Below are 40,470 nucleotides of genomic sequence, written 5' to 3'. Positions count from 1 at the left end.
CGGTTCCAGATGTACCCTTGTGGGGTTGAAGCAACGCCTATATCTCGGTTTGTGCCAAAACAGGCGGGGTTCCAGATGTACCCTTGTGGGGTTGAAGCGTCTGCCAGAGGTGCGGCCTCACCGCCCAGCAGGTCCGAGTTCCAGATGTACCCTTGTGGGGTTGAAGCTAAGACATTAGTTAAGTACGTGTAGGAAAGTAAATGTTCCAGATGTACCCTTGTGGGGCTGAAGCGGCATCGACGTGATTTTCACCCTCCAAGAGTCCGCGGAGTTCCAGATGTACGGTGGCCTGCGCGACCTCGTCTTTGATTAGGGAGACGATGCATGGTTGCCCCGGCCTTGGATTCTCCCTGTGGCCGCGACTTGGAGACTGAACTGGTCCGGCTGCCGACCGAACACCACGAACTCCGGTGAGTCATCCAAGGAGTCCATAGTTTCAGCAGTTGCTATTTGGATTGTCGAGAGCCACCCATCGAGGTCCGGCCATGCGTCCTGTAACTCGTCGATATCGACTGGGTGCTGGAGCGCCGCTGAAACTGTTTGGATTGTCTCGCTATCTGGCGTGAGTTCATCTAGTAGTTCGAGAACAACCCCTCCGACAGATGCCACCCGAACGTCATCGCGGCGCGTATCGCGGCGAGTGAACCACGGCCGGACGTCGGACTCTCCACTTCCCCGAAACGGAAGCGCAAGCCGAACCCCGGCGCTGGTTTCCCGGACGAGGTCGAGTGCAACGAGACGGTCGCGGTGGTCGTACCACGTTGTTCGGTCGACGCCTGCGCGGTCAGTTAACTCGGTCACGGACAGCGGGTTCTCGGCAGTCAGGAGCGTCGTGACAAGGGCTTGGACGCCCGGTGTTTCCCACGGGAGAATCCGGGCGTCACCGACGACTGCGAGACCGTACCGGATTTCGTCGAGTCGGATATCGCGTCGGCGACTCTCGGGGTCGAGTCCACAGATTGCGGCCGCGGCATCGAACGGCGTGGCAGTAAAGAGTCGCAGAACTGAGACTGCACTCCGCGTCGGCGAGAGGTTTTTCGCCGCACACATCCGTTCGACCGCCGCTGCGAATGCCGTCCGGTCAAGGTCGTCCGTCGCGACAACCGGCACTCGCACTTGGATTTCGGGCGCATCCTCGTGGAGTTCCTGTGGCATCCGGAGACGGTTGCGGAGGTCCTCGGCGAGTGCGAGTTCTCTGTCGCCGAGGTTGCCGACGATGCAGACCGACCCAATCAGTTCGCCGAATGGGTCGTCGTAGTCGACGGACGGGACAATTGCGGCGTCACGTTTCTTGTCGCGGGTTTCGAATAGTTGGCGGTAGATGGCAGCGTGACCGTATTTCGACTGGATAGCGATGCCGGTCGCGAGCGATTGGACGAGTGTTTCGCGCCGGTCGTCTCGGAGGATGTCGTTTCGGCCGGAGTTCTGAGTGGGGAGCCGGACCTGCCGGACGACCTCAACGTCAACGAGGTCGAGCAGATGAACCATCGTACCAGCGAGACCGAGGGCTTCGCGGGTGATTGTCGAACGGAACTCGGCTTCGGAGCCTTCGAAGTCGCCGTGGGCGAGGTCTCGTGTCAACTCGCAGAGGTGTTCTTCCGCGGTTTGGAGTTCATCGAGGTAGTCTGCGCCGTCCTCTACCGCGTCGGGGAGATGTGCGAGACACCGCGAATCACGGAGAATGTGGCGGTGGTCCGTAAGGAACGTTGAGAAGGTGTCGTCTTCGTCGAGGCGGTCGCCATCATCGAGGACGGCGGCGAACGTCCGCGGACTTGCTAACGCTCGGGCAATACACACCCAGTATTGGAGTGGCCCGTCGAATTCTGCACCGACAGTGAGGCGGTCCTGCTGGTAGTCGTAGTACCATCGGGGACTGCCGCGGTCGGCTTGTGGATTAAGAGGGTAGTCCACGATGGCAACGCCGTTTTCGGGGGTTGAGGCGGCAGATGCAGTGGCGTTCCAACGGGGGAGCGGTTGGACGGTGTGGAGATGGGGAAGGCGGGTGCGGTCGGCGGCTTCCTCCCTCCCCCCGTCGTGTGCACGCGGGGTTACACGGCTATCGTCGGACGAATCCAACACGCCGCTAACGGACGCTTCGAGGGTTTGCTGGCGGGCGAGTTGCTCGTCCACCCAGTCGAGATACGTGCGGCCCGCGGGCAGGAGTTCCACGTGTTTGTTGGTTCGTGGACCGAAGGTATCAACGAGGCAAAGGTCGCGGAGATGGCCAACGAGTTGGCGGCGGCGACTATCCGAGACGGTCAGCTTGCTATCCAGCGCAGAATAGCTAAGCGTCTCGCTATCTTGGTCCGCTAGCCAGCGTAGGACTTGTTCTTCCGGACTGTCCCGGCTGAGGGCTTGCTGTGCCGTCTCGATGGTTTCGGTCCGGTGGCTACCAGCGGATGTGATGTCTTCTCGGCTAACGGGGAGGCGCGTGCCTTGGTCGTCGTGTAGGTTGCGGAGTGTGAGTCGGGGACCGACAAGAACGAGGTCGGTGCCAGCGGACAGGGCGGTGAGGTAGTCCGCGACAGTCCGGCGCTGGCTTGCCCGTAATTCCCAGAACTCGTCGGTGACTGTCGCCGCGATAGTTGGTGTCTCGGTGCTGAGTGCGAGTAGTCGGGGGATGATATGAGCGTCGTCGGTACTGGACCTGCCGGTCGCGACGTGCTGGAGTCGGTCGATGATGGTGAGTGCGGCGCGCTCACTGCCCTTGTGGAGTTGGGTGGCGAGCGCGGCAAGGTCGGTCTCGGAGAGGTTGAGGTCGTTCGCTTCGAGGACGGTCCGGAGTTCGTGGGATGGGTAGTCGGCGGCAAGGTCCTCGAGGACGGTGAGGATAGCCTGCTGAATACAGTCGTTGTCGATGACGACTCGCGAAAGCCGGGAGATTGGTTTATCTACTGTGACTGGGACGGCGTCAACCGGCGGCGTCTCGTGTTTGACCTGTATCGACCCGTCGGTTCCACGGTCCAACTCTGTGTCCACATCGGGGTCCTCGGAGAGAGCACGCTCAACTTCGGCAGCGTACCGGTCGTGATACTCGGCGAAAGCATCTATGGCTTCGTCGGCGTACAGGTCGTGATATCCGTCGAAAACATCCGTGGCTTCGTCGGCGTACAGGTTGTGGTACTCGGCAAAAATTTCTGTGGCGTCGTCGGCGAGCAGGTTGTAATACTCGGCTAAGACATTCTCTGCTTTGTCGGAGAGGAAGTCGGTGCGCCACTCGACGAGGTCGAATCCTGATTCGACTTCTTGTTCTTGCTCGGCGTACGGGCCGTGGGTGTCCTTGAAGTCACGGTAGGCGTCGTAGTGGTCGGCGGCTCGTGCAACCAGTTGTGCGCGGGCTTCCGCGGCAACCGCGCGCTCATCGCCTTCGTACTTGCTGTCTAACGTCGCCGTCTCGTGAGTCGTGCCGCAGTGCGGGCAGTCGGCGGTGGCCTGCCCGCGGATATCTTCGGCGAGCCAGTAGTCGGTGCAGGTGCTACAGCCGACGACATGGTAGGTCATCGACCCACCTCCCTACAGCTCTCAGAGCCAGTCACGCCGTCCGCTGACGTGTGCGCGGAGAGACGCGGTCGGTCTGGATGGACGCCGGACTCTTGGACTGTCGGGATGGCGCGTGGACGGCCGATGGACGTAGAGTGGACTCTGCGCGTGGGGGTGAGCTTGTCGCTGGGCATGGGGTGTGCGAGTGACGGCCTACGTGTTGCTGGACGTCGTGCCGTCCTCGATACCCCCGAGAAGTCGCCGTGGCGTGGCCCACAGCGCTCTACTCGCAACCATCAGGTCTCACCTCGCGTTCGTGGGCGAACGTCGGAGCTTGGGAGCGCACACTCAGGGACGTCCATGTCGAGCGACTCGGCAGTCCGCAGGACCAACTCACTCAAAATGGCCTTCCCGTCCTCGGTCAACTCCACGGTGAACCCGCGAGCGTCGTTCGGATGGTCGTCCTTCGTGGCGAGACCACTATCGACGAGTTCGTTCAGACGGGGATAGAACTGGCCGCCTTCAGTATTCGTCTGGCCGAGCGCTTCGAGTTCTCGTTTGACGTCAGCCCCGACGGGAGTTTCTTTCTCTTCCGTGTGGTTCGCCCGGTGGACAGCCCAGAGGAGGTCGCGCTTGTAACTCGTCAGGTCGCTCGCAATCCGTCTCCGACGGCTCAACATCACTGGCCACCTCCGGTGTCCGCGTTGGCTCGGCGGATGCGGTGACAGAACTGGCAGGGCGCGTACCGCTTGTTTTGGGCTTCGATACGGGTGAGTTGCTCGAGTCCGTTGTCGGTGGTCGCCGGACAGAGCGGTTGGTTGTTCGTGTCGGTTTCGTGGTAGGCGTAACTCGTCGCTCGACGGGCCTGCTGGATGAGGACGGTCTCGGAGTCCGGGAAGGGGTCTTGTTCGGTGCGCCGGTCGAGTTCCTCTCGCGACGGGTCAGCGACTGTATCCGGGTCGGGACAGGTGTGCGAGGAAAGCTGGACAGTGGGCGTGCCACAGTCCTCGCAGACATCGAACGTCTCCGGAATAGCCTCGTCTAGGTCCGGACCGAACTCAATGGCTTGCGTCATGCGAGGTCACCTCCGGTTAGGCCGACCGCGCTGGCGCAGCGCTGGGCGTGTTCGACGAGAAGCTGTCGGGCGTGGTCGGTCGTCGCGTACTCGTTGGTGCGGTCGTCCTTCCGGCCTTTCGTGATGAGGTTGCGCTCGACGAGTCGGTCGAGATTCTGATAGAGCCGACTATGGTTGAGGTCCTCACCGTACTCGCTGTCGAGACGCGCTTTGATAGTGAGACCTTTCGGCGGCTCACCGTCTTCGAGCGCGCAGACAGCGTACAACAGGTCGCGCTCGAACGCCCGCAGGTCGGTGAGCGAGACTGTGTCGGCCGTCATGCCGCCACACCTCCCTGACTGCCGGTGAGTGCGATTGACGGACTATCCGCTACTCGTGCGGGGGATTCAAGTCCCGCGTCGGTGAATGCGAACATGCTTCCGTACCCTAGATACGGGAGCGAACCGCGGACCCCGATGCTAGGCCCATCGGGTCCGCATCGTTTCTGCGATGCGTCAAACCGAGAGCGTCGAATCCGCGTCTCGTTCCCGTTGGTTTCCAGTTCATAACTGACACAACTTAAATCTGGCCTTGCACCTGCAATGCTAGCAACGCCTATGCAATGTTGTAGCGCGAAATCACTTAATGTAAAGTTAAGCGCCCAGAATCGCAGATTATGGCACTTGAGAAGGACGGCCCGACTGATGCACATCGGGCTGTTCTTGATTTGCTGGCATTGGACACCCCCGATAGCTCTCGGTCTGATTTGATGCGTCTCTCTCCGAAATGTCTCACCCGAAGCGCTGGCTATCAAAACAGCAATTACATCGGTCAGGTCTGTCGAGAGTTGGAGGATGCAGAGTTGGTCGAGCGCGAGGACCCCGGCTACTATTCGATTAATTGGCGTGGCCGGGCGTACCTTGAGGGCGAGTTGACGCTCGACTGATTGGGAAGCGATACGCTCTTGCGGTGGGATTAGGGAGTGTTGCATGGTGCTGTGGCGATAGCTGTTGCTGGTCGGTGCAGGACTACTCGCGGAGCCTGTGTCACCAAGGGTCCGCGAACTCAGCCGCGATGCTAGACCCATCGCGTTCGTCTTCCTGCGAACCGTTACATCAGAAATGAAACCGCTTGGTATTTTTAACCGTTCTGACTCTGTAATTTTGGCTTGTTTAGAATCCAGAGGTGTCTTGGATTGAGACAAGACTTCTTATAGATACCATTATTACGGCAGTATAAGTTGTATTCAAAAACCGATATATATAATAACCATCAAATCAGCTACCTACTTCACGGGATTTTCTTGGCCAAGTCGGTCGTCGGAGAAATCCCCTAGAATTTATATACCGAATGCTGTCATACACAATGAAATGAATGACGGTTCTGAAGGCGAAATAAAAGAACGCACTGTTGATGACTTGATTCGCTCGTTCAGGTTCTGTAACGGTAATTATGCCTTTTTAATCGGGGCAGGAATGTAGAAGCGTGCTGGCATCGATACCGCATATGACCTAATCGATAATTGGCAAACTGAATGCTACGAGCATGCGGACCCCGACATGGATAAAGACAATTGGATTGAATTGATGGAAAAGGATGTTCCCAAGGGCGGTGAATACGGATTCTGGTTTCAAGAACGTTATCCGATATATGAAGAACGTAGACGTTTCATTCGCAACCTTGTCGCAGAAAGCGAACCAAAGCGTGAGCATATCATTCTCGCGGCTCTGATGGAAGGCGATGATGCATACGTCCCACACACCCTTACGCCGAATTTTGACGACCTCCTCTATGATGCGTTTTACCGATATTTCGATGACAGACCACTCCTTATCGACCACAATGCTATCGTTCCTCAGTTTCAATTGACGGGGAATCGAGCGTCCATTATCCAACTTCACGGAGACTATCTTTATGATAACTTACAGAACCTCAATACAGAGGCACTAAAGGCGAACATGGAGGATGCTCTGAAGCGCACACTACGTGAATACGGACTTATCGTCGTCGGATATAGTGGGCGCGACGAGTCAATTATGAGTGTTATCAACGACGATGATTTCGAGATTTCTGGCCACGGAGTGTACTGGTGTACACTTGATGCGGACGATTTGTCACCGAAGGCGGCGGAGTTACTCAATAAACCGAATACGTATGTGGTCGAAATTGAAGGGGCAGAATCGTTATTTGACCGGTTCTTTGAACAGATGAAGGACGAAATTGACCCTGCGCTACCAGAACCTAGTGAAATCAGGTCACGTGCTGAATCACGGGCGAGAGAGTTGCCCGGAAAAGTTAGCGAATCGAATGAAGCTGACGAATCTGGGAAAGAAGAAACGACGGAGGAGCAACCCAAAGAAGTCGAAGAAGCATTAACTGAAGAGGTGAGCGAATCAGTTGCTGAAGAAGTCGAAGAGGTGGTGGCTGAAGAAGACGAAGAAATTGGGGCTAAAGAAATCAAAGAAGTGTTGCCTGTAGAATCCGTAGATGAGGAAACACTAAGCGACGACGAAATTCCTGCCGAACTCCGGAGCGTGGGCCTGAGAATGAAAGCGGACAATCTTCACTACGAGGGAGACTACGAACAGGCTGTCGATTTGTACACTCAAGCAATTGAACTTGATCCGGCCGACCAGTTTTCCTACCTCAATCGTGGCAGCGTACGTATTAGGTTAGGGGAATATGATGGAGCTGCTACCGATTTAAAAAAGGCTCTTGAATACTTCGAGGAATCGGGCGACATTGAAAACGAAGCAACGAGTCGCAGCAACCTTGGAGTCGTCGCCAGCAACCGTGGTGAGTTGGATGCTGCTAAGGAGTACTATAAGGAGAGTCTTGCTCTTGATCGAGAGATGGGCAACCACGACGGCGAAGCGAGGGTTCTCAATAATCTCGGTCAGCTTGCCCGTAAACGTGGTGAGTTGGATGTCGCTGAGGAGTACTACGAAAAGAGTCTCGATATTATACACGAGGTGGGCAACCACGACGGCGAAGCGAGGGTTCTCAATAACCTCGGTCAGCTTGCCCACGAACGTGGTGAGTTAGATGCCGCTGAGGAGTACTACGAGGAGAGTCTTGCTCTTGAGCGAGAGGTAGGCGATCGCCACGGCAAAGCGAAGGTTCTCGATAACCTCGGTCAGCTTGCCTGCGAACGTGGTGAGTTGGATGTTGCTGAAGAGTACTACGAGGAGAGTCTCGATATTATGCAAGAGGTGGGCGACCGCCACGGCGAAGCGAGGGTTCTCAATAACTTCGGTCAGCTTGCCCGCGAGCGTGGTGAGCTGGATACTGCCGCGGAGCAGCACGAGAAAGCGTTTGAGATGTCATCTGATATTGGAGCGATGTTAACGGCAATCGATGCAGTCGAGAACTGTATCGATGTTTACGAGGAAAAAGATGCGACCGACGAAGCGATTGAATGGTGTGGTCAAGCGATCGATGTAGCCGAGAAACTTGATAACGAGGAGGAAATTGAACGATTCAAATCTCGTCGTGAAGAACTTGCAGAGCCACGGGAGGACGGATAGTAATGGGCTACTTCTCACTAACATCATCCCTTAGATGCAGGATTAACTTCATACCCCTTAGTTGAGAACCTTGATGAGACTTATGGGAGAGAACAACACCCGTGCTACTTGCGCATTGATTCGATGGCGATTATCTGATACATCTGAGGTGGCGACAACCTCGTAGAGTCAAGCGTCGAAACGTATAGATAGGCCGTCACGGCGACACTCTCAAGCACCCCTGACCTCCAGTACACGCATCTATCCGACAACGACTCTACCCGCGGACGCGCTAGCAATAGTCGGAGGCTTCTACATATTGCGGCCTTCGGACCGAAATAGAGCCAACACGGTACTCCCATAAGCTAACCCATTAAAGGAATCTCTGTAGGAGAACCCAAGGTTTAGTCGTAAATAGTGACCAGAAACAGATATGACTGGCGACGCTGGACCGCTCACGAAGACCTACGGCCATCCAGCACGACTTAGAATCGTCGAGACCGCGCTAGCCCATCCCGACCAAGCGTTCAACGTCCGCGAACTTGCCACTGAGTCCGACCTTGACGAGTCAACCGTCCATCAACACAAAGACTTCCTCGTAGACCTCGGCATCCTCGACCGCGTTTCGCTCGGCCGTATCGACGGCTACCAGCTAGCCGATTCGGAGCTTGCTCGGGTCGGTCAAGAATGGCGAGACCTCCATCACGACCGACTCAACGCTCTCGAAAACGATACCGAAACCGCCATCGAGGACTTCTACGGCGTCGCGAATCATAAATAGATTCGGGGGGATTCGGTGAGGGGTTTCACTAACTGCTGTCAAATTCCATATTTCATGCATTAATAGTATTACAGTAGACGAGTATACTTCGCCTGCAATGCAATCGAAACTAGCCACCCTCGGACGGAACCACCCAAAGGTAACTAGTACCGTATTCACAGCGTTCCTTCTAGTAGGGCAATTCCTGCTGACCACCGATATCAGCCCACTAGCGGATACGCACCCCGGCCCCTAAATCAAATCAGCCGCTGAAATTTCGTCGCTCCAGTACCGCTCTTTGTCGTAATCAACAGGTATAATGTCCCCTTCCAGTATTTTGTCGAGTTCTGCCGCAGGGAGGTCGAACGTATCAAGTTTGCCGCTTACTAAATAACGAGTCTCTGAGTCGATACGTAATTTAATAGCAGAACCAAGTCCATGGCTCGGTGATACGAACGTAGAAATCTCTGATTTGAATATACCATCCTCAGCTTCCAAGATACGGAGATAAAGTGGAACCCCGCTTTGTGAGTGGCAGAGTGAGAGTGTGGCGTTGCCGATGGTGAGCCAGTTGGTGCCGGAGAGGAGGTGGGTTTGGAGGACGGTGGTGCTGGTGTGGAGGGTGTGGCCTGCGGCGAGGAGGCGGGCGAGTTGGGTGCCTGCGCGTGTGGCGACGGTGTCGGCGACGTCGGAGAGGGTGATGATTCCGCCGAGGCTTCCGGCCTCGACGAGCTGTCGGCCTTGTTCGTGGGAGTCGCACGCGTTTAAGAGGAATGCTTTCACCGAGACATTCGAAAGCACCTCTGTGTCAAGGTGGCCGTCTGGACAAACAATACCGTCGTCGGTGACGTGGCCGATGTAGTGGAGGAAGTCCGCATCCTGTTCGAGCAATGCCCGCAACTCCCCTGTTTCAACATTGGCGTGGACGGTGATGTCGAATTGGTGGCGTTCGTTCAACTGGTAGTACTCTGAGACTGTGCGTTCGGCCTGCATCGCGGGGTCGTTGCAGACGACGTGAATCTGGATTGGCGACGGGTCTGGGTCAACGTCGAGACTACGGTGGAGCGACCCAGACGTGAGTTTGTTCACGCCAACCGGCACCCCATCTCCAACCCATGCCCGGCCAACCGTGTCGAACGACACTGAGTCCGGCGTCACAAACCTACTCGACACCCCCTCCGACCCCGAACCTGAGTTGGAGTCGGTGCGTTGGAAGTCCGTAATCACGTCCGGTGTCGGCGTCGCTGACCTCGATCGGTCAGGAGTCGTCCGGACAACGGCTAACTCGGCAGCGAGAAACGGCATCGTGTCGAGACTCGACACAGACGGGTCGACATCGACAGTTAACGGCCACGCCGGAATCACATCCGCGACTGCGTCATACGGTACGTCGAGATACTGTTCAAGCCGCGCTGCCAGCGGCAACTCGTAGAGCCAGCCAACATCCACGTCCAGTCGCTCCTCTAGTCGGTGGCGTTCATGCAACGCTATCTGGTAGTAGCCCTCCGTCCGCACCACACAATCCAAGACGAACACCTGGCGGAGGACACGCCCAACCCGCCGCTCATACCCTACACCTCCCTTTAAATCATACGTGAACCCATTCTCTGTCACCAGTTGTGGGTGGGTGCCCGGCACGATCTCTGCGCCGAGATAATACGCCAGCGATACCGCCGGATACACGTACTTGTACTCGGGAGGCACCTCCACCTGAATCCCTGTCCCCGGCTGTTCGATGCTGTCCGGTACTGCAAACACGTCCCCCGTCTCAATCAATGGCGGGTGCCCACGCAACGTCGGAAACGACCGCTCCGGCGATGTCGTCTTCAACGCCGACCCCAACAACGACACCGCCCGCATCACATCCTCCGGACGCTCTGGCGTCGTAATCGTTCCCGCTGGCTGGTCATGCAACGACCGCACTCCAACCTGTACATCAACCACCCCGTCAAATCGAACCACCACCCGTGACTCCTCTCGCGTAACTACTAGCGGACACCCAACTCGCAGATACAGCTTTGTCGGCGCACTATTGATTTCGAGCGTCCGCGCCCCCTCAACCCGAAGCCGTCCGTCCGACGGGTCAAACGTCTCCGCCAACCCATCCTCGCCATGCAGGTAGATACTCGTCAACTCCGGCACCACCACCCGACTCGTCGAAATTTCGACTGCATTCCCAACCGGAAATCGGAACATGTCGGGTGAGACTGACACCGGCTTCACTGGCGATGCCGTCCACAGTTCAAACTGTGCGCTCTCAATCGGATCGACAACTCGAACGCCCGGCCTGTCGTCCAACGCCGTCACCGTCGGCTCCATACCTACAACGACACCCACTCTGTCGTAATCTCCTCATCGGGAAGATGCCACCGTTGCTCAACACACTCTTGCTGTGACCGTAACTCAATCTGTGCATCAAACAGTCCGACATCAAGCAGTTCGCTGGCGCGCGTGCTGTCACCCCGAAGCTGACAGTATAACGTCCCATTCACAAGACCGACGTACTTCGAGACTGCCTGCACAAACCGCCGTACATCACGCCCATCCGCCCAGTCACAAAACTGGTCGAGCGATTGCACCCCAACCCGAAGGTCGTTATCTCCTAACTCGAACTCGTCACTCAAGTCGGTAATCGCGTCGAGAACAGCCTCCCGTAGCGTTGCGAGGTCATCCGCACCACCAGCATGTCCTGCCGATGCAGTACTCCGCGCTTGCTCACCGGTCACCACGCGAACCGAGTCCATAGCTGGCGAGATATCACCAGGCAGCAGTTGGCCGGGAGTTGAAAGCTGATACGGCGACACCAACACCTGCTTGCACGTCTGATTTCCGAGCGACAGCGACAACTGTTCGGCAAACCCCTCTGAGTCCACTGTCCCGGTGACAAGAATACTGCACCCTGTTTGCTTCAATTCCTCAAGACGCTGTGCAAACACTCGCGCGGTTTCCTGACCACCCCCACGAAATAACTGGCAGCTACCACGAGTTACTTCCATATTACGGAATTCAAACTCTATAACTTAACCTTACATATTCTATTTATCGAATCCGCTCGAGGTTCTCTCCAACTCGCGTGCATCGCGCCGGTCCGCGAGGAGTCCGAGATGCAGTTGGGTGGTCCGGACGTCGAGCGTGGTGCTTTCGAGTTGGTGGACGGTGTAGCGTCTGAGGGTGATTATCTATTCGGTCGATGAGAATATAATTCAGAGAACGACGTTATTCCTACGGTGGGTATGAAGGGATAGATAGTTTACATGTATTAAATATTTCCAGTTATTTTAGTGGATGATTAAAAAACGATTATGTGGGTTGTTGACGTGTGACATGACCGTCGGTGACCATCATATGAGCAAAGATAATAAATTGGAGAAAAATGGTACAACGCGGCGGTCACTGCTTAAGACAGCTGTTATCGGGTCTGGCGGGGCAGTGTTCGGCCTACCAGCCCTCGCGAACAAAGCGAGTGCAGAAGTGAGAACAATCTCAAACGACCATCTGCAGCTATTTTTCCGCGACTCCAAGGCTGTCGGTGCCTTCACAATGCAGACCAGTGATGGCCGTGATCTCCTTTTCGGAACTGGAAACCCGGACACGTCGTACTTAACCATACAGATTGATGGACAGAACTACATCACGCATACTTCAGAGATGGCCTCCGAGATTGGCAACGCGAAAAGCATGGACAATTTGGTGGTTCAAGGGACCCCGAAAGTTTCTGACGACGGTAATTCAGTCACAACCAAATGGAAGATTGATTCTATGCTTGTTACTCAGACTATCACTCTCAAAGGGAAGGCTTCTGAATTCAAGGTAACTGTAAAAAACCAAGGGAGCCAGCCACGGACTGTCAATATTCGGTACCTCTTCGACTATCAGGTCAACGTACAAGATGGCTCTCCAATTCTCGTCAACAATCAGGTGATGACCAGCGAAACAAGATATGAGTCCCCAACATTCTCACAGTGGGAAACCTACGACAGTCGGCGAAACCCCGACCTTACTGGTCTCGCTACCGTGGACACTCAACCAGATATAGTCGATTTCGTTGAGTGGGAAGATGCAGTCACCCAACCGTACGAATACGAACACGCCGGAGATATGGAAACTGATGAGGGCAACAAGTTCTTCACGGAAGGAACGACCAACTCGCCTGAAAGCGACAGTGCTGGACTCCTATACTGGGAAATCGGTGGTGTCGATCCTAGTTCTTCGAGGTCGGTCGTTACTTACTACGGTACGGGCAGTCCATCCGTCACTGACCTCGGACCTATTAAGACCGCACTAGACAAGTACCAGACTGCGGTAGACAACCATCTCACTGACTTCGTTGACCTGAAAGCCAACGCATACGCCCAGGTCTATAAGAAGTTTGGTGAGGACTTCAGCGATAATCTAACGAACTACTACGGCCGGAGAGCCAACCCGTCTAGTAATCAAAATATCCCACCCACGAGTGAATTACCAGTCGACACTAGCGTCGAACGAAAACTTAATCAGGTCGTTGATGAGATTGAACCTGGTCGTGCCGAGATGCTGTACCTCTTCACCGACGAACTGTTCAGGGATGTAGACCGGAATACGTCGGTCGAGGCGATGGCGCAGGTCATCGCAGAACACTTTATGGGAACATCTCAGAATCAGCAATACCCCTTGAAGATACGGGGATCCACGCTTCAGGAATTACGCGACCAATTTAACTCGACGTTCGACGAGAAACAGCAGACGCTGCTCCAGCAACTGCGGAACGATACCCCATCTCAAGAGCGACTTGATGCTCTCAAGCGCGCAATAGATAAGAAGAAAAACGAGGTCGAACGGCTCTCGAAGGCCGACGAGCGCGATCTGACCCGACTAACCACGGCGGCAGTCGAAGAACGTGGGATGAAAACTCACGGATCGGTCATAACTAAGGGCGATGCCGCGCTTGTTGCGGGACTCGTCGCGTTTCCGTTTGATGGCCCGTTCGGCGAAATTGGAGTGAGTGTCGGACTAGGTGCGAAAGCGCTTCTCGCAGGTGCAGGCGCGTCGCTGTTCGGCGCATTTACCCTATCCGGAGCGGAATCGTCGGTCTGGAAGTCGATTACGAGTTCCGAATTATTCTGGTATCTAACGGCGACTGGGCGCGGATCGCCGAAGTGGCAAAAGGAACAGGTCCAGCAGGAGGCTCTCCAGCGCGTCCTCGAAAACCTCGTAAAATTAGTCGAAGATGGTGGGTCTGCGGCACTGGACGCCGTGACGAGGAAGGTGACCATCGCCGATTTAACGGTATCGGACATCGATTCTGAGAACGTAACCGTCGTCGACGACACACAAATGGCAAGGGGAACTGGAAAAGTGACGGTTGCTAATCCCAGTTCTGAGAACTCGGTGACGCCCATCTTCGTCATCGAAAGTAGTGGTGTGGCGCTCGTGGGTCTCAACGGCCTGACGTACGACGGTTACGGGCAGATACTATTTCCGTCGACCGACCAGATGCCGGAAATCGGCCCTGGTGAGACGGCGACCATCGAGTTCGAGTATCTGGTACCGCTCGACGTGTTCTCCGGCCAATACGAGGTCACGGTGACCGTCAAGGCGAACTCGCTCACGGTCCACGAGGCGAAAAGTACTGCGATTTTCAAGACTACGTCAGGCGTCTCCAGTCAAGCGAGTTCGAGGATTGTGAATCAAGGCTCAGTCACAGAGGGGGAGTCACCCTCACAAACGCGCTCGCTCAGCGATGACACGAGCAGAGCGACCTACCACCTGTCGTATCCGGGAAGTAATCTCGATATACACCTCCAAGATCCGGCCGGTAATCACGTTGGTCTCAACTACCAGAGTGGTGAGGTGGAACACGAGATTCCGAACGTGACCTACTCTGGCCCTGATCGTGGCATTGGGTCCGAGACAATTAGCGTTGCGGACCCAGCGCCGGAATACATTGTGGAGATAGTCGCGCTCGAAACCGACGCTGACGGGAGCGACTACAGCGTGAACGAAATGACGGCTCCGTCCTTACCTGCGACACTCGAAATGTCGCCTGCGGAACTCCCGGTCAAAGTGTCGGCTGGCGATACCGAGAGCACGACGCTAACAATCGACGAGGCAACCGGGGCAGGTGACTTAGAGGGTGTCACACTCTCAGCTAGCGAATTCCAACACAAGGAGGCTGACGCAACCATATCTGCTTCAAACGTCACGTTCGAGCGAAACCAATTCGACGTTAAGGCGGGCAATTTCACGACCACGACGGTCACGGTTTCGGTTCCCGGGGACGTTCAGTCTGGAACATACATCGGGACGATTACAGGGAAGGCCCCCGAGTCCAAAGACGAAATTTCGGTCACGATTACGGTCGGGACGGACTATGAGATTATCGGACACCGGTTCTGTAGAAGTGTTAAGAATGAAAACCACCGGCGTGGGAGAGGACACTCACACTCACACGACTGTGTTGACGAAACTAACTCGTTCTCGTCTTCGGACGAATCAGCGTACCTTTGGACGAAGTACGGGAACGTCACGACCGAGGTGGTACACCGCGTAGAGTGGTACGCGCCCTCGGGCGAGCAGTATCACCGTTTCGAGTTCCGAATTCCGAATCCGGAGTCGGAGGGCCTCGAGAGGTGGGAGGACTACCCAGTCTGGAGCTGGATAGATATCGCTGGCACGCAAGCCGCGACGATGCCCGGCACGTGGCAGGCCCAGGTTTACGCGAACGACACCCATATCGCCACTAGGGAGTTCACCATCGAATGAACGATTACTGGTCGGTTCTCGTTTCTCTGTTGGTCCTCGTATCGGTCGGTGCGGGAGCCGCGGCGACGACCGGTCCCGACGCTGCGGCCCCGACGCCGATTCGCTCATGTACCGTCATCGATACACCGGGAACTTACCATCTTTCGACCGACGTTGTGAACCGGACGACCGAAGTCTGCGTTCGAATCCAGGTGAGCGACGTAGTCTTGGACGGGGGCAATCACACGATTACTGGCGGCGACACCAATGGGACGGTCGGCGTGTACGTCGGTCCGCAGTCCAACTCGAACGTCACCGTTCAGAACCTGACCGTCTCCGATTGGGGGACGGGCATCCGCTACGAAAACGGCAGCGGAAAGACAATCGTGAACGTGACTACGCAGTCGAACGTCGACGTTGGTGTCGGACTCTTGTTCTCGGCCGACGTTACGGTCGTAAATAGCCTCGCCGTGAACAACACGTTCGGCATGGCAGTCGTCGACTCCGAGAACGCGACACTCGTGGACAACACGGTTACGAGGAATACAGAGAACGGCATCTCTCTTGTCAACGCTACCAGTAACACGTTGTCGGAGAACGAGGTAGTTGCGAACACCGACGACGGAATAGAACTCAACTCGGCAGACGGAAACTGGCTGCGAGGAAACACCGTATCCCAGAACAGCGTCGGTGTTTTCCTCCTCAATAGCACCTCCAATACCCTCACCGACAATCACGTGACCCATAACGAACACAGTGGCGTTCTCCTAATTGCCGCGGACGACAACGCATTACGGGCGAACGAGGCGAGCCGAAATGGCCGCGACGGTATCGCCGTTGAAGCTGAGAGCGGCGGGAACTCATTAATTGATAACGAAGTAAGCGGAAACACCGAGAGCGGTATCCGGGTCCGCCGGGCTACCGAGACCGCCGTCTCGGCGAACTTGGCTTCGAACAACTCGGTGGGCGTTTTACTCCGGCTAGCCGCCGACACTACAGTAAGGAACAACACCGCCACTGACAACGCCGCAGGTATCGCGCTGGCCGGTTCGGAAAGTAACCTAATCGCCGGAAACCGACTCGTACGTAATCTAGGAAGCACCTCGGCTGTCGGCCCTGTCCCCGGTACGTCAAGAGCGACACCCCCGAACAACCAGACTACAGAGCCGAATCGCTCGGCCGGCCTTATCGTCCTCAACAGTTCCGACAACCAGATACGCTCAAACCGAGCGACCAACAACGCCGTCGGCGTACGCCTCTCGTCGGCGCACAGGAACACCCTAGACAACAACACCGTCTCAAAAAACGGCGTCGGCATTCATCTTCGCGGGTCTCACCGAAACCGACTTGTCGACAACAAGGCCGTCGCCAATCGAGACGGAGTCGTAGTCTCCTTGTCACACGGAAACTTCCTCATTAACAACCTCGCGGCAACTAACGCCGAAAGCGGTGTCGACCTTTCGGGGAGACACAACGTCCTCTTTAAGACCACCGCCACGGCGAACCTTAGAACCGGAATCCGGGTCACTGGTCGGAACAACACGCTCTCCGAGGTCAACGCCAACGGAAACGGCGCCTTCGGCGTCTCTATCCGGGATAGCCATATTTCGGTGCTGTCGAACAGTACCGTGAACAGGAACGGCGACGATGGAATCCTCCTGTTCCGGTCGGAGAGCATCGTCATCTCGAACGTGACCGCCAGCCGAAACGGCGGGTCGGGTTTCCACCTGTCGGCCAGCCGTCGCAACCGAGTGCGGAACGTCACCGTCAGTCGCAACGACGACGCCGGCATCCGCCTTGCTACCAGTGACGCCAACAGGGTGGCGAACGTCTCGGCCGTGGGGAACGGCGACGGCGTCCGGCTGTTCCAATCGCAGGACAACACCTTCGTGGCGACCACCGTCTCGGACAGCGCCGGCTGGGACTTCGTCGGAACCGCCGGCTCCGTTAACAACAGCGTCCGGGGATTCGCGCTGGACTCCGCGACGGTCTCGTTCGACGGCCGGGACATCGCGCTCGGAACGGTTCACTCCCCGCCGGCCGTCCCCGACAACCGCGCGGTGCTCGGCCGGTTCGTCGCCGTGACGGGCATGAGTTCGGACTCGCGGCTCTCGCTGACCGTGAGCTACCCCCAAGCGGCGGTCGCCGAAGCGAACGTGACGGAGGACTCGATTCGCACGTGGCTATTCAAGGGTACTTGGACGATCGCCCCTAGCACGAACGAGGTCAACACCGAGCGGAACGTCGTGTCCGCGAACATCACGCCTGCCGGAGAAACCGTCGTTGTCGCTCTACTCGGTCGGACGAACGCCACGGCAGAGACGACTGCGACCGCCGCCCGAAGCGAACCGCCGCTCGACCAGGCAGGTCAACGGACACCCACACGACGTACCTCGCTGGGGAGGAGTCCGTAGCGTGGCGACCGACTGGCTCGTCCTGCTGGCGTTCGGCCTCTTCTTCGTCGCCGCCGGCCTCTGGAACCTGAAGTGGCCCTTCATCGTCACCGCCGGTAGGCCGAAGCCCACTCCGTCGGAGTTGGGTGTGCTCCGCCGCTTCGTCGGGCGCGCTGTCGCGCTCTTGATACTGCTCGTCGGGATTTGGCTCACGATAATCGCAGCCAGCACCGGTATGGGCGGGTAATCGGACGGTTTGGAGTCGGGGCCAGGTCACTCAGCGGTCGCTTCGGAGCGCGGTGTCCAGCGTTGCTATCGCGTCGCGCGCGTCTTGGACGAGGACGCCCCGGTTCTGAGGCGAGAGCTCTGAGTCCGGAGCCCCTTCGACAACCCGGACGAACACTTTCAACAGTCGCTTCGCCTCGTAAACGTGTGCGTCGACTTCGCGCTGCTCACCGTCGGTTCCGGCGACGGATACCGCCTGCTCTAGAGACTCCCGAACCGAGTCTAGTATCTTCGACAGCAGTTCCGGCCCGCCGTTCTCCCACTCGGCATCGCGTGACCCGTCCAGCGATGCGACCCTCGCTTCAAGGTCGCCGACCGCGGCGACCGCCCGTTCGAGATACTTCCCCTCTTCGAGCACCGACAGCGCCAGCCGGTGGGAGTCGGTCGCCCGCTCAGCCGACGCTCGAAGTTCGACCCCGAAGTCCCCCGCCTCGACGGCGGTGCCGGCGAGTGTGATGGACGTGACCGCGTCCGGGGTGAGTTTGTCCATCGAGCGGGGCGTCGGCTCGAGGTCGTACCCCTCGACAGAGAGCGTGACGTTGCGAACGGGGCGCGTGCCGATGTTATCGAGGGCGTACTCCACTGCGATTTCGTCCCCCTTCGAGACGGTCCGCTCGGTTAGTCCGCGGAGCGACAGCAGCGGCGGAAGCTCGACACTCTGCTTCCGCTTCCGGAGGCGCTCGGCCTCCTCGTCGACGGTCTTGTGGGCGTTGATGACCGAGTTCACCCGTTCGACCAGCTGTTCGGGCGAGACGTTGCCGCCGACGAAGCCGACGAAGCCGACGTTGAATCCGAGCCGCGCTTGCTGGGCTTCGGTCGCCGACACGACGAGCTGGCGCGCGCGAGCGTTGGCCCGGTCCGACGCGGGGGTCCGAGCGATGACGCTACGGGCGAGCGTCCGCATCGAACGCTCGAACTCTTCGCGGTCCCCGAACGCCGCTTCGACCGCGTCGAACTGTCCCATCGCGTCCGCGACTCGTCCGGCTTGGAGCGCTTCGCGGAACTCAACCAGTCGCTCGTCAGTCAATGGTGACCCCCTCCAACGGGGAGCCGACCACGGCACCGGTGCCGATGTGGTGGACCGTCTCGACGTACTTCAGCGTTCCCGCCCCCACCGCAATCTGAATCGCGTCGAGCGCCATTTGCAGGCTTGAGAGGACCGCGACAGCCTTGGTGAGCACAATAGCCGCTTTGAGTAGTAGAACCGGCCCAATCGGTGTGAGCAACAGCGCAGCGCCGACGAGTCCGAGAATCATGGCGAGCTGGTTCAGGTTCTTGGCTTTTTCCTCTATCTTCTCGGCTATCTGCTCGATTATGGCTATGAAACGCTCGGTGAAACTGACGATGTTTCCGATTCCGTCACCCGTTATGCTCACCACCCTGTCGCGCATCTGCGACTGCTGTTCCGACAGGTCGCCAAGATTATCGTTGAGCGTGCGGACGCGGCCGTCGATGGTCGGCGAGATACCGTCGACGTCGGCGAGTTCGACGCCCGCGCCGGCTCGTACGTCATTGATGTCGTCGAGAATTCCCATCTCCGGCAGGTCAAGGTCGGGCGTTCTGAGGTCGAAATCGATGTTGTCGGGCACCTCCAGCGAGGTGAGCGACTCGACCGTCCCTTCCAGCCACCATGGGACCAGTTCGTCCGGAAACGGAACTTCTACGTGGAGGTCCGGGATGGTCAACTCGTCCGGTGTCGGGACGTGGACAGGTGGTATCGGTTCGGGCGTGTCGAGGAAGTACACCGACCCGAACAACGCATCATTTATCTTCCCCTTTGCGAACTCGGTGCCGTCCTCCAGCGCGCTCGTGAGCCCGTTTCTCTCGGCGAGACCGTATGCCTCCTTTGTTCCCTTGTCCGTGAATTCCCTGACAAGTTCCTCCTTGTCGTTTTCACTGATGGAACTGAATGCATCGGCGTGTTCCTGCTTGAGTGTCGACACCTGCTGGAGGACGTCGTCTGCGGTCTCGGAGTCGATGATGCCTTTGCCGAGAAGCGAGTCGAGCGTCCCCTGCGAGACGCTCTGGAGGCGTTTCACGATTGAGTTGACACCTTTCTGGAGAAGGGAGGACGCCTTGTCTGTGACGTACTTCGTGGCGATAGAGACGCTGAGCGACCAGATGTTCGAGGTCGTTCTGTCTATCAGGCCGCCGCTTTCGGTTCCGGCCTCGGTCGCGGCTTCGGTCACATCTTCGGCGGCGACCATCCGTTCAAGCGCCTCCTGGAACTGCCGGAGTTCCGAACTCGACGCGGACCCGCATTCGCTGGTGACGCGGTCAAGGAACACCTCGGCCTCCCCGTCGACCCGATTCTCGACTCCGTCGTCGCCGGTCGAGGAGGCGACCATGTCGCGGATGGCCTCGATTCGGGTCCGTTTCTCGTCCACGAGTGACGAGAGCCTCCGGGCCCGCCCGCCGAAGGCGTACACGGTCCCCGAGTCTCTGCCGGCGGCGTCGGCCCCGGTGGCCCCAACCAGTGCCGCAGTAACGTCGTCGCTCACCCCCATTGTGTCACCGAAGTTCGCCCCCGCGCCAGCGTCGCTCGGAGTGAGTTTCGCCGTCTCGGTTTCCGGCCACCAACTCTCGGACCGCCGGAACGCGTAGGCCGCACCCGTCTCGCCCGCCTCGGTGGTGGCCTTCGGTGCGCCCACGAGCGCGGCCGTTCCGTCGGCTGACAACTCGATTGCTCCGCCGAAGCCATCCTCGGATTCGCCGTCACTCGGGATGAGCTTCGTTGCGCTCGACCAGTCACCGTCGGCTCGTTCGAAGGCGTAGGCCGCGCCGGTTTCGCCGAACTCCGTGTCTCCGAAGCTGGCTCCGACCAGTGCGGTCGTTCCGTCGTCGCTCACACCGACAGACCTCCCGAAGAGGTCGAGCCGGTCACCGTCGCCGGCGGTGAACGCGGCGGTTTGTGTCCAGTCGCCGTCTGCGCGCTCGAAGGCGTAGGCCGCGCCCGCGTCTCGCCGCTCGTCGGCGTCCACGCCGGGCGACCCCACGACCGCGGCGGTCCCGTCGGCGTTCAGGTCCACGGAGAAGCCGAAGAAGTTTCGCTCGGCGTGGCGGCTTACAGGGAGAGTCGCGGACTCTGTCTCCGGCCATCCGGCGTTCGAACGGTCGTAGACGTAGACGGCCCCCTCGTCGGTGGCGGTTGGGTCAGCCCGGGGTGCGCCCACGATGGCAGACGTGGCGTCACCGCTCACGCTCGCCGCGAAACCGAACGCATCGTCGATGGCTGGGTCGCTGGCCGAGAGCTTGGCAGTCTCAGTTGTCGGCCATCCGCTGTCCGTGCGCTCGAAGAGGTATGCGGCACCCGTCTGTCCCGCCGTGGTGTCGGCCTTAGTAGCTCCCACGAGTGCGGTCGTACCGTCGTCGTCTACGCCGATTGAACTCCCAAAGAAGTCCGAGGCGTGCCGGTCGCTGGCCGAGAGTTTGGCGGTCTCGTTTCGGGGCCATTCATCATCTGTACGGTCAAAAACATAGGCTGCGCCGGTCTCACCGGATTCAGTGTCGGCCTTGGTTGCCCCGATGATGGCAGTGGAGGCATCCCCACTTACACCGATTGAGCTGCTGAATGCCTCTCGCGAGGTGACATCGCTAGCGGTAAGTTTGGCAATCTGTCTCATCGCACCACCACAGGGTTGAAGCTCGCTCCACCGTTCCGTGGTCGGGGTGTCTGCCAACTCTTTGACGGTCGATGCCAACCCCTCTGGTATCCGTCCGGCGACGCCAGCAAGTCCCATTGTCTTCATCACTTCACGTCTCCGGAGACCGGCACCCCTCTGATTCCGCCCATCCTCGTCGTCACCCGTCGGGTGGGGGTCGTGAATCATACAGACCTCCAAAGGCATGCTAACATATAGCATTATTGTTGGCGTAGAATGGTCGAATGCAGTTGCAAGCATATCTCCCTGCTCACATTGACTATCAATGGCTTCTCCACAGGGAGCTCTAACCACATCAGGATTCGTGTCTGTACAACTGCGATGTGCCCTTTGACATCCAACCCCTGTCATATTAACGGTAGAAACGCTCTCAATCGCTCGAGAGTGTAACGAAGGCACAGTACCCGTAGACTGAAGGGTGACTGAATGTTCTCGCTAGGTAAGAACACCAGACCGATATGGAGGGTTATAACGCACCGACGACGTGCGAGGAGTAGGTCCCGGAGAAGTAGAAATACAGACCGCCGAGATGCTCTCCGCAATTTGGATAGTAAGTTCTGACCAACAGAACGAGAGCCTACTTCAATGGAAATCTTTCGAATATCACCTTTTGATGTTGCCAGCTCGGACTCCTCTGTGGCTCTATAAACCAATAGAGTTCTTCAAGTTACGTCGTAGAACTTGTTGAAAGCAGTCCAAATGAAACTTCTAGTTCGGCAACCGGACGACTGACTAGGAGATTGTTCGTTCCTACATTACGGAAGACACACGCACTGGCGAGATTAACATCGTCGTTGACTCGGAATGCTTTCACTTCCACGCATAGTAGAAGACAGTAAATACTATTTAAATGACGGTCTTTTACCGTCTGGTAAGACCGACGTGACTGTCACACCCGAACTGCGTTACGCTAACCACTGCAAGCTAGCGTTCGTCTAACTGCCATTGGTTAACGGCAGACAAACACTCCCGGTGCCGAATATATTTGGGTATCTCGGACAGGAATTAGCGTTCCATCGACCCTGCTCAGACCAACGACTCACAACACCTCGTTACAGACCTACCCCTGTAGGGGAGAAGCGTGTATTTTGTAACCTCGGTGTGGAGGTCGCGGTACGTCGTGGTTCCAGATGCATCCGTGTAGAGACGATCCCCTTGTAGATGGTGACTCAAGTTAATTAAGTAATAAAAATATGAGCAAAGTATGTCCGGTCGAGTAGAAATGAATCGTCGCACCCTACTCCAAGCCGTCGGAACGACCGGACTCACCTCTCTTGCAGGCTGTGCAGGAATGCTTTCCAATACGTCCGAATCAAACTCGACCACCACGCCGACCACACAGACACAAGGTGCTATCAAAGACACCTCTATCGACGGCACGAAACTCGTCGTCTCCCTATCCTCCGAGGCAGACGTCGAGAAAGTGAACGTCATTGGGCCGAACGGCTCACCATCGCTTGGGTCACAATCGATTCCGACCGGGTCAACCAAAGCCTCGTTCAACGTCTTACAGTCGGTCCCGCGTGGCACCCATCGAGCAGTCGCCGTCTCGTCTGGCGAAGTTGTCGGTGAAGCGTCGGTAGACCTCCATCCGAACGTGGAAATCGACCGAGTGGCGACGTGGCTTCAGACCGACGACGTCGAGTGGCCGACTGGAGAAAAATACTTTCAGGCATATTTAGAACTCTCCAACACGGGTACCACTCCACAGCAGATTACCTTCCTCGGGATGCCGGGAGTGCCGGGTTCGTGGCCGAAGCGCTCCGCCACGTCGTTCTCCGGCCTCCAGACGCTTGAGGGAGACCGACTGAAAAACGTCGTTCTTCACCCCGGTGAAACGAGACAGTTCTTTACAGTGGACGGACCGTTCCTCTTCGGAACTGAGTTCACCTGCGGTGATTCCACAGAACTGTCCGTCGTCCTGTCAACGAAGATTGGGGCGAACGTCAAAAATTCGTATCGTCTCGTCACAGAGGACCCCGACGACCCCCAGAAAGCCTGTCGGCAGTACGTAAAACCGCAGTAAGATGCCAGATATCGTTAGCGCGATTAAAAGCGCTATTCTGGGCATATTCAAGACGCTTCTCGAACCCATTATTGAGCTTCTCAAGGGTGTCGTCGAAACCGGTCTCGAAATTATCCTGTATACGCCCGTCCCAAAGCGGTGTGTCGAAGGAGCAAGCCAGTCGTATCCGGACTGTCCATCCGTTGTCGCACTCGTCCAGCAACCTGCAAATGCACCGTGGTCGAGCGTGTACGAGACTGCGTGGACAGAAGTCTTGCCGACCGCAGTTACTATTCTGTTCGTTCTCTATCTCGTCATTCGCGTCGTCGAGACCATCCCAGCGATTTCACGCAAGAAAACCCATCAGGCGCGGACCAGCATCTTTGGCGCGCTCGTCGTGCTTCCGTTCTCATGGCCGTTCGGCGCTGGCGTTCTCGCCTTCTTTGCCGGACTGACAAAGGCACTCGCGCCGACTCCCGATGAGTTTCTTCCCATCCTCACCACCCAGCTCACTGCGCTCATCGGTGCGGCGGCCACTCCCGGCGGGAACGTTCTGGCACTCGGTATCAGCGGTCTCGATGGAGCTATCATTATCGGAGCCGTGTTAGCCTATCTGTTCCGGATTCTCTTCTTGATATTTGTGATGCAGTACATCCACCTGTTCGCGGTTATCTACCTGCTTGACGTGCCTGTCCTGAAAGGAATCGCTACGAAAATCTTCGAGGTCTTCATCGCGATGGCGTTCCTTCCGCTCTTAGTCGCTGGCATGTTCGACTTCGCAACTACCCTCTTTTCATCTGAAGGAAGTCTTACGTTTCTTCCCCAAATCGGGGACTTCGTCAAAGCTATTATCTCGATGATTCTTCCCCTCGCCTCGCTTGGGCTGTACTATCTCTCGCTCAAGGGTGCGATGCTATCCGGTATGTCGAAGGCGCTCGGTACGGTCGAATCGGCGGCGAACGGGACAGCTGTTGGTGAACTCGGCGAAGCGTCCAGCGACGAGTACGGTGGGCTGGTCGAGGAGAAGGCCGCGCAGTTGGAGGAGCGCGTCCAGCAAGGCACACAAGCGACTGCGAGGACGGCCATGACGAAATCGAAGTATGCAGCGCAGAACCCGCGGAAAGCAGGCCGCCAGACGAAAACCGCGACGAAGAATGCCCCCGGAAAGGCCCGCAACATGACGAAATCAGGCGTCAAATCGGTGCAGGAGCAAGCGCTGTCCGCCTACGAGAACGTGCCGAAGTCAGCATCGCAAGCGATGAAACAACTTGGCGTGAAGAGCCGCGACCTCGACGATGTAGACCGCGAGGAAATCGGCGGATTCGGGGAGAGCGGTGCAGATTCGCAGAACCTCGCAAGCCAGATGACTACTCGTACTGAGAAGACCGCAGACTTGCCGATTACATCGACGCTTGGGTCGGTTCAGAAAGCCGGAAAGTCGATGGAGTCGCTCGTTGAGGACGTTCAGACGCCAACCGATGGAATCGACGCATCTGAGTCTTATGCTGACTCGGATGGACCTGAAGCGGTTGGGCCAGAACAAGACGCTGTCAGGGCAGATGAAGAAGCGTTCGCCCGGGTGGTCGCGGAGAGTAATCTGTCCCGTGATGGTGCGCAGGTTCTCTTGGAGAATATTAAAGACGAGTACGGTGAGGGTGTGATGAGGCAGACGGTGGATGAGGCGTCGTATATCCAGCTTGCCCGAGAGGCTGGCCGAGAACAGGCGCAAGCCCAGTCGTTAGCCGGGGACTGGACACAGAGCGCCGATTGATGCTGTGCGGTCTACGGCCCGGTTTCGCTAACCAATGTTTCGTTGCCTGTTCTTGTCTTCATTGGTTAGCTATATAGCGGTTGAACGGCGGAATCCAGGGTATTTAACCCAACCTAATAAACCGTAAAAAAGCCGGGGTGGGAGAATTCTATTGAAGCTATCCGTCTCCCCACGACGGAACCTCTTCCCTATCAGAAAACGCATAAGCCATGACCGGTGACCATTCAGACCTCCAGTGCCCGGACTGCAACAGTCCACTCGCATCACTCCCCCGGCTTGCCAGCCAGTACGACGACCACCGCCACGAACTCATCTACGCAAGCCGGTGTCCCAACGGCGGCTGTTCCACCGACCAAGTTGACCCTGCAGATGTCCGCTCCCAACTTGAAACCGCCAGCAGCGACGGTCCCGGACCACTGGCGATACTCTCACAGAGCGTTGCGACACTCCGCCAATCACTCAGGTTCAATTTCACCCCCGATAGAGAAATTGACCGCTCACGGGTCCTGATGGTGGCCATCACCGGAGTGTTGCTTACAGGTGTTTTCCTCGCAGTCATCGGCCTTCTCCCTCTCCCGCTTGGCAGCAGCTCTTCGGCAACGGCGAGTGCGTACGCGAATCTCACGAAGGTCTCTGACCCCACGCTCGATACGTACAACGAGACGGGAAACTGGACAATCTACGAGTACAACGGCCGATTCGTCGTTACGGGACAACTCAACGGCACCGTCGTCTACTTGAACCCCGATGGGAATGTGACACAGAGACCGTATTTTTACGACCTACGGCCGGATGCTCGCAAAGCGATTCTCGCATGGAACTCGAAACACGGTGAGAATCCAACGAAGTATCCAGAACCGGACCCACCACTCTCAAGTGAGCTAAACACTACACAGACGGCCAACTGGTCGATATTCAAGCACAACGAGAGCTATGTTGTCGGAGGCAAAATCAACGGCAGTGTCGTCTACCTCTCTCCGAACGGAACCTATCACACCGACCCCTTCTTCTATGAGAACAAGACGACTGCGAAGGACGCAATCATCATCTGGGAGGTACACCAAGACCAGTTCCCTGAGATTCTTCCGAGCGTCGAACCTGTCACGACCGATGAAGTCCGGTCGGACCTCGACGACTGGAAGTCGAACGAGTCGTCTGGTTCTTCCGGCGTCGACTCGCCAGATTGGAACTGGGACCACGACAACGACTCAGTAGACAAAACCGACCCATCCGAGAAACAGACAACCTATTCAGTTCGAGGCACGGTCACGAACAGTGAAGGCGACGCGGTCGAAGGCGCGACTGTCCACCTCCATAGCAATCTTCGAACAACGACGACCGGCCCGAATGGGTCGTACACGTTCCAGAACGTCACGCCGGGCAATCACACGCTCTACGTGGACCCGCCAGCGAACACGTCGCTCGCCGCGACCGAGCCGGTCAACCTCACGATGACCGAATCGGGAGACCTCCGAGTTCACGGGTCGCCAGACCACGTTTCGTTCTTTGCGGCAACTGACGGGACCGTCTCAGGGAATTCGCTCCACCTTCGGACTCGCCCCGAACAGCCGATTTCAGTTCGTGGGAAGGGTTCGGCAATGCAGACAGTCCTTCAATTCGCTCAGCCGTTGAACGCCGATAACACCACGGTCTCGCTTACCGGCCTTTACACAGAAAGCCAGCAGACAAGAACCGTTGAAGGAACGGAGGCAAACACGACCATCTCGATTACCGGCAATCAACAGCCATCTGACCCGACGCTTTTTCTTTCCGGTCGCACGAACTCGCGCCAATTCTCGGCAACGGGAACTTACACTGGGACGGACCCGACCGTGACGTTTCATGGGAACCAACAACCGGCGAACGTGTCGGTTCGTCTGAGCGGGAGTAGTTCGGGTTCGTCCGAGCGAGACCAGTTCCAGACCAATCATAGTTCCGCTGGGGATTCAGTGTACGAGTCGGTCAGTGTTGGAGGGAATCTCCGTCCAACGAACCAGCAGGCCACGATATCTGCAAAGAGGTGGTTCGCCCCAGAGACGGGAAAATATCGGAGCAACATCCTCTGCGAACGAACCTACGATGATTGGATAGGGTCGTACACGTACAACCAAGAGGAGGAAGAAAAGCGGAAGAATGTCTGGACCGCAGATTCCGACGGGACATATCGAATCACGGTCGATTATAAATTTGAAGCCTATGTTGGTTACTGTGGCTTCTACACGTTCCGAGGTAATACCCGTGGAAAAATCACCGCTAATGGAGTGAAGTACTGGAGGTACACATGGAATTCCACCGAACGAGACTGCGAAGCTATGGTCGCTGGACAACGACCAGTACATGAACGACTCCCAGTATCAGAATTTCACCGGGAAAAACCGTACTGCGATGGAAGCCCTTCTGAATGGGACCGACTACATCTGGACAGCTCCACCCACACTTCCAAGCCAGTGGAATCGCCGTGACTGGGCCGCCTACACCCAGAACTTTTCGACCGACCCCGAGCAGTCAATCCATCCGGAAGACGCCCATCTCCGCCGGAGTTCCCGCGGATGGATACAGGACGCACACGCCACCCTCTATCGGATTCAACCATCGACCCAACTCTACCAGACGCCGAACCAGACCGTCCACTACATCGCACCCGACGGCCGGGTTCTCGGACTCGTCGATTATCGCGTCCAGCCGCCAGCCGACGACACCGACGGTTCGGATGGCAAGAAGGTTTCTTGGTCACTCCGTGACCACGAGATTACGTCGGTCTGCGTCGTACAGGGACCGAGCAATCCGCGACAGGTAGGCGGCTGCCAGCGGTCGAGCGCCCGTATCGGAACCGCCAGCAACCCCCGCCACACGGTAAATATCAGCTACTCAGCTCGGACCTCTGCCCGGTCGGGAACGCCGGTGTCGCTCGTCGCTGTCATCGAAGCCGAATTGAACAAGACTGTCCTGACCAAGTACACCGAGAGAAGGGAGAAGTGCCGGAAAATCGATACCGGCAATGGGACTAAGACAGTCTGCGAGACAGTCACCGAGACGCGGTGGACCTCGAACTCGACCCACGTCACCGACCGAGTGACGGTCACCGACCAAGTGTCCGCAACCGTCTATCAACTCCGAACTGCCCTCCGTGAGACAGAGTTCCCCAACGGCCGTCGCGGCGTCATCATTCAATCGTCGGACCACTGGAATGGCATCCGATTTGGGTCCTCGGATTCAATCAATACGCAGTGGCAGTTCTTCTCGGTCCAGAATCCCGACTGGGAACGGTTAGGTACTGCAACGCAAAACAAGACCTCGTGGACGGATTCGCCGACGGTGCCCGCCCGGGTACAGGCGTTCCCGAGCCAGTTGGGTGTGACGACGAATACCAGTCGTGGAACAGACATCTACGAGGTTTCGACGTTTTCGGGGTCTCGACAGGCGAGTCCGGCTTTGGCTCTTCCCGAGAACGTGTCTGTACCAGTCGCGTCCGAGTCGTACAATTCGACTCAAACGCTCGCTGTGCGGTACTCGAATCTTAGTCAGTCGGCGACGGCGACTGGGGTGGTTCAGGGAATTAATGGAGAGGTTGTTCAGTCGGAAGACCCGGTCGAGGTTCGGAAGGCAAATCTCACGCTCTCGGTTACAGACTGGAACACGTCCTACGCGAACGTCCGGGTGAGACTCCGGGATAACCAGACCGGCGACCCAATCAACACGAGCGGCCGAGAGGGCTATGTTCAGCTCCGAGAGTATCAGATTGAGACGAACGAATCCGGTGAGGCGCTTGTGACGGTCCAGAACACGGGGTTAGTGACTGCGAGATATAGGCCTGCGGCGTGGTGGACGGGTGAGGTGAGTTATCTGTCTGACCGAGCGCGGGCGCTGCCACGGTCTGGGATTTTCAGCGCGGTCGGCTTTGGGCGAGTCGCGAACAATATTCTCGTTCTTGCGCTTCCGTTCTTGTTCGCCTTGTTTCTCTTGAATCAGGTACCGGGAGCAGAGACGTGGCCGCCGTGGCAACTACTCCGGTGAATTACGTGGATAGTTAGTTCCTCTTAATTAAATTACATAGATTTGGAATGTAGATGAATGTTTGAGAAGCGGTTCAATCATGTCTCCCCGAGATGAATTGGGTCAAGTTACAGTCCCAACATTCCGACAGCCATCCGTCGTCCCGATAGTTAAAATCAACACCCACGATTTCTATACCGTTCTCTTACCCGGAGGAATTGGCCTTCTCTTCTGGCTCTTCCTCGATTTGGGCTATCTCGGCCTCGGTCTTCCTCTCACCCTCCTCGTCATCGGAGGTCTCTACGTCGTCGCCGCCCCAAGCTACCTGGCCGCTGTCCAGTGGACGAAAACCCTCGTTCACTACGCCAAATCTCCCAACCACTACGACAGTGTCGAAGAGGCGGCGGCCGACGCCGACCATCGCGCGTTCGATACCAGCGAATCCACCCAAGACCTGACCGGTGTCGCCCGCTTCTACCCCCGAGACCACATCCTCGAACTGGAAGACGGCTCACTCGTCGCGTTCGTCGAACTCGACCCCCCGCATCGGGATTTCGCCGAGTTCGATGACTGGTACCAGACGATGGTTTCCATCGCCACATGGTTCAACAACCGTATCGACTTCGACTACGACATCCATGTGACGAACCGTCCGTTCCCAATTGAGCAACACCTCAAACATCTTGGCGACCGGCTTGACGACTCCGACGTCCTCGGGAACCCCCACCTGCGAGCCTTAATTGAAGAACGACTCTCCGAGCGGCCAGCGCAGTTCGAGGCCGCTGGCACACAGGTCTCGCATTTCTACCTTATCGTCCCGCTGGAGGAGACCGAGGTCACGACTTCGTCGGCGACCGACCAGACCGCCCTCGAAAAACTCGCCCACATTAACAAAATCGGTGTCGTCTTCGAGGTCCTCCGGTACTACGTGTCCGGGCAGCGGAGTCAGTCGGCCGACCAGCAACGCTCGGAGATGCTCCGCAAATTGAATCGCCGACTCGAACAGGTCCTCAGTCTGAATCGGGAACTCGAAGAGTACGAACTCAATCGGCTTTCGACCGCAGAAGCGTTCGCCCTCCAGCGCGGTTTCTGGCGACCGAGTGAAGTCGACGCCGCGAACGACGCGGTCCAGACCCGAAGCCAGCCAGCGGCCGACGGTCTCCGCATGGAGGAATCCAATGCATAGGGAAACCGTCCTCTTCGTCTCACTCCCGGCCGACATTTGGCATCGACTGTTCAGGTGGCTTCCCCAGACGCCGCCGGGATGCGAGACGGCGACGTGCCCAATACCGCTCAGTGGCGTCGGCTTCTACCTGCTCATCGCGGCCAGCGTTCTCGCTTTCTACCTCTACAGACAAGCCGACTCTACACCCGGAGACACATCGGTCGATTCCACCGACACGGCCGCAAACGACCCATCTCAGTCGGAGACCGACGGTCAACCGGCGACTGGGTCGAACGTGCCGACCGAGGGGGTGCCGCGGCAACTCAGCCAGTTCGAGGACGAGACTATCGAGACGGCTCCCGCAGGTGGCTTGCCCGCGCCCGAGAATCCAACCGACGAGGTCGAGCGCCTCCACCAGCAGGCAGTTGCACCCCTTGATATCGACGAGTCGTATCGGTCGGTCCAGACCGGCGACACCCACCGCCGGGTGTTTTTCGCCGAACCCGGCGATTTCAACGACGTGATTGCACCGGGCGCACTCCAGAACGTCTTCCAGAATCCCGACCTCAAGTTCGACCTCACCCTGCAAGTTCGCCCGAAAGACCGCCGGGACGCCAAGGGCGATGCGAAGATGCGGAAAGAGGGACTGGAAGCCGTCCAGAGCGGCGTCTTCGACACCGACGAAGACGAGGAAGCGACTAAGGAAACGTCCGAAGAAATCGAGCGCCTTCGCACCTATCGCGACGCTATCAGCAACGGCGAACGCCCGGCTGAAATCTCGCTCTGGGTGGCCGCCCGGGCCGAGGATGAAGAGGAACTCTCCCGGCAGGCTGACAATCTGAAAGACTCGTTCTGGCGCGAACCAGCAGATATTGGCCTCGAAACTGCGGTCGGCCGACAGGAACAGGCGTTACAGGCACTTGCACCGGACGGCCGCAATCCCCTCGATTTCCACGACCGATTCAGCACGCAAGTCCTCGGACGGGGTGTCGGCGCGCTGTTCGCCTCGCTCTCGCGGAGTACGCTCATCGAGGAGAACGGTATCGAGTGGGGGTCTCACGCCTTCAATAACAGTCCGATTCTCAAGCATCCGTTCAAGAGCGAGACCAACTACAACCATACGTGGATTGGTGACTCCGGCGCGGGCAAGAGCCTGAATACGAAACTGAACGCGCTTCGGACACGCGAGGCCACCGAAGACACGATGCTCATCTTCTTGGACCCGCTCGAAGGCCTGACCGGAGTTGCCAAAGCACTCGGGGCGAAGTGGATTACCGTCGGCGGGAGTCGCGGCCTGAACCCGCTGGAGATTCGCCAGCCGCCAGAACACAAACAGAAGCGGGTAACGGGAGAAGACAAGGACCCGCTTTCGGCGAAGATTGACGAAGTGATGGGGATGTTCGACACGTACGCGAACATCGAGAACGTCGAGTTTGACGATGAACGGTTCTTCCTCCAAGACGCAGTCCGGACCGCCTACGAGTGGAAAGACATCACGAGCGACCCATCTACCCATCACCGTGAGAGTCCAACCCTCCAGACCGTCTTCGAGGTCCTCGACGACATGGAGCAGAACCCCGGCGAGTACGCCGTAATGGCGCAGGACGCGGACAGAGATGACGTCGAGGAAGCCGCCCGCGACCTCGCGACCTTCCTGCGGCCGTTCCGAGAGGGCGGCCAGTACGAAAACCTCGCTCAGCGCTCGGAGTTCAACCTCCAAGACGAGGATATCATCTACCTCGATTTAAGCCAGCAGGAACAGGCCGGTGGCACCTCGCTTATGATGCAGTTGCTGTTCTCGATGGTGTACGAGCGGGCGAAAGAGACGCCGAAAAACGTCATCTTCGTGATTGACGAAGCCCAGAAGATTATGAAGAACAGTACGAGTCTCGCATGGCTCGGCCAGCGGATTCGACACGCTCGCCACTTCGATACGAGTGTCCGGTTCGTGACGCAGGACGTCAACGACTTTTTCCAGCACCCTCACTCGGAGGCTATCATCAATAACTCGGCGTTCACGGTCCTTCACAAAATCTCGGAGATTGACGAGTGGGCCGACCAACTCGGGTTGAACGACCAGATGGTGCAGTTCGTGAAGAACGCCAACACGGGCGACGGCGGGTACTCGAACGCGCTCTACCAGTTCAATGACCGATGGGTTCCGGCCAGAATCGAACCGCTCGAAGGCGAACTCGCAGTGGCTGACTTCGATGCCGACGAGGACTCGCTCGACGACCTCCCCGGCGCACAGGAAGCCCAACAGTCAGCGTTCGCCGAGGAACTTCAAAGGAAGCTCCGAGACGGCGACCACGAGGCCACCCACATCGTGGACGACGGTGAGCCGTTTCCGGGCGAGTTCCCCGGTGCAGACGGCCATCTAACCGACGAGCAGGAAGCGCTCCTTGACCTGCTCTCGGTCGAGGAAGCTTACGAGGTGTTGGAGCGTGCCGAAGACGCTGACCAACATCCGGACGAGGTGATTGCGAACGCGGTAATCGAGAAACTTCGCGAGATGGACCGCGTTCTCGATTTCGATATCGACGTCGACCCGAGCGACGTGCAGCGGACCTTCGGCACCCGCACAGAGGAACCACCCGCGTAGCAAGCGAGCGGTCTCGGCCGTCCCTCCTGCTCCGGGTTGGCAGTTTCTCGGTTCGATTCCGGGACCGGAGCCTCGACATGAATTCCAGCGATATCACGAACCGTCTGAAAGACGCCGTCTGGGACCGCGTTACTGGTGAGTCCTTCGAGACGACCGTCGTGGACGCCGACCTCGCAAATACGATTCAGGCCCGGCAACCCGACATCCCGCTGACCAAGATTGCGCCCCGCCCCGAGAACGACGGAATCGACGCGGCCCGCGACCTCGTGAACACCCTCTACACGGTTCGGACGGGCCAGTTCGACTATCAGAACCAGTCGCCGGTCCAGTCGTTCGAGGTGTGGTACGACGAATCGAAGGTCAAGTTCCTGTTCAAGCCCGCCGACGAGGTCTTGCGCGAGCGCTTCGAGAAGCAGGTACTGGACAAGCACCCCGGCAGTAAAATCGAAGAGTACCACACGCGGTTCCCCGAGGTCGAAGAAGGTGACTTCATCTCGGGGGCGACGATGGACCTTCGGAAGATGTTCTATTATCCGATTAAGACGCCCGTAGAGGGTGTCGAGACGTTCGAGGAAGACCCCTATGGTCCACTGACGAGCGAGATGGTCGTTCAAGAGGAGCGGACGAGCGACGGCCAGCAGGTCGCGAGCGACGACTGCCGGATGCTGGTGCAGGTGGTGTTCAAGCCAGCGAAGCGGACGTGGAGCCAGAAACTCCCGTTCGGAATAGACGTCGAGGACCGCGGTATGGAACTGAAGAACGGCCGACTGAAGGATAGTCTCGGCCGCCAACTCTCGGGCGAAGTCGAAGTGCAAGACGCCTCGCGAAAGATGAAGAACGCAGGCGAGCAAATTGCGAAACAGCGGGGACAACCCGGCTTCTACACTCGAATTCGTGTTCTCGCGATATCGCCATACCGAGAGGTTGCCGAGCGCCACGCCCGCGGTGTCGCGGAAGTATTCGAGACGTACTACAACGCAGTGACCGAACAGGGACTCGTCAGCCAACCCCTGCCCAAGGACGAACTACGTGCGACGGTCGAGAAAGCCGCCAGCCGGACATTAGCACTCGGCCTTCGCGAGAAGTTCGCTACGTCAGAGAAAACGATTCTCACTCCGCCGGAGTTGGCGGGTATCGCTCACATCCCGAATGATGATATCGAGACGCCGAACGTCGATTGGACCTATACCGAGTCGAGTCCGGGCGTCCCCGCAGACGCACCGCAGTTCGACGACCAGACCACCACGGAGTAAGTACTCATGATAGATTTCTCCACGATACTGCAGGACGACGACACTTCCGAGGAAAGCGCGCCAAACCAGCCCGAGGAGTCTCCGGAGGTACCGCTTAGTGATGGCCAACTGGCGGACGTATTCGACGAGGTTGCGAACGACGCCGACCGCCGCAACCTCACTGCCGGGCAGATAGCTGACCTCGAAACGGCGCTGGACGAGGTTGAACAGTACATTCCTCGGACTGATGACCGGCATCCGTTGAACACGAGTCGGTCGCCAGAGGACGACCAAGCCGAGCAGGTTGCTCGGTTGCGGGAGTTCGCTGCCCGGATTCGCACCAGCACAATCCACGACACGAGCCAACTCTTGGAAATTCAGAACGGGGTTGCCGATATCGAACAGGTGCTGGATAGCGAGGAGAGCGACGAGTGGCCGTATGCGTTCGAGGAACTGGGGGTGGACGAGTTTAAGGGCAAGGACGTCATCGCGAACGGCGTCCCATACGACGCCATCGACGAAGACGAGGACGACGAAGATGCGGACGACGTGGTAACGATTGGAGGGTACGACCCCGCGGTTTCCGGTTTATTCGACGACCCACCACAACTCGATATCGACCTAGAAGCCCTCTCGGACGAGAGCGGAGTTGAAGAGAAAGTGGACGGAGAGATTGAAACCTATGCGGGGCCGCGGGTCCGCGAGATGATTGAAGCGTCGCGCGAGAACCCCGAACAGCCGCTCTGGATTGGACAGGGTACGCGGAACGGCCGGGACGCAGGTATCGAGAAGGATATTCTGTTCCGGCATCAGGGTATCTTCGGCGTCACAGGCTACGGGAAATCGACGCTGTTGAAAAACGAGTTCCAGCAGTTGGTTAACGCGGGCTACGGAGCTTGTTTCATCGACCCGAAGGGCGACGACAGCGAGGAACTCATGGAGATTATCCCCGAGCATCGGACCGACGACGTAATCTGGATCGAACCGGGGTCCTCACGGGAGTACGTCTCAGGATTCAATTTCCTCGAACTCGGTCTGGACCCCGACGACCCAGCCTACGAGACGGCGGCCGAGAACTTAGTGAACGACCTCGTGTCGATGTTCGGGTCCGGCGATTACGCCCGGATGAAGCGTGTCTCGCAGTCGCTCATCCGGGCGATGAATCGGTCAGAACACGATTTCAACATCATCGACATGTACTATATCCTCGCGGACCAAGAGAGCCGCCAGCACTTCGCGGACCTCATGGCCGAGGAAGGCATCGACTTCGTCGACGTCTACCTCCAAGAGATTGCGGACATGGACGACGAGAAACTGGAACCCCTGCTGGGCCGGCTACAGGAGTGGGTCGAGAACCCGATTGCCCGCCGACTTATCGCGTTCCGCGACTCCGACATCAACATCCCGGAGGCCATCGAGGAGGACAAAATCATCATCGTGCGGATGGGGTCGGAGTCCGAGGAACTGAAGGGCATGATTGGGATGGCGGTCCTGCGACGAATCTGGGCCACGGTTCGCTCGCGGGCCGACATGGCCGAGCGAGAGCGTGACCCCTTCTATCTGTTCGTGGACGAGTTCGACAACGTTGCCAACGAGGACGGAACTATCGAGAAGATGCTGTCGGAGGCGCGGTCCTACCGGCTTTCGATTACGTTCTGTACCCAGTACCCGTCGATGCTCCCCGAGGACGTAACCAAGGCGATGTTCGTAAACTCGGACTCGCTTATCTCATTCAACCCCGGTCACATCGAGGAAGCGCAGGCAATCGCAGAAAACCTTAACGTTGATTCCCAAACCCTGCTCGGCACGCCAAACTACAAGGTGTGGATGCAACTCACACTGGAGAACAACGAACTCTCCCCAGCATTCCAAGTCTACACGTTCCCTCCGTACCCGCCGGTTCGACCCCGAGAGCAGGCGATGAATCTCGTTGAGGAATCACTACGGCGGTACGGCCACCGCCGGAAGACAAACCAAGAGGTGAAAAACGAGCTGATGTACCAGTTCGGGACCGGTGTTCTCGAACGGCAAGGAGTCGCGGGTAATGAGACAACGACCGGAAATATAGCACCCGAGTCGGACGGTGGCGGTTCGACCGATGAGCGGGATACGCTGTTCGAGTCGGTGTACGCGGTCCAAATCAAACAGGACGCGAAACGCGAGTTCGTCCCTGTAGACGACGTGAAGGACGAGTGGGAGCGTCGGGCAGGCGACCTCGGCTACCAGAGTCAGGTTGCGAACATCATCGAACAGGTGCCCGAGGAGTTTCTGGAACGCGAGCGCCGCGAGGACGGCCTATATCTCCGCGTGACCCCGGACGGGCTTGAGGAGGCAGGACTTACGCAGGACACCGGGAGTGGTGGGAGTGGCGGTGGGAACGACCACCGCTGGGTACTCACGAAGGCGTACGAAGCGTTCACGAAACTCGGGATGCACTGTACACTCCCAACACAGGAGGGTGACGAACAGCCCGACGGGGTCGCCGACTTGCCGCCAGCGCTGGACCCGAATCCCCGCGAGGGCGATACCTATCAGGACCAGCGCGAGCGCGAACGACGGCTACGCGAAGAGGAACCCTACCTGTGGGAGTTGACGCAGGGCCAGCACGTCTCTATCGAGGCCGAAACCACCACGATGGACAAGCCGAAGCAGACGCTCCACAACCTCCGGAAGGCTGTCGAAGCGGGCCGCCTGTGCGTGTTCGCCTTGAAAGACGGGAGCGATAGGGGCGATATCGCGTACTGGGCACGCCGCGGCGAACAGATTATCTATGGAGAGAACCCCGACGGCACGCTCGACTACAGCCAGTTGACCTTCGTCTCGGATGTCGATGCACGCGGTAATCGGACGTTCTTCAACACCGCCGCCTATCTCGCGGTCGAGGGTGAGACGGCAGTCAGGCCGAAGACTGACGCCGAGCAGGAAGGTCGGACGCGGGCCGCGACCTGCCAGGAGCGCAACGGCGCGGTCGTCCTCGAAGACCACGAAGGGAACGTACAGGCCGAACTTCCGTCGGTCGAGGACGTCGATGACCCGGAGAAGGCGGACGTGGCGGCCTACTACGAGGAGGACGACGGCGAGTACATCGTGCGCGCCGGGAGCGAGAAGTACACCTATGGGACTCGCGACGAGATGAAGGTGGAGTGGGCGTTCATCTACCGGCCGTTCATCCCCGAAATCGAGTTTGACCGCCTCCCCGAACCCGAAGACTTTGAGTTCGTAATCTTCCCGAACGACGACAACGACCAGTACGACGAACCCCTGCTGTACGAGCGGGGCGACCTCCGGCCGCTGTTCCCCGATGATTCCGAAGGCAATGTTTCCGGGGACGGAGACGCTGATTGGGGAAGTTCGGACTCGGACGAACGTGACGACCGACATGACCTACAGAAGAAGGTGGAACAAGACGACCTCGCGGGAATTGAGTGTCCGGACTGCGGGGAAGTGGGTGAGGGGAACTGGGAAGACGACCCGAAGACCGAGAATCTCCACTGCGTCTCCTGTGGGTATATGCCGCGGGGCTCAGTCCGGGAACACCTTCGAGCCGCGATGAACGCCCCCTCGGAGGATGCGTCCCCGGCAACCCCCGACGCCGTCGAAGCCGAAGGCGGTCAAGAGGATGTAGACGAGAGTGATGCGACCAGCGAGACGACTGAGCGGCCCGGGGTTGAGTGTTGTGAGTCACCGTCGCTGGCCGCCCAGTATGAGAAAGACAGCGAGACTCAGACTGGCTGGGTCTGCAGTAGTTGCTTTACCGAGTTCTCGCCAGATGGAGAACCGCGTGATGCCACTCCGGATACAGACGAAGACGAGAGGGACGGGGAAGTAACGACTGACGAGACGAATGCTGGTGTCTCGGATAACGTCGGAGTAGCTATTGACCAGTTTTAATTGGTAGTCTCGTTTTGCGGGAGGTGGTTGGCAGTTTCCCTCGATAGAGCGTCTTCGTAGGTGGGTCAGTATTCATGTCCTTTCTGATAACCAATGAAGCTAGTGATAGGGGGCGGATTCATTGGTTAGACTCTTGGAAATGCTGGCTCCGACACCGACGCTCTCCATTCGTTACTCAAATCGAGTAACCCATAGACAGGAGAACTCCCAGAGAAGGAATACCAACCGAATCGAGAATTACATCACTCAGTCTCTGGCCGATGCTCGTCAAGGTCAACGTCCATCGCTTCGAAAGCATTCATGAACGTGACCATCATCTCAAAAAGCTTGTTCACCCGCTCCGTTTTCTTCTCGTCGAACGCCCCGGTCGGACTTTCCTCGAACTCGCTCAGCGTCTGCTTGATGTCAACGAGTTCCTTTTCGAGTCGCTCGATGTCTTCCGGCGTAGCGAGTCCCTCAATGGAGAGGTCGCCACGAGTAACCTGTTCCAGAACCTGCTCGCCTGCCTCGGTAAGCTCTGCACTCTTAGGCCCGCGCTGTCCGTTGTTGTAGACCGGTGCTGAATGCACCGTAATCAGGTCCGTCATCTTTTCGCTCCGTTTGAGTCGATGCTGGACTTCTGACCGAACCAATCCAGAGAGTTCTCTAATTCGACCCGTGGTTGCGGGCGCTCCGATTTCTTCATTTCCGACGTCGTGAGTGGCGTTGAGAGTCCGAATCGTCCGAAGAAAGGTTACGTCTTTTCCACTGATGTTAGGTTTTGCAATCTCCGAATCAGTTTCCTCGGGATTCTCCGTGGACATTCTATCTCTGAAAGAGTATTTGTATACAGATTGCATTTTATTAAGGCCAGTTAGCTAAAGGTGTTGTTACTACGTATTCTGTCAACAAACACCGATTTCAAAACGCATGTTCCTTCCTTGTTGTGGGCACCAACATCGAGCAGACAACAGGTGTTACCACCGTGTCTCACCACTACCCCCGAGTAGAACTATAGGTGGTACACCACCCATAGCTCATCTATCCCCAAGCAAACAACATGTAGTAACACCCCTATTTCTTCCCCGAAGGGATAGCCGAGAACATGTGTTAACACCCCCTAAATCCCCGCTCCGTCTATTAATAGCGGGATATCCGCCAGTAGCGTGGTAAAGTGGATACCCCAACAGGTAGAGAAGCGGGAAGGCGAGCCGCGGTGAGTGTCTGTGGCAGTCCAACTGAGCGCGAGTTCTGGTAGTCTACCGGGAATACCATCTCGACAGGTCTCCAAGGACCTCACTGAGGAAGCCTCAGCGTGGTGCAGGGCCGACAGGCCACCGTAGCGTCTCACCGCGAGGAAGCAGTTCTCGTCGAGGACCGAGTTCTCCGCCGGCGGGACCAGCGGCGTCGAGGAGGCGTGAGAGGGTGGCGATGCCGAGGTGGGGTCTCCGCTGAAGAGGAGGGCAGCGACAGCTCCGACGTGGGTATCTCTATCTCGTGGTGGTGGATATCCCGAGAGGGGGCGCGCTGGCCTGCATCGCCGAAGGAGGTGCGTCTCTGAAGGGCCGAGCGAGCGCAAGGTTTCGACAATAGAGTGAGCGTTCCGAGGAGTCCATCAGCGGCGCGCTGTTCCGAGAGTTCCTTGCGAGTGTTCCGGCAGGGTTCTCGTCGAAGGTTCCGCCGTCACGCTCCGGTGGAGGGGTCCACCGTCGCGTTCTAGTGGAGGGTCCGGCCTGTCTCCTGCAGGCGTGAACTCCAGTAAGGCGACCTCGTAGGGTAGTCATTGCTGGCGCGAGGCCTCCTGTCAAGTGGTGCGTTCCCACTGCGGCGTCTCGCGCTGGCGTCCTCGACGACCAACACTTCTCTCCATCCGCTCTCGCGTCTTCTCGCTCGCCAACCAACACTACCCCCCTCGACGTCGGCCACCTACAGCGGCCGCGGCCGCCGCCGCGGCGGCGCGCGCGCGCGACCG

21 protein-coding genes are annotated in these 40,470 nt (G+C 57.8%); 12 read left to right on the top strand and 9 right to left on the bottom strand.

Annotation, left to right across the window (positions count from 1 at the left end; all coding sequences use genetic code 11):
- Window positions 1-309: 309 nt before the first annotated feature.
- The 4 genes from FXF75_RS21685 to FXF75_RS21670 all read right to left on the bottom strand — a co-directional run bounded on the left by FXF75_RS21685 (window position 310) and on the right by FXF75_RS21670 (window position 4,875).
- Window positions 310-3,501, bottom strand: a complete 3,192-nt coding sequence (locus tag FXF75_RS21685; RefSeq protein ID WP_163524153.1) for a DUF5817 domain-containing protein — start codon at window positions 3,499-3,501, stop codon at window positions 310-312.
- 275 nt (window positions 3,502-3,776) lie between these two features.
- Entirely contained in the window at window positions 3,777-4,160 is a 384-nt protein-coding gene (locus FXF75_RS21680; RefSeq protein ID WP_163524152.1) for a helix-turn-helix transcriptional regulator, read from the bottom strand.
- On the bottom strand, window positions 4,160-4,555 hold the full coding sequence (locus FXF75_RS21675) for a hypothetical protein (RefSeq protein WP_163524151.1): 396 nt from the start codon (window positions 4,553-4,555) through the stop codon (window positions 4,160-4,162). Before FXF75_RS21675 ends, FXF75_RS21680 begins: the two co-directional genes overlap by 1 nt.
- A complete protein-coding gene (locus tag FXF75_RS21670) occupies window positions 4,552-4,875 on the bottom strand; it encodes a helix-turn-helix transcriptional regulator (RefSeq protein WP_163524150.1) in 324 nt (107 codons plus the stop codon). The genes FXF75_RS21675 and FXF75_RS21670 overlap by 4 nt, the downstream gene beginning before the upstream one ends.
- A 1,218-nt stretch (window positions 4,876-6,093) precedes the next feature.
- Here FXF75_RS21670 and FXF75_RS21665 point away from each other — a divergent pair.
- Both FXF75_RS21665 and FXF75_RS21660 read left to right on the top strand, forming a co-directional pair.
- The gene (locus FXF75_RS21665; protein WP_163524149.1) at window positions 6,094-8,061 is read left to right on the top strand and encodes a tetratricopeptide repeat protein; all 1,968 of its coding nucleotides are present in this window, start codon (window positions 6,094-6,096) and stop codon (window positions 8,059-8,061) included.
- A gap of 412 nt (window positions 8,062-8,473) precedes the next feature.
- A complete protein-coding gene (locus FXF75_RS21660) occupies window positions 8,474-8,821 on the top strand; it encodes a winged helix-turn-helix domain-containing protein (protein ID WP_163524148.1) in 348 nt (115 codons plus the stop codon).
- 231 nt (window positions 8,822-9,052) lie between these two features.
- On the opposite strand, the gene FXF75_RS21655 is transcribed toward FXF75_RS21660, so the two are convergent.
- Together FXF75_RS21655 and FXF75_RS21650 are read right to left on the bottom strand one after the other, a co-directional pair.
- On the bottom strand, window positions 9,053-11,119 hold the full coding sequence (locus FXF75_RS21655; protein WP_163524147.1) for a hypothetical protein: 2,067 nt from the start codon (window positions 11,117-11,119) through the stop codon (window positions 9,053-9,055).
- A gap of 2 nt (window positions 11,120-11,121) precedes the next feature.
- Entirely contained in the window at window positions 11,122-11,796 is a 675-nt protein-coding gene (locus FXF75_RS21650) for a hypothetical protein (RefSeq protein WP_163524146.1), read from the bottom strand.
- 349 nt (window positions 11,797-12,145) lie between these two features.
- Here FXF75_RS21650 and FXF75_RS21645 point away from each other — a divergent pair, with 349 nt between their 5' ends.
- From FXF75_RS21645 to FXF75_RS21635, 3 genes are read left to right on the top strand one after another with little or no spacing between them, the layout of a single operon-like run.
- On the top strand, window positions 12,146-15,541 hold the full coding sequence (locus tag FXF75_RS21645; protein ID WP_163524145.1) for a hypothetical protein: 3,396 nt from the start codon (window positions 12,146-12,148) through the stop codon (window positions 15,539-15,541).
- Window positions 15,538-17,934 (top strand): nitrous oxide reductase family maturation protein NosD, encoded by a 2,397-nt coding sequence (locus tag FXF75_RS21640; protein ID WP_163524144.1) that lies wholly within the window; start codon window positions 15,538-15,540, stop codon window positions 17,932-17,934. The genes FXF75_RS21645 and FXF75_RS21640 overlap by 4 nt, the downstream gene beginning before the upstream one ends.
- Before the next feature lies 1 nt (window position 17,935).
- Window positions 17,936-18,160, top strand: a complete 225-nt coding sequence (locus FXF75_RS21635; RefSeq protein WP_163524143.1) for a hypothetical protein — start codon at window positions 17,936-17,938, stop codon at window positions 18,158-18,160.
- Between the two features lie 30 nt (window positions 18,161-18,190).
- Here the strand turns inward: FXF75_RS21635 and FXF75_RS21630 are convergent, their stop codons facing one another.
- A complete protein-coding gene (locus tag FXF75_RS21630) occupies window positions 18,191-19,225 on the bottom strand; it encodes a hypothetical protein (protein WP_163524142.1) in 1,035 nt (344 codons plus the stop codon).
- Entirely contained in the window at window positions 19,218-22,028 is a 2,811-nt protein-coding gene (locus FXF75_RS21625; RefSeq protein WP_163524141.1) for a hypothetical protein, read from the bottom strand. The genes FXF75_RS21630 and FXF75_RS21625 overlap by 8 nt, the downstream gene beginning before the upstream one ends.
- Window positions 22,029-23,082: 1,054 nt before the next feature.
- Between FXF75_RS21625 and FXF75_RS21620 the strand changes: the two genes are divergently transcribed.
- The 7 genes from FXF75_RS21620 (at window position 23,083) to FXF75_RS21590 (ending at window position 38,519) form a co-directional block, all read left to right on the top strand.
- The gene (locus FXF75_RS21620) at window positions 23,083-23,886 is read left to right on the top strand and encodes a hypothetical protein (RefSeq protein ID WP_163524140.1); all 804 of its coding nucleotides are present in this window, start codon (window positions 23,083-23,085) and stop codon (window positions 23,884-23,886) included.
- Between the two features lies 1 nt (window position 23,887).
- Window positions 23,888-25,636: a hypothetical protein gene (locus FXF75_RS21615; protein WP_163524139.1), complete on the top strand. Its 1,749-nt coding sequence runs from the start codon at window positions 23,888-23,890 to the stop codon at window positions 25,634-25,636.
- A 209-nt stretch (window positions 25,637-25,845) separates the two neighbouring features.
- The gene (locus tag FXF75_RS21610) at window positions 25,846-28,098 is read left to right on the top strand and encodes a carboxypeptidase-like regulatory domain-containing protein (protein ID WP_163524138.1); all 2,253 of its coding nucleotides are present in this window, start codon (window positions 25,846-25,848) and stop codon (window positions 28,096-28,098) included.
- A gap of 1,778 nt (window positions 28,099-29,876) precedes the next feature.
- A complete protein-coding gene (locus FXF75_RS21605) occupies window positions 29,877-30,815 on the top strand; it encodes a hypothetical protein (RefSeq protein WP_163524137.1) in 939 nt (312 codons plus the stop codon).
- Window positions 30,808-33,396, top strand: coding sequence for a VirB4 family type IV secretion system protein (locus FXF75_RS21600; RefSeq protein ID WP_163524136.1), 2,589 nt, complete (start codon window positions 30,808-30,810; stop codon window positions 33,394-33,396). The genes FXF75_RS21605 and FXF75_RS21600 overlap by 8 nt, the downstream gene beginning before the upstream one ends.
- A gap of 77 nt (window positions 33,397-33,473) precedes the next feature.
- Entirely contained in the window at window positions 33,474-34,649 is a 1,176-nt protein-coding gene (locus FXF75_RS21595) for a hypothetical protein (RefSeq protein ID WP_163524135.1), read from the top strand.
- A gap of 6 nt (window positions 34,650-34,655) precedes the next feature.
- Window positions 34,656-38,519, top strand: a complete 3,864-nt coding sequence (locus FXF75_RS21590) for a type IV secretory system conjugative DNA transfer family protein (protein WP_163524134.1) — start codon at window positions 34,656-34,658, stop codon at window positions 38,517-38,519.
- A gap of 242 nt (window positions 38,520-38,761) precedes the next feature.
- Here FXF75_RS21590 and FXF75_RS21585 read toward each other — a convergent pair whose 3' ends face one another.
- Window positions 38,762-39,322, bottom strand: a complete 561-nt coding sequence (locus FXF75_RS21585; protein ID WP_163524133.1) for a hypothetical protein — start codon at window positions 39,320-39,322, stop codon at window positions 38,762-38,764.
- Between the last annotated feature and the right edge of the window lie 1,148 nt (window positions 39,323-40,470).

It is taken from the genome of Halorussus sp. MSC15.2 (assembly GCF_010747475.1).
In the GTDB taxonomy this organism is placed as follows: domain Archaea; phylum Halobacteriota; class Halobacteria; order Halobacteriales; family Haladaptataceae; genus Halorussus.
Note: the sequence above shows the minus strand (reverse complement) of the source record. Positions and strands in the feature narration are given on the sequence as shown.

Coding starts and splice junctions, on each gene's coding strand:
- FXF75_RS21610 (WP_163524138.1), top strand. CDS start 25,846: ATGACCGGTGACCATTCAGACCTCCAGTGCCCGGACTGCAACAGTCCA.
- FXF75_RS21590 (WP_163524134.1), top strand. CDS start 34,656: ATGATAGATTTCTCCACGATACTGCAGGACGACGACACTTCCGAGGAA.
- FXF75_RS21650 (WP_163524146.1), bottom strand. CDS start 11,796: ATGGAAGTAACTCGTGGTAGCTGCCAGTTATTTCGTGGGGGTGGTCAG.
- FXF75_RS21625 (WP_163524141.1), bottom strand. CDS start 22,028: ATGATTCACGACCCCCACCCGACGGGTGACGACGAGGATGGGCGGAAT.
- FXF75_RS21660 (WP_163524148.1), top strand. CDS start 8,474: ATGACTGGCGACGCTGGACCGCTCACGAAGACCTACGGCCATCCAGCA.
- FXF75_RS21665 (WP_163524149.1), top strand. CDS start 6,094: ATGGATAAAGACAATTGGATTGAATTGATGGAAAAGGATGTTCCCAAG.
- FXF75_RS21620 (WP_163524140.1), top strand. CDS start 23,083: ATGAATCGTCGCACCCTACTCCAAGCCGTCGGAACGACCGGACTCACC.
- FXF75_RS21615 (WP_163524139.1), top strand. CDS start 23,888: ATGCCAGATATCGTTAGCGCGATTAAAAGCGCTATTCTGGGCATATTC.
- FXF75_RS21600 (WP_163524136.1), top strand. CDS start 30,808: ATGCATAGGGAAACCGTCCTCTTCGTCTCACTCCCGGCCGACATTTGG.
- FXF75_RS21675 (WP_163524151.1), bottom strand. CDS start 4,555: ATGACGCAAGCCATTGAGTTCGGTCCGGACCTAGACGAGGCTATTCCG.
- FXF75_RS21670 (WP_163524150.1), bottom strand. CDS start 4,875: ATGACGGCCGACACAGTCTCGCTCACCGACCTGCGGGCGTTCGAGCGC.
- FXF75_RS21640 (WP_163524144.1), top strand. CDS start 15,538: ATGAACGATTACTGGTCGGTTCTCGTTTCTCTGTTGGTCCTCGTATCG.
- FXF75_RS21645 (WP_163524145.1), top strand. CDS start 12,146: ATGAGCAAAGATAATAAATTGGAGAAAAATGGTACAACGCGGCGGTCA.
- FXF75_RS21595 (WP_163524135.1), top strand. CDS start 33,474: ATGAATTCCAGCGATATCACGAACCGTCTGAAAGACGCCGTCTGGGAC.
- FXF75_RS21685 (WP_163524153.1), bottom strand. CDS start 3,501: ATGACCTACCATGTCGTCGGCTGTAGCACCTGCACCGACTACTGGCTC.
- FXF75_RS21680 (WP_163524152.1), bottom strand. CDS start 4,160: ATGTTGAGCCGTCGGAGACGGATTGCGAGCGACCTGACGAGTTACAAG.
- FXF75_RS21585 (WP_163524133.1), bottom strand. CDS start 39,322: ATGTCCACGGAGAATCCCGAGGAAACTGATTCGGAGATTGCAAAACCT.
- FXF75_RS21655 (WP_163524147.1), bottom strand. CDS start 11,119: ATGGAGCCGACGGTGACGGCGTTGGACGACAGGCCGGGCGTTCGAGTT.